Source organism: Liberiplasma polymorphum (assembly GCF_043951795.1).
Classification (GTDB): Bacteria; Bacillota_I; Bacilli_A; order Izemoplasmatales; family Izemoplasmataceae; genus Liberiplasma; species Liberiplasma polymorphum.
The window spans coordinates 1-57,410 of record NZ_JBIOAG010000012.1 but is presented as its reverse complement, the minus strand read 5'-3'; the positions used below and the strand labels follow the sequence as shown (position 1 = coordinate 57,410).

64 protein-coding genes, 1 pseudogene and 1 riboswitch are annotated in these 57,410 nt (G+C 33.8%); of the genes and pseudogenes, 60 read left to right on the top strand and 5 right to left on the bottom strand.

What is annotated here, in order from left to right; genetic code table 11:
- Window positions 1-68 precede the first annotated feature (68 nt).
- The 8 genes from ACHAJD_RS04275 to ACHAJD_RS04240 all read left to right on the top strand — a co-directional run bounded on the left by ACHAJD_RS04275 (window position 69) and on the right by ACHAJD_RS04240 (window position 5,674).
- Window positions 69-995, top strand: coding sequence for an aminoglycoside phosphotransferase family protein (locus ACHAJD_RS04275; protein WP_435584632.1), 927 nt, complete (start codon window positions 69-71; stop codon window positions 993-995).
- A gap of 104 nt (window positions 996-1,099) precedes the next feature.
- Complete coding sequence (locus ACHAJD_RS04270; protein WP_435584631.1) at window positions 1,100-2,317, top strand: competence/damage-inducible protein A; 1,218 nt, start codon at window positions 1,100-1,102, stop codon at window positions 2,315-2,317.
- On the top strand, window positions 2,301-3,044 hold the full coding sequence (locus ACHAJD_RS04265; protein WP_435584630.1) for an alpha/beta hydrolase family protein: 744 nt from the start codon (window positions 2,301-2,303) through the stop codon (window positions 3,042-3,044). Before ACHAJD_RS04270 ends, ACHAJD_RS04265 begins: the two co-directional genes overlap by 17 nt.
- Window positions 3,037-3,312, top strand: coding sequence for a YerC/YecD family TrpR-related protein (locus tag ACHAJD_RS04260; protein WP_435584629.1), 276 nt, complete (start codon window positions 3,037-3,039; stop codon window positions 3,310-3,312). Before ACHAJD_RS04265 ends, ACHAJD_RS04260 begins: the two co-directional genes overlap by 8 nt.
- A gap of 131 nt (window positions 3,313-3,443) precedes the next feature.
- Window positions 3,444-3,731, top strand: a complete 288-nt coding sequence (gene rpsF / locus ACHAJD_RS04255; RefSeq protein WP_435584628.1) for a 30S ribosomal protein S6 — start codon at window positions 3,444-3,446, stop codon at window positions 3,729-3,731.
- 13 nt (window positions 3,732-3,744) lie between these two features.
- A complete protein-coding gene (gene ssb, locus ACHAJD_RS04250; RefSeq protein ID WP_435584627.1) occupies window positions 3,745-4,182 on the top strand; it encodes a single-stranded DNA-binding protein in 438 nt (145 codons plus the stop codon).
- A 15-nt stretch (window positions 4,183-4,197) separates the two neighbouring features.
- Window positions 4,198-4,431: a 30S ribosomal protein S18 gene (rpsR, locus tag ACHAJD_RS04245; RefSeq protein WP_435584626.1), complete on the top strand. Its 234-nt coding sequence runs from the start codon at window positions 4,198-4,200 to the stop codon at window positions 4,429-4,431.
- Between the two features lie 61 nt (window positions 4,432-4,492).
- Window positions 4,493-5,674 (top strand): PAS domain-containing protein, encoded by a 1,182-nt coding sequence (locus tag ACHAJD_RS04240; protein WP_435584625.1) that lies wholly within the window; start codon window positions 4,493-4,495, stop codon window positions 5,672-5,674.
- Between the two features lie 22 nt (window positions 5,675-5,696).
- Here the strand turns inward: ACHAJD_RS04240 and ACHAJD_RS04235 are convergent, their stop codons facing one another.
- Window positions 5,697-6,395 (bottom strand): queuosine precursor transporter, encoded by a 699-nt coding sequence (locus ACHAJD_RS04235; protein ID WP_435584624.1) that lies wholly within the window; start codon window positions 6,393-6,395, stop codon window positions 5,697-5,699.
- A gap of 174 nt (window positions 6,396-6,569) precedes the next feature.
- Here ACHAJD_RS04235 and rplI point away from each other — a divergent pair, with 174 nt between their 5' ends.
- The 9 genes from rplI (at window position 6,570) to ffh (ending at window position 19,045) form a co-directional block, all read left to right on the top strand.
- Window positions 6,570-8,999: a 50S ribosomal protein L9 gene (gene rplI / locus ACHAJD_RS04230; protein ID WP_435584623.1), complete on the top strand. Its 2,430-nt coding sequence runs from the start codon at window positions 6,570-6,572 to the stop codon at window positions 8,997-8,999.
- Complete coding sequence (dnaB, locus tag ACHAJD_RS04225) at window positions 8,999-10,366, top strand: replicative DNA helicase (protein WP_435584622.1); 1,368 nt, start codon at window positions 8,999-9,001, stop codon at window positions 10,364-10,366. Before rplI ends, dnaB begins: the two co-directional genes overlap by 1 nt.
- 103 nt (window positions 10,367-10,469) lie before the next feature.
- Complete coding sequence (locus ACHAJD_RS04220; protein WP_435584621.1) at window positions 10,470-11,888, top strand: MATE family efflux transporter; 1,419 nt, start codon at window positions 10,470-10,472, stop codon at window positions 11,886-11,888.
- A gap of 25 nt (window positions 11,889-11,913) precedes the next feature.
- Entirely contained in the window at window positions 11,914-12,984 is a 1,071-nt protein-coding gene (prfA, locus tag ACHAJD_RS04215) for a peptide chain release factor 1 (protein ID WP_435584620.1), read from the top strand.
- 22 nt (window positions 12,985-13,006) lie between these two features.
- Complete coding sequence (gene prmC / locus ACHAJD_RS04210) at window positions 13,007-13,855, top strand: peptide chain release factor N(5)-glutamine methyltransferase (protein ID WP_435584619.1); 849 nt, start codon at window positions 13,007-13,009, stop codon at window positions 13,853-13,855.
- A gap of 96 nt (window positions 13,856-13,951) precedes the next feature.
- Window positions 13,952-16,012, top strand: coding sequence for a type I DNA topoisomerase (gene topA / locus ACHAJD_RS04205; RefSeq protein ID WP_435584618.1), 2,061 nt, complete (start codon window positions 13,952-13,954; stop codon window positions 16,010-16,012).
- Between the two features lie 333 nt (window positions 16,013-16,345).
- Window positions 16,346-17,311 carry a signal recognition particle-docking protein FtsY gene (ftsY, locus tag ACHAJD_RS04200; protein ID WP_435584617.1) on the top strand — a complete coding sequence of 322 codons (966 nt, stop codon included), beginning with the start codon at window positions 16,346-16,348 and terminating at the stop codon, window positions 17,309-17,311.
- Window positions 17,308-17,634: a sigma factor-like helix-turn-helix DNA-binding protein gene (locus ACHAJD_RS04195; RefSeq protein WP_435584616.1), complete on the top strand. Its 327-nt coding sequence runs from the start codon at window positions 17,308-17,310 to the stop codon at window positions 17,632-17,634. Before ftsY ends, ACHAJD_RS04195 begins: the two co-directional genes overlap by 4 nt.
- Before the next feature lies 1 nt (window position 17,635).
- A complete protein-coding gene (ffh, locus tag ACHAJD_RS04190) occupies window positions 17,636-19,045 on the top strand; it encodes a signal recognition particle protein (protein WP_435584615.1) in 1,410 nt (469 codons plus the stop codon).
- A gap of 16 nt (window positions 19,046-19,061) precedes the next feature.
- Here the strand turns inward: ffh and ACHAJD_RS04185 are convergent, their stop codons facing one another.
- The 3 genes from ACHAJD_RS04185 to ACHAJD_RS04175 form a co-directional block, all read right to left on the bottom strand.
- Window positions 19,062-19,559 (bottom strand): HD domain-containing protein, encoded by a 498-nt coding sequence (locus tag ACHAJD_RS04185; RefSeq protein WP_435584614.1) that lies wholly within the window; start codon window positions 19,557-19,559, stop codon window positions 19,062-19,064.
- The gene (locus ACHAJD_RS04180) at window positions 19,552-20,388 is read right to left on the bottom strand and encodes a putative ABC transporter permease (protein ID WP_435584613.1); all 837 of its coding nucleotides are present in this window, start codon (window positions 20,386-20,388) and stop codon (window positions 19,552-19,554) included. Before ACHAJD_RS04180 ends, ACHAJD_RS04185 begins: the two co-directional genes overlap by 8 nt.
- 61 nt (window positions 20,389-20,449) lie before the next feature.
- The gene (locus ACHAJD_RS04175) at window positions 20,450-21,262 is read right to left on the bottom strand and encodes an HAD family hydrolase (protein WP_435584612.1); all 813 of its coding nucleotides are present in this window, start codon (window positions 21,260-21,262) and stop codon (window positions 20,450-20,452) included.
- 118 nt (window positions 21,263-21,380) lie between these two features.
- Here ACHAJD_RS04175 and ACHAJD_RS04170 point away from each other — a divergent pair, with 118 nt between their 5' ends.
- From ACHAJD_RS04170 to fabZ, 30 genes are all read left to right on the top strand, one after another.
- Window positions 21,381-22,127, top strand: coding sequence for a hypothetical protein (locus ACHAJD_RS04170; RefSeq protein ID WP_435584611.1), 747 nt, complete (start codon window positions 21,381-21,383; stop codon window positions 22,125-22,127).
- On the top strand, window positions 22,120-22,446 hold the full coding sequence (locus ACHAJD_RS04165; RefSeq protein ID WP_435584610.1) for a thioredoxin family protein: 327 nt from the start codon (window positions 22,120-22,122) through the stop codon (window positions 22,444-22,446). The genes ACHAJD_RS04170 and ACHAJD_RS04165 overlap by 8 nt, the downstream gene beginning before the upstream one ends.
- Window position 22,447: 1 nt before the next feature.
- On the top strand, window positions 22,448-24,460 hold the full coding sequence (locus ACHAJD_RS04160) for a DNA translocase FtsK (protein WP_435584609.1): 2,013 nt from the start codon (window positions 22,448-22,450) through the stop codon (window positions 24,458-24,460).
- 4 nt (window positions 24,461-24,464) lie between these two features.
- Window positions 24,465-25,271: a signal peptidase I gene (lepB, locus tag ACHAJD_RS04155; RefSeq protein ID WP_435584608.1), complete on the top strand. Its 807-nt coding sequence runs from the start codon at window positions 24,465-24,467 to the stop codon at window positions 25,269-25,271.
- Between the two features lies 1 nt (window position 25,272).
- Window positions 25,273-26,118 carry a ribosome biogenesis GTPase YlqF gene (gene ylqF, locus ACHAJD_RS04150; protein WP_435584607.1) on the top strand — a complete coding sequence of 282 codons (846 nt, stop codon included), beginning with the start codon at window positions 25,273-25,275 and terminating at the stop codon, window positions 26,116-26,118.
- Window positions 26,115-26,738 carry a ribonuclease HII gene (gene rnhB, locus ACHAJD_RS04145; protein ID WP_435584606.1) on the top strand — a complete coding sequence of 208 codons (624 nt, stop codon included), beginning with the start codon at window positions 26,115-26,117 and terminating at the stop codon, window positions 26,736-26,738. Before ylqF ends, rnhB begins: the two co-directional genes overlap by 4 nt.
- Window positions 26,739-26,854: 116 nt before the next feature.
- Window positions 26,855-27,289, top strand: a complete 435-nt coding sequence (rpiB, locus tag ACHAJD_RS04140) for a ribose 5-phosphate isomerase B (RefSeq protein WP_435584605.1) — start codon at window positions 26,855-26,857, stop codon at window positions 27,287-27,289.
- Between the two features lie 11 nt (window positions 27,290-27,300).
- The gene (gene upp / locus ACHAJD_RS04135; protein ID WP_435584604.1) at window positions 27,301-27,927 is read left to right on the top strand and encodes a uracil phosphoribosyltransferase; all 627 of its coding nucleotides are present in this window, start codon (window positions 27,301-27,303) and stop codon (window positions 27,925-27,927) included.
- Window positions 27,927-28,163: an AtpZ/AtpI family protein gene (locus ACHAJD_RS04130; protein ID WP_435584603.1), complete on the top strand. Its 237-nt coding sequence runs from the start codon at window positions 27,927-27,929 to the stop codon at window positions 28,161-28,163. Before upp ends, ACHAJD_RS04130 begins: the two co-directional genes overlap by 1 nt.
- Complete coding sequence (locus tag ACHAJD_RS04125) at window positions 28,144-28,557, top strand: ATP synthase subunit I (protein WP_435584602.1); 414 nt, start codon at window positions 28,144-28,146, stop codon at window positions 28,555-28,557. The genes ACHAJD_RS04130 and ACHAJD_RS04125 overlap by 20 nt, the downstream gene beginning before the upstream one ends.
- On the top strand, window positions 28,550-29,227 hold the full coding sequence (locus tag ACHAJD_RS04120; protein WP_435584601.1) for a F0F1 ATP synthase subunit A: 678 nt from the start codon (window positions 28,550-28,552) through the stop codon (window positions 29,225-29,227). Before ACHAJD_RS04125 ends, ACHAJD_RS04120 begins: the two co-directional genes overlap by 8 nt.
- A 47-nt stretch (window positions 29,228-29,274) precedes the next feature.
- Window positions 29,275-29,529: an ATP synthase F0 subunit C gene (atpE, locus tag ACHAJD_RS04115; RefSeq protein WP_435584600.1), complete on the top strand. Its 255-nt coding sequence runs from the start codon at window positions 29,275-29,277 to the stop codon at window positions 29,527-29,529.
- Between the two features lie 20 nt (window positions 29,530-29,549).
- A complete protein-coding gene (gene atpF, locus ACHAJD_RS04110) occupies window positions 29,550-30,077 on the top strand; it encodes a F0F1 ATP synthase subunit B (RefSeq protein WP_435584599.1) in 528 nt (175 codons plus the stop codon).
- Window positions 30,074-30,589, top strand: a complete 516-nt coding sequence (gene atpH, locus ACHAJD_RS04105; protein ID WP_435584598.1) for an ATP synthase F1 subunit delta — start codon at window positions 30,074-30,076, stop codon at window positions 30,587-30,589. Before atpF ends, atpH begins: the two co-directional genes overlap by 4 nt.
- 12 nt (window positions 30,590-30,601) lie before the next feature.
- Window positions 30,602-32,110: a F0F1 ATP synthase subunit alpha gene (gene atpA, locus ACHAJD_RS04100; protein ID WP_435584597.1), complete on the top strand. Its 1,509-nt coding sequence runs from the start codon at window positions 30,602-30,604 to the stop codon at window positions 32,108-32,110.
- A 12-nt stretch (window positions 32,111-32,122) separates the two neighbouring features.
- The gene (atpG, locus tag ACHAJD_RS04095) at window positions 32,123-33,013 is read left to right on the top strand and encodes an ATP synthase F1 subunit gamma (protein WP_435584596.1); all 891 of its coding nucleotides are present in this window, start codon (window positions 32,123-32,125) and stop codon (window positions 33,011-33,013) included.
- Between the two features lie 12 nt (window positions 33,014-33,025).
- Entirely contained in the window at window positions 33,026-34,435 is a 1,410-nt protein-coding gene (gene atpD, locus ACHAJD_RS04090; protein WP_435584595.1) for a F0F1 ATP synthase subunit beta, read from the top strand.
- 11 nt (window positions 34,436-34,446) lie between these two features.
- Window positions 34,447-34,839: an ATP synthase F1 subunit epsilon gene (gene atpC, locus ACHAJD_RS04085; protein ID WP_435584594.1), complete on the top strand. Its 393-nt coding sequence runs from the start codon at window positions 34,447-34,449 to the stop codon at window positions 34,837-34,839.
- A gap of 81 nt (window positions 34,840-34,920) precedes the next feature.
- Window positions 34,921-35,358: a Dps family protein gene (locus ACHAJD_RS04080; protein WP_435584593.1), complete on the top strand. Its 438-nt coding sequence runs from the start codon at window positions 34,921-34,923 to the stop codon at window positions 35,356-35,358.
- A gap of 81 nt (window positions 35,359-35,439) precedes the next feature.
- Window positions 35,440-36,126 (top strand): biotin--[acetyl-CoA-carboxylase] ligase, encoded by a 687-nt coding sequence (locus ACHAJD_RS04075; RefSeq protein WP_435584592.1) that lies wholly within the window; start codon window positions 35,440-35,442, stop codon window positions 36,124-36,126.
- 300 nt (window positions 36,127-36,426) lie between these two features.
- Window positions 36,427-36,651, top strand: a complete 225-nt coding sequence (locus tag ACHAJD_RS04070; RefSeq protein ID WP_435584591.1) for an acyl carrier protein — start codon at window positions 36,427-36,429, stop codon at window positions 36,649-36,651.
- A 46-nt stretch (window positions 36,652-36,697) separates the two neighbouring features.
- On the top strand, window positions 36,698-37,132 hold the full coding sequence (gene accB, locus ACHAJD_RS04065) for an acetyl-CoA carboxylase biotin carboxyl carrier protein (protein ID WP_435584590.1): 435 nt from the start codon (window positions 36,698-36,700) through the stop codon (window positions 37,130-37,132).
- Window positions 37,132-38,484: an acetyl-CoA carboxylase biotin carboxylase subunit gene (gene accC / locus ACHAJD_RS04060; protein ID WP_435584589.1), complete on the top strand. Its 1,353-nt coding sequence runs from the start codon at window positions 37,132-37,134 to the stop codon at window positions 38,482-38,484. Before accB ends, accC begins: the two co-directional genes overlap by 1 nt.
- The gene (gene accD / locus ACHAJD_RS04055; RefSeq protein WP_435584588.1) at window positions 38,474-39,361 is read left to right on the top strand and encodes an acetyl-CoA carboxylase, carboxyltransferase subunit beta; all 888 of its coding nucleotides are present in this window, start codon (window positions 38,474-38,476) and stop codon (window positions 39,359-39,361) included. The genes accC and accD overlap by 11 nt, the downstream gene beginning before the upstream one ends.
- Before the next feature lies 1 nt (window position 39,362).
- The gene (locus tag ACHAJD_RS04050; protein ID WP_435584587.1) at window positions 39,363-40,319 is read left to right on the top strand and encodes an acetyl-CoA carboxylase carboxyltransferase subunit alpha; all 957 of its coding nucleotides are present in this window, start codon (window positions 39,363-39,365) and stop codon (window positions 40,317-40,319) included.
- Window positions 40,316-41,284, top strand: a complete 969-nt coding sequence (locus ACHAJD_RS04045) for a beta-ketoacyl-ACP synthase III (protein ID WP_435584586.1) — start codon at window positions 40,316-40,318, stop codon at window positions 41,282-41,284. Before ACHAJD_RS04050 ends, ACHAJD_RS04045 begins: the two co-directional genes overlap by 4 nt.
- A gap of 30 nt (window positions 41,285-41,314) precedes the next feature.
- Window positions 41,315-42,232: an ACP S-malonyltransferase gene (locus ACHAJD_RS04040; RefSeq protein WP_435584585.1), complete on the top strand. Its 918-nt coding sequence runs from the start codon at window positions 41,315-41,317 to the stop codon at window positions 42,230-42,232.
- 1 nt (window position 42,233) lies between these two features.
- Entirely contained in the window at window positions 42,234-42,974 is a 741-nt protein-coding gene (fabG, locus tag ACHAJD_RS04035; protein WP_435584584.1) for a 3-oxoacyl-[acyl-carrier-protein] reductase, read from the top strand.
- Window positions 42,974-44,212 (top strand): beta-ketoacyl-ACP synthase II, encoded by a 1,239-nt coding sequence (gene fabF, locus ACHAJD_RS04030; protein WP_435584583.1) that lies wholly within the window; start codon window positions 42,974-42,976, stop codon window positions 44,210-44,212. The genes fabG and fabF overlap by 1 nt, the downstream gene beginning before the upstream one ends.
- Window position 44,213: 1 nt before the next feature.
- Window positions 44,214-44,639, top strand: a complete 426-nt coding sequence (fabZ, locus tag ACHAJD_RS04025) for a 3-hydroxyacyl-ACP dehydratase FabZ (RefSeq protein ID WP_435584582.1) — start codon at window positions 44,214-44,216, stop codon at window positions 44,637-44,639.
- Window positions 44,640-44,669: 30 nt separating this feature from the next.
- Here the strand turns inward: fabZ and dut are convergent, their stop codons facing one another.
- Window positions 44,670-45,173, bottom strand: coding sequence for a dUTP diphosphatase (dut, locus tag ACHAJD_RS04020; RefSeq protein WP_435584581.1), 504 nt, complete (start codon window positions 45,171-45,173; stop codon window positions 44,670-44,672).
- 36 nt (window positions 45,174-45,209) lie between these two features.
- Window positions 45,210-45,380: riboswitch (cobalamin riboswitch) on the top strand.
- Window positions 45,381-45,504: 124 nt separating this feature from the next.
- Between dut and ACHAJD_RS04015 the strand changes: the two genes are divergently transcribed.
- From ACHAJD_RS04015 to proS, 13 genes and pseudogenes are all read left to right on the top strand, one after another.
- Window positions 45,505-46,791 carry a DUF4430 domain-containing protein gene (locus ACHAJD_RS04015; RefSeq protein WP_435584580.1) on the top strand — a complete coding sequence of 429 codons (1,287 nt, stop codon included), beginning with the start codon at window positions 45,505-45,507 and terminating at the stop codon, window positions 46,789-46,791.
- 15 nt (window positions 46,792-46,806) lie between these two features.
- A complete protein-coding gene (locus tag ACHAJD_RS04010; RefSeq protein WP_435584579.1) occupies window positions 46,807-47,265 on the top strand; it encodes a hypothetical protein in 459 nt (152 codons plus the stop codon).
- A complete protein-coding gene (locus ACHAJD_RS04005; protein ID WP_435584578.1) occupies window positions 47,265-47,798 on the top strand; it encodes a hypothetical protein in 534 nt (177 codons plus the stop codon). The genes ACHAJD_RS04010 and ACHAJD_RS04005 overlap by 1 nt, the downstream gene beginning before the upstream one ends.
- Window positions 47,799-47,969: 171 nt before the next feature.
- Window positions 47,970-48,653, top strand: a pseudogene (gene rpsB / locus ACHAJD_RS04000) (30S ribosomal protein S2); the annotation flags it as partial.
- A gap of 342 nt (window positions 48,654-48,995) precedes the next feature.
- Window positions 48,996-49,160, top strand: a complete 165-nt coding sequence (locus ACHAJD_RS03995; protein ID WP_435584633.1) for a Rho termination factor N-terminal domain-containing protein — start codon at window positions 48,996-48,998, stop codon at window positions 49,158-49,160.
- 110 nt (window positions 49,161-49,270) lie between these two features.
- A complete protein-coding gene (gene tsf / locus ACHAJD_RS03990) occupies window positions 49,271-50,149 on the top strand; it encodes a translation elongation factor Ts (RefSeq protein WP_435584577.1) in 879 nt (292 codons plus the stop codon).
- 49 nt (window positions 50,150-50,198) lie between these two features.
- Complete coding sequence (pyrH, locus tag ACHAJD_RS03985; RefSeq protein ID WP_435584576.1) at window positions 50,199-50,912, top strand: UMP kinase; 714 nt, start codon at window positions 50,199-50,201, stop codon at window positions 50,910-50,912.
- Between the two features lie 14 nt (window positions 50,913-50,926).
- A complete protein-coding gene (gene frr / locus ACHAJD_RS03980) occupies window positions 50,927-51,484 on the top strand; it encodes a ribosome recycling factor (RefSeq protein WP_435584575.1) in 558 nt (185 codons plus the stop codon).
- 147 nt (window positions 51,485-51,631) lie between these two features.
- On the top strand, window positions 51,632-52,363 hold the full coding sequence (uppS, locus tag ACHAJD_RS03975) for an undecaprenyl pyrophosphate synthase (protein WP_435584574.1): 732 nt from the start codon (window positions 51,632-51,634) through the stop codon (window positions 52,361-52,363).
- 4 nt (window positions 52,364-52,367) lie between these two features.
- Window positions 52,368-53,189, top strand: coding sequence for a phosphatidate cytidylyltransferase (locus ACHAJD_RS03970; protein WP_435584573.1), 822 nt, complete (start codon window positions 52,368-52,370; stop codon window positions 53,187-53,189).
- A 1-nt stretch (window position 53,190) separates the two neighbouring features.
- Entirely contained in the window at window positions 53,191-54,336 is a 1,146-nt protein-coding gene (gene dxr, locus ACHAJD_RS03965) for a 1-deoxy-D-xylulose-5-phosphate reductoisomerase (RefSeq protein WP_435584572.1), read from the top strand.
- Between the two features lies 1 nt (window position 54,337).
- The gene (gene rseP, locus ACHAJD_RS03960; RefSeq protein ID WP_435584571.1) at window positions 54,338-55,894 is read left to right on the top strand and encodes an RIP metalloprotease RseP; all 1,557 of its coding nucleotides are present in this window, start codon (window positions 54,338-54,340) and stop codon (window positions 55,892-55,894) included.
- A gap of 8 nt (window positions 55,895-55,902) precedes the next feature.
- The gene (gene proS / locus ACHAJD_RS03955; protein WP_435584570.1) at window positions 55,903-57,150 is read left to right on the top strand and encodes a proline--tRNA ligase; all 1,248 of its coding nucleotides are present in this window, start codon (window positions 55,903-55,905) and stop codon (window positions 57,148-57,150) included.
- Window positions 57,151-57,410: the final 260 nt, after the last annotated feature.

Here is a 57,410-nt window from a genome sequence, read left to right as displayed (position 1 = left end):
GGCATGCGTTGGCATGCTTTTTTCATTGATTAAATATGCTATAATACATTAAACTTTAGGAGGTGCTTATGGAAGATTTGAAACGATTCAAAGATTTACCAAACTATAGTGAATTATTAAATATAACACAAATTCACAAAGGGTGGTCACTAGATAAAAAATACCATGTTTTAACTAAATCCTACGAGCATTATTTATTAAGAACAAGCGATTTTTTAAATTACGACAAAAAGAAGTCTGAATATGAGTTTATACAAACTTTAGCCAAAGAGCCAATTCCGATGAGTCAACCGATTGATTTTGGTGTTTTTAACGAAGGACAAGAAGTGTATATGTTACTATCTTTTATCGATGGTGAACAAGTTGAAATTGTCGTGCCACACCTACCAAAAAGAATGCAGTACGAACTTGGGTTTGAAGCGGGTAAAATTTTAAAACAAATTCACAGTATTACTGTAGCTAACCCTATCGATTTTAATCGAACGTATAAAGATAAGATTGCCCGTCGTATTGAGTTATTTAGACAGTGTGAGATAAAAAGCGAAAAAGTAGATGAAATAATCAAATGGGTTCAAGCAAATACCAATTTGTTAAATGATAGACCAATAAGCTTACAACACGGAGACTATCACACTGGTAACATGATTATTAACCAAAACAATGAACTATCAATCATAGATTTTAATCGTCATGAAATTGCAGATCCCTATTATGAGTTTAATCGATTATATATCACCATAAAATATAGCGAGGCATTTGCGAGTGGCCAAATTAACGGGTATTTTAATAACAAAGTTCCAAGTGATTTCTTCACCTATTTGAAATTTTATGTGCTATCTACACAAATAGGTGTCATTCCATGGGCCTTGGTGTATGATAAAGATAATTTAGAATTTGCTTATGATAGCATCAATCAAGCTTATCGTGATTTTATTGAAAACAAAACTAATGTGCCAAATTGGTATATATCAGGAGAAGCAGCAAAAAAGCTTTAAGTTAAAAAGGCAAATATGCCTTTTTTTATTTTGAGGATACCAGAAGAGTTTAATCCACTCTTTTTCTGCATAAAGATTATGATATAATTAACTGGGGTGATATTATGCAAGCAACAATTATTACAATTGGAAACGAACTATTAAATGGTAAAACGATTAACACGAACCTCAACTATTTATCTAAAGAGTTAAGAAGTATTGGCATAAAGGTCTCACGTGCTGTAAGTATTAATGATGAAGAAACTATGATTAATGAAACCCTTGATCAAACAAAAGATAATTTAATCATTTTCACTGGTGGCCTTGGACCAACGAAAGATGACTTAACAAAAGAATCTGTATGCAAATACTTTAACTTAGAACTCCACTACCACGAAGAGTCATATAAAAGAATTGAACTCGCATTTGCCCGTATGAACCGTACAGTAAATGAATCAAATAAAAAACAAGCGTATTTTCCAAAAGAATCTATTATTTTACCTAATCAATATGGAACCGCACCAGGGGTTATCATTCAAGTTGATGATAAAATAATTGTTTTACTACCCGGTCCACCACAAGAGATGCATCCAATGTTCTCAAGTGTAAAAGCCTACCTCGAAGAACGTGTTGAGAAAGATTTTTATGAAGCAGGCTTTTTAGTTGTCGGTATTGGTGAATCGGATATGGAAGGTCAACTTACCACTATTTATGAAAAACATGATAAGGTTAATATTGCGCCTTACGCAGGTTTAGCAGAAATACAGTATATCTTTACATCACCAAATAAAAACGCGCTTGAAGCCGCATTAAACGCCTTTCAAAAGACATTTGATGAGTATATTGTTGGTCCTTATAACATGCCACTTGAAGAACGCGTTGTTGAGGTGTTAATGGCACAAAATAAAACCATCTCATTTGCAGAATCTTGCACAGGCGGACTTTTAGCTGGAAGATTAATTAATGTTCCAAACGCATCACAAGTTTTTAATGAATCCTATGTACTTTATTCAAACGAATCAAAAATTAGAAACTTAGGCGTTAATCAAATGATTATCGATAAATTCGGAGCGGTTAGCGATCAATGTGTTTATGAACTTGCCTATCAAGCCGCACATCGTACACGCAGTGATATAGCGATGAGTATATCAGGGGTTGCAGGGCCTGGTGGTGGTAGCTCAATAAAACCAGTTGGAACGGTATATTTTGGGCTTTATCACGAAGGGAAAACAAAAACATATCATCGTGTATTTGCAGGGGATCGCCAAATGATCCGCTATAAAGCTGTAACTTTTGCGCTTTACTTAATTTATAAGGCATTAATGCATGAAGACAATCATTAAAAAAGAAATATTAGAAGGATTAAACACACTTCAATATATAAGTGAATCCGCTAATAAACTGCTCTTTTTACAACATGGTATTTTTGGGAGTAAAGAAAAAATCATGAATCTTTTAGGGGTTTCATTTGTTAAACTTGGCTATCACGTTATTGGGATAGATGCCTATAAACATGGAAGTAGACTAGCAGAACCATTTATATCAAAAGATAAAGATTTGTGTGAACTAGATGCTTCAAACGTTGTAAGACAAACCGCTGAAGATATTTTAACTATCTATACAAAACACTTTAAGTCACAGTACAAAACCTTTGATATTGCTGGTATTTCCATGGGTGGATTAACTGCATACTATCTTAGTACCATCACCGAAGACATTAACCATTTAATCGCACTAATTAGCAGCCCAAAATTTTTAGAAGCAACCAAGCATAGGCTTCCAAAAAACCGACAAGAACTTTATCCAAATAGTGATGAAGTATTAAAACAAGTTGAAGCGATGGACCCAAGTAAAAATGTTGATAACATGCATTTTAATACGTTAATCATGTTTAGCGGAAAAGAAGATAAAGTAATACCATACCAACAAAGTGAATCGTTTTATCAAACCTATAAAGATACTAAAAATATTATTTTTAAAACCTATAAAACTGAACATAAAATAAACAAAAAAATGCATGAAGATTTACTAGACCTTCTAAAAAAAAGTTACGGAGGCTATGATGAATAAACACATAAAAAATAAAGAAACAGATCTATTATTTGAACATATGTTAAAACTAAAAACCGTTGAGGATTACTATGCGTTTTTTGAAGACATTGCAACCATTCAAGAAATAAAAGAGTTTACCCAACGTTTTCATGTTGCAAGACTTTTAAAACAAGGCACAACCTATGTTGAAATTGAACGAATAACTAAAGCAAGTGCAACTACGATAAGTCGCGTAAATAAAGCCTTACAATACGGTGCTGGCGGTTATCAAAAGGTCTTAAAATAACCATTTAAATACTTAAGGTTTTTTTTAGTCTATTTGTTTACATCAAGGAGACCTTGTGATATAATGATTTACCGTGAGTTATAAACTCATCCTTGCTGCATGCAGCCAATAGACCATAAGGAGGAAAAAAAATGACAAAATACGAAATCATGTATATTATTCGTCCAACTGTTACTGAAGAAAACCGCAAAGCTTTAATTGAAGAATTAAGCAATATTTTCACTTCAAGAGATGCTTCAGTAGATAAAGTTAACGAATGGGGAATGCGTGACTTAGCGTACGAAATTCAAAAGCATAGAAAAGGTTATTACGTTATATTAGACGTAACAGCTACTGAAGAAGCACGTGCTGAATTCGACCGCGTTGTTCGCATTAAAGAAGACATTTTGCGTTACCTAATCATTAAAGACGTAAGATAAGAAAGGTGATAGTATGATTAACCGTGCGATATTAGTAGGGCGCTTAACAAAAGACCCTGAATTAAGACGTACTGCAAACGATATTCCAGTTGCAACATTTACCTTAGCTGTAAATCGTCAATTCTCAAACCCAAGTGGTGAAAGAGAAGCAGACTTTATCCAATGTGTTGTCTGGAGACGCCAAGCTGAAACCGTTGAACAATATCTTTCAAAAGGTTCATTAGTCGGTGTTGAAGGTCGTATTCAAACACGTTCTTACGATGACCAAGACGGTAATAGAAAATACATCACTGAAATCGTTTGTGATTCAGTCCAATTCTTAGAGACCAAAGCGTCTCAAGAAAATAGTAGCAACTATAATAATGAAAAAGAATCACAACCACGACAACAACAATCTAAGAAAACGTCTTCAATACCTGATATAGTAACCGAAGACGATCTACCATTCTAATAAGGAGGAATAATCATGGCAAGACCAAATACATTTCGTAAACGCCGTAGAAAAGTATGTTATTTCACAGAAAATAACATTAAATACATCGATTACAAAGACGCTGAATTATTAAGACGTTTTATTTCTGATAGAGGTAAAATTTTACCTAAACGTGTAACTGGAACAAAAGCTGGTTACCAAAAAGAATTAAGCGTTGCAATCAAACGTGCGCGTCATATGGCATTATTACCATTCGTAAAAGACTAAAAATTTAAAATACGCCCTTTAAGGCGTATTTTTTTGTTATAATAATTAACGAGGTGATACAATGGAAACCCTTCATAAAAACGATCAACGTGTTAAAGAAATAAGTGCCTTTATGAAAGCATTAAATGACGAATCAACGAATAAAAAAGCTGTGTATGAGCAATATAAAGACATTGTTCATTCGATTACACCACTGGATTTATTTTATGTAGAAATGTATAAAGAAAATACAAAAGAATCAATTCAATCTATTAAAGATAATGCAAACAAATTCGTAAATGTTTTTTATAAAGGATTATCAGAACATGCGCTTTTGTCTCATCACCACGACTTTTTTAAATGGATGTTAGAGGAAAATGAAGCAATTATTAATCATCTAAAATCATTAAAACCACACTTTAAAGAAAACAAAATGATTGATAATAAGGCACAATTATTAAAAGGGTTTACTAAGTGTTTAGAGTTTGAAAAAAAATGGGTTAAAAAAGAAAATATTTTATTTCCACGATTAGAAAAACTCGTCCCTTCAAATAAACCTCTAGAAGTTATGTGGAGCCTACACGATGATGCTCGAAAACAAATAAAAGAAATTATTCATCATTTTGAAGAAGATATCCTTGACGTTGATCGTGTTAAACCCATTATTGGAAGCTACTATTATTTAGTCTACGGAATTATCCAAAAAGAATCGATTATATTATTTCCTGTTGCTGATAAATTCCTAAGTGATAACTTACTTGATGAAATGTTAGAAGAATGTATGCAGTACGGATTTACCTTCTTAGAAAAACAGTATGTGACAAAGAAAAATCGAATTTTTGATCAGTTTGAACAAAACGAGTTTAAAGTCGCAAATGGCACGCTCAATTTTAAACAGTTAAACCTCATGCTAAACCATTTACCCCTTGATATTACGTTTGTTGATAAGCATGATAAAGTAGCTTATTTTAATGAAACAAAAACACGTCATTTTCCAAGAAATCCGTCTGTAATTGGTAGACTTGTTGAACATTGTCACCCACCTAAAAGTGTCGATACTGTAAAAGAAATTGTCCAATCATTTAAGGATGGTAAAGAAGATATGGCAGAGTTTTGGATCAAGTTTAAATCACATTTCTTATACATTACCTACTACGCTGTACGTGATGAACAAGGTAACTATGAAGGTGTATTAGAAGTATCACAAGATATTACTAGAATAAAAGCATTAAAAGGTGAACAAAGATTATTGAAATGGAAATAAAAAAGACCGAGCGCGCTCGGTCTTATTCATAAATAGGTTTAATTTTCTTCATTAAATAGATAAATGGTGTATCTAAAACTGCAACGAACAACTTAACAAAGTAAGTAGTAAAGAAAATACTTAGCACAATATTCCCAGGTAAAACAAACAAGAATGCTAAAGGGACAAATATTGCAGAATCAACAGCTTGAGAAATAGCGGTTGAACCGATGTTTCTAACAAATAAAAGTTTATCACTTGGCCAAATCGACTTAATCTTTTGAAATAAATGTACATCGAGTATTTGGCTAACAAGATAAGCAATTAAGCTAGCAATGATGATACGTACCATATCAACTTCACCAAAATTAATACCAAATATTGTCACAAGTGCATCTTGAGCAAAATCTTCTTCAGCAGGGTTGAACCATAATGCAAACTGCATAATGATTACCATAGAGATTAATGTAAAAAATCCCATATAAACCGCTCTTTTTGCTTCTTTAATCCCATATTTTTCACTTAGGGTATCCGTTGCTAGAAACAACGTTCCAAACATAATGTTTCCAAGTGTAGCGTAAAGTCCAAATAACTCCACTATTTTTAATACTTGAATATTTGCTAAAATAGTCCCCATAGCAATCCAAGCAAACATACCATACTTTCCAAATAACTTATAAGAAAGTACAATCATTACGAAGTTTGCCAAAGCAAACAACAACCAAATCAACTCATTATTCATTATAATGCCTCCTAGTTTTGATATCGCAGGATGGTTACGAACTGCGTAATACTGACACATTTTATATGAATTAAAACACTTTGTCAATAATTATTCTTGAGTAAGGTTTTCCTCTTTTTAAACAGTGCTTGATGTGATATAATATTTTAAGCAACAACGAATAGGGGTGAAGGTGTGGACAGAACTTTTTATTTGCTATTTAGCGTAATAATTGTAGTCCTGGCAATCCTTGGAATCGCATTTAGTTCAAGCACAGTCGCATTAATTATTATCTTATCTATCGCATTGATTTTTATGTTCAATGTGTATTTTGTTGTGCACTACTTAAGAGAAAAAATCTTGAAAATTAAACAATTACGCGTGAAGTTAGAAGAAAAAAATAACTTGATTCATAGAAAAGAGCATATTGAAGAACAACTCATTAATAATATCCCAACAGGTATATTAATGATTAACGAAAACTATGACATTCAATGGGCTAATCAAAAAGCTAAAGAAATATTTGAAAATGTTTTAGAATCTAGAAACCTTGATATGATTCATAAACCTTTAAAAGAAAAACTCGTTATTGAAGAAGATTCATTAAACCCTTTTGTTATAAAAATTTATGAACATTTATATGAGGTCATTTATGACCGGTTAGAACAAACTGTATTTTTGTATCAAGTAACTGAAAGAGAAGAGTTAAAACGCAAATATGCAGAACATACAAACGTTATCGGTGTTCTACATTTAGATAATTTTGAAGATGCTTTAAGTGTTTTAGATGTTCAAGAAAAAAATGAAATTCAAGGACAGTTTTTAGGCGCACTTGATGATTGGGCTTACGACGCTGGATTTCATATTGTCCCTATAAGCAATTCAAAACTCGTTGTATTTTTACATAAAAAGAACTTAGAAGAACTTGTAAACAATCAGTTTAAAATCATTGACTTAATTACGCAAATTTCTAAAGATCATGAACTATTAGTAACAATGAGTGGTGGATTTGCTTGTGCAAATATCCCACTTAACCAGCTTGGCGAAATCGCAGAAGCAGCTCTTGATTTAGCACTATCACGCGGTGGAGACCAAGTCGTTATTAATGTTCAAGGAGAACCTCTTAAATATTTTGGTGGAAACACAAACACCCAAGAAAAACGTACGCGTATATCAAGTCGAATTAATGCACAAAAACTTGCAATGTTATTTGAAGATTGTGATAAAGTTTTTATCATGCCGCATACGCATCCTGATACAGATGCATTAGGAAGTGCTATTGGGGTTTTAAAAATGGCACAAGCACTAAAAAAAGATGCGTATATTGTTCTGAATTTCAATGAAATTGATAAAACTGTAAAGAAAATACTTCAATTAATGGAATATGAGTATGTTTCGTTTTTAGAAAACTTTATCTCACCTGAAGAAGCAAATGCAATGTCTAATCGTGAGAGTTTGTTGATTTTAGTCGATCATCACTCAAGAGGCCAATTAATTGATGAAAAGTTGGTTCAAAATATTCCAAGTAAAGTCATTATTGATCACCACAGAAAGTTGAATGATTTTATAACAGAAACAAGGTTATCTTATATAGAACCTTATGCTTCAAGTTCAAGCGAATTAGTTGTTGAAATGATAAACGTGTTTGATAAGGACATTCCAATTAATCCTTTTGAAGCAACGATTATGTTATCAGGAATTATCGTTGATACTAATAACTTTATGTACCGAACCGGTGCGCGAACATTTGAAGCAGCTGCTATTTTAAGAAAATTTGGTGCGGACACCTATAAAGTTAAAAATATTTTAAGGGAGTCATTAAAAGATATTCAAATCAAATCTCAACTACTCACATTAGCTGAAGTAATTAAAAAACGTTTTTCTATGGTTATTGTACCGGATAACATAGAAACAGATCGTATTTTACTTGCTCAAATTAGTGATGATTTATTAGAAATTGATAACACTGTTGCAGCTTTTACTATTGGTAGATTATCACCAACTACTGTGGGAATTAGTGCAAGAAGTCTTGAAGGATTCAACGTTCAAGTAATTATGGAAAAATTTAATGGGGGCGGCCATTTAAATAATGCAGGTGCTCAAATTGAAACAACCGACATCAGTCAAGTTAGAAAAGACTTGGTAGAGTATTTAGAAACAGCTGTTCAGGAGGAAAAACCAATGAAAGTAATTTTAATTAAAGATGTAAAAAACAAAGGTAAAAAAGGTGAAATAATTGAAGTGGCACCTGGTTATGGAAACTATTTATTAACTAGTAAACAAGCCATTGAAGCAACATCCGAGAATATGCAAATATTAGAAGATGAAAAAACTAAAATAAAAGAACTCGAGCGCAAAGAACTAGAAACAATGAAAGAACTCAAATCACGTATCGATTTTAGAGCAGTTAAAATTTATGTGAAAATAGGAGAAAACGGTAAGTTCTTTGGAAAAATTAATACCAAACAAATTGCTGATGCTTTAAAAGATCAACATGGTATTGAAATTGATAAACGTAAGATTCAACTTGATGATCCTATTACTGCACTAGGCACTTATCAAGTTAATGTAAAACTACATAAAAGCGTAACCGCTACATTTGAGTTACTTGTGTTAGAACAATAATGAATGAAGAAAGAATAATTCCTCATAGTAATGAGGCAGAACAAAACGTTCTTGGTGCAGTATTTATTGAACCAAATACAATTAGAACGATTATTGATAAATTAGAAGTTAACGATTTTTATACTAGAAGACATCGGTTAATCTATGGCGCAATTATTGACCTATTTCAAGAAAAAGTAGATATTGATTACACAACATTGATTTCTAGATTAGAAACAAAGGATTTATTATTAGATGCAGGTGGATCAGATTATATATTAAATCTTGCGGATACAACACCGTCTATTGTAAATTTAGAACATTATATTAATATTGTTAAAGATAAAGCTATAGTTAGAAATATGATTGAAGTAGCAAAAGAAATTGCTGATCAAGGTTATAAAACTACAGATATGTTAGAATTCATTGATGATGCTGAAAAACGTATCTTTGATGTAGCAAAATCAAGACGTACCTCTGATTTTATTACGATGGCACAAGCCACCCAAGAAGTCATTAAGAAAACTGAAGAAGCCAAAAACCAACAGGGACAAATTATAGGGTTAGATACAGGATTTACCGAGTTAAATAATTATGTCTTTGGATTACAACCAAGTGAACTTTATATCATAGCGGCGCGTCCTTCAATGGGTAAATCAGCATTTGCGTTAAATATTGCAACGAATATTGCTAAACTTAAAAGCAAACCATATGTAGCTTTTTTCTCACTCGAGATGGGTGTTGACCAATTAGTTGGCCGTATTTTATCAAGCGAGGCTAATGTTGTTTCTTCTCACATTCGTACCGGTGAATTAACACCAATTGAATGGCAACAAATCTCAGTCGCAAGTGATAAACTTAGTCGATTAAACATTTTATTTGATGATTCAGGAACTGTAAAAGTTACAGACATGCGTCAGAAATGCCGTAAATTAGCGCAAGAAAATAAACTTGATTTAGTCGTAATTGACTATTTACAATTGCTATCAGGATCAAAAAACCAAACGAACCGTGTTCAAGAAGTATCTGAAATTTCACGTGTGTTAAAAGAAATGGCACGTGAATTAAAAATACCAGTTATCGCGTTAAGTCAGTTATCAAGAAGTGTTGAACAACGTCAAGAAAAAATACCGATATTAGCCGATTTACGTGAATCTGGATCGATTGAACAAGATGCGGATGTTATCTTATTCTTATATCGTGAAGATTATTATAGAAGTGATAAAAAAGAAAATACCGATGAAGTTGATATCATCGTCGCAAAAAACCGTTCTGGAGCTGTAAATACTAAAGGATTTAAATTAATCTTTAAGAAACAGTACTCCCGTTTTAGAAACAAAACTTATTCGACTGACGCTTATGCAGACGATATGGAAGACCTCGATTAAACACGCAAGGACTTGCGTGTTTTTCTTTTTAAATCGCTATGGTCTTTTCATGTCTGTAGTGATATAATAGTCCGGTGAAATCTTTTAATTGATGGTGAAGAAGATGTTTAATGGAAGAATACGTAAAAAACCTTTAAAAGTAAAAATTGATTTAACTGAGGGGAGTATTATTAAGAAACTCCTCATTGTAGCTGTACCTATGTTATTAACTAGCATCGTTCAGATGGCTTACAATTTAACCGATATCTTTTGGGTTTCAAGAGTTGATCGCATAGGTTTAATCAAAGAAGAAGCTGTAGCCGCAGTTGGTACTGCAGGATTTTACGCTTGGTTTGGGTTTGGGCTTATCTTGATTGTTAAAGTTGGGGTAAGTGTAAGAGTAAGTCAAGCAGCTGGAAGAAATGACCAAGATGGGGTTAACCGTTTTGCAACTAATGGGCTTATCGTTATGGCCTTACTAGCAATGCTTTATTCCATATTTGGAATTTTTTTTGGTAGAATTTTTTTTGATTTATTTAATATTAACCAAGAAAGTGTTGTTACAAGTGGTGTGAACTATTTAAGAATAGTATCAATGGCTGGTATGGCGTATTTCTTAGTAAATATGTTTAATGGAGTTTATGATGGATTAGGAAAAACCATTAACACATTTTATATGACAGTAAGTGGATTAATTCTTAATATGATATTAGATCCAATCTTTATATTAGTATTAGGATTTGGTGTAGTAGGCGCTGCAAGCGCAACTGCAATTTCTCAAACGTTTGTCTTAGTTAGTTACTTAGTTTTATATATGACAAAAAAACGTCCAGCTGTTTTATCTTTTAAAAAGTATTTTTCTTTCAATACAATTGGAAATATAGTAAAACTAGGTATACCTGTAGGTGTTCAAAGTATGTTAATGACCACTTTTTCCATTGTATTAGGTATTATGGTTGCCTCATATGGACCGACGATTATGAGTGTTTCCAGAATTGGTAGTCAAATAGAAGCATTAAGTTGGATGATTGCATCTGGTTTCCAAGTTGCACTGGCATCATTTGTAGGTCAAAATGTTGGGGCCAATCAGTTTAACCGTGTTAAACAAGGGTATTTTACAAGCATGAAATTACTCGTGCCATATGGTCTTGCGGTTAATGCACTACTCTTATTTGCAGCGTATCCATTATTTGCTTTATTCATTCCAGATGAACCGACCCTATCTCAAGGTGCAAATTACTTGAGAATCTTATCTGTTTCTCAGCTATTTATGATATTAGAAATGGTAACAGCAGGGGCTTTAAATGGATTTGGTAAAACCTATGTTGTTTCATTCATTCAAATGTTTGGTAATGCACTTAGAATTCCTTTAGCTATCGGGTTAAGCATTTTATTAACCCCATCTATTAATGGGATTTGGTGGGCGTTATCGATTAGTTCATTATTCAAAGGAACTGCCATAGTCATTTTATTTGCAGTCTTCTTAACACGACATACAAAAAGACTGAAGCATGCTTCAGTTGAAAAATCCTATTCAGTATAATATAATAATCTGCGGAGTGATAACTATGAAAGATCGTTTAGACAAAATTAGTCAAAGATATGATGAGTTAACCAATCAGCTCATGGATCCTGAAATTACTAAAGATATTAAAAAATTAACCGCCTTATCTAAAGAGCAAAGCGCTTTAGAAAAGACGGTTTCTACCTATAAAGAATATTTAAGTACTGAAGCAACAATTATAGATTTAAAAGAAATGGCCAAAGAAGATGATGAAGAAATTCGTGAAATGGCTCAAATGGAGTTAGAAGAAAACGAAGAAAAACTTGAAAAACTTGAAGAAAAACTTATGGTCTTACTTATCCCTAAAGATCCAAACGATGAGAAAAACGTTATTGTTGAAATTCGTGGGGCTGCTGGCGGAGATGAAGCCAATATATTTGCGGGAGATTTATACCGCATGTATTTAAAGTATGCAGAACTAAAAGATTGGAAAACTGAACTTATTTCACTTGAAGAAAGTGAAATGGGTGGGGTTAGTCAAGTTGAATTTTCTGTATCTGGAGAAAGTGTCTTTTCAATACTAAAATATGAATCAGGTGCTCACCGTGTTCAACGCGTACCACAAACAGAATCTCAAGGACGTATTCATACATCAACAGCAACTGTTTTAGTTCTACCCGAGGCTGAAGATGTTGAAGTTGAACTCAATATGGGCGATTTAAGAATTGACACATTCCGTTCAAGTGGTTCAGGTGGTCAAAGTGTTAACACCACAGATTCAGCTGTTCGAATTACCCACTTACCAACGGGTCTTACAGTTAGTTGCCAAGATGGTAAGAGTCAACATGAAAATAAAGCCACAGCATTAAAAGTAATGCGTGCGCGTTTACATGATAAAATAATGCAAGAAAGAATGGAAAAAGAAGGCGCAGAAAGAAGAAGTAAAATTGGTACGGGAGACCGTAGCGAGAAAATTAGAACGTATAACTATCCACAAAACAGGATTACCGACCATAGAATCGGCTTTACCATTCAACAATTAGATAGAGTAATGGAAGGTAAATTAGAACCGATTATTGATGCGTTAATCGAAGAAGAACTCAAGCGTAAGCTTTCAGGGGAACAATCATCATAAACCCCGAAAAGGAGAATTTACTATGCCAACATTTCAACAAGCATTAAAAATTAATGAACAATATGCCATCGACAACAATAAAGAACCAAGTGCCATTAAATTACTCATGTTACACTTTTCTTGTTTAAATAGTGCAAATTTAGTCGCAAAATTAAACGATGAAATGGATGAAGGTACTTACAAAAAGTTCTTGCGTGCAGTAGATGAATATATCATTAATAATAAACCTGTTCAATACATTACAGAAAACGAATTCTTCTATGGTTATAAGTTTAATGTAAATAATTGTGTTTTAATCCCACGTTTTGAAACCGAAGAACTGGTTACGAACGTACTTGAACTCAAAAATGAGTACTTTCAAGAACGTAAAGTAAAACTTGTTGACATTGGAACTGGTTCAGGGTGTCTAGCTATTGCATTAGCGCTTGAAGATCAGACAATTGAAGCACATGGAACAGATATCAGCGAAGAAGCATTAGCTGTTGCTAAAGAAAACAATGATACATTACACGCAAATGTTACATTTTACCATGGTGACATGTTAGAACCTGTTAACAACCAAAAGTTTGATATTCTTGTTTCAAACCCGCCTTATATTCCAAATGGGGAACATGTAGCACCGCTTGTAAAAGACTATGAACCTCATATTGCTCTTTTTGGTGGAGAAGACGGACTTGATTATTACCGCAAAATTATTATTGGGGCAGAATCTATTTTAAATGACCGTTACATCATTGCATTTGAACATGCATTTGATAAATCTAAAGAGATTAAACGTTTAATAAAGAAATACCTTAAAAACATTCGTATTATTCAAAAGAAAGATATGCAAGGAAAAGATCGTATGACTTTTGTCTTAAAAAAAGATTAAAAAAAGTTATATATATCTATATATATAAGAAGGTGTGTCATATTGACACCCTTTTCCTTAATATGGCATAATAGCACCTAGATTGGAGGCGTTGCTATGAAAAAACTCGTAATTGTTGAGTCACCAAGCAAATCAAAAACCATAAAACAATATCTTGGTGATGACTATGAAGTACTCTCTTCTAAAGGACACATTCGTGATTTATCGATATCAAATGTTGGGGGACTTGGATTAGACATTGAAAATAATTTCACCCCTAAATATGATGTTATCAAAGATAAAGAAAAAATTGTTAAAGATTTAACAAAAGCAGCGAAAAAAGCAGAAGAAATCTATCTTGCGACTGACCCTGACCGTGAAGGAGAGGCGATAAGTTGGCATTTAGAACAAGTGCTTAACATAAAAGACAAACCAACTTTCCGTGTTATTTTTAATGAAGTAACTAAACAAGCTGTCAATGATGCATTTAAACACCCAAGAAGTATTGATTTAGCACTCGTTTCTAGTCAAGAAACGCGTCGAATATTAGATCGTATTATCGGGTTTAAACTCAGTAAACTATTACAAAATAAGATTAAATCCAAATCCGCAGGACGTGTGCAAAGTGCAGCGTTAAAAATACTTGTAGATCGTGAAAAAGAAATCTCAGTGTTTAATGAAGAAGAATACTGGAAAATCAAAGCTATTTTCGAGCAATTCGAAGCCGAATTATCCAATATTGATAAAAAGAAAGCTGTCTTAAATAACGAAGAAGAAGCCCAATCCTTATTAGATACACTATCACTTGAGTTTACTGTAGATAGTGTAAAGGAAAGACAACGTAAACGTGCTTCAAAACCACCATTTACTACCTCTTCACTCCAACAGGAAGCATCAAACAAACTTAATTATAGTGGACAAAAAACCATGCTAATCGCGCAAAAACTATATGAGGGGTTAGATATTGGTAACGAGACAGTAGGATTGATTACCTACATGCGTACAGATTCAACGCGTCTAAGTGATACTTTTATAGGTCCAACTAAATCATATATTAAAAATAAATATGGTGAAGCTTATGTAGGCACTAAAAAAGTTAAAACATTATCTAAAGGCGCTCAAGATGCCCATGAAGGTATTAGACCAACCTCAATAGAATATACACCAGAGCGTGTTAAAGCTTATTTAAATAGAGATGAATATCGTTTATATAAAATGATTTATTTAAGAACCGTCGCATCGCTTATGCGTTCGGCTAGATTCACCTCAACTACCGTTCGTTTAAGTAACGCAAATACCATTTTCAAAGCACGTGCACAAGCACTTAATTTTGATGGGTACTTAAAAGCTTATGGGGCATATGAATCTTTAGAAGTTAGTGAACTACCAACCTTTATAGAAGGTGCAACCATAAAAGCGTTGAATTTCGAGAAAACGCAACACTTCACACAACCACCGGCACGTTTTACTGAAGCAAAACTCATTAAAGAAATGGAAGATTTAGGTATTGGTCGACCATCGACATACTCACAAACCATTTCAACACTAAAAACACGTAAGTACGTAAAACTAGAGGATAAAAAGTTTACCCCTACAGAACAAGGGATGTTAACTATTGAAAAACTAGATGAATATTTCAGTCGTATCATTAGTGTAGACTATACCGCAAAAATGGAAACCGTCCTTGATGATATTGCTAAAAATGAAGCTGATCAAACTAAAATTGTATCTGATTTTTATAATACATTTGTACCATTAGTTGAAAAAGCGAATAAAGAAATGGAAAAAGAACCACCGAAATTCACAGGTGAGGATTGTATTAAATGTGGGAAACCAATGGTGTTTAGAGAATCAAGATACGGAACTTTTGAAGCCTGTAGTGGATTTCCTGAATGTAAATACATTAAAACTCAAGATAAACCTGAAAAGAAAACTGAAGATACAGGAATTACCTGTCCAAAATGTGGAAAAGGTAAGATTGTAGAACGCATCGCAATGAAGGGAAAAAATAAAGGCAACTCTTTTTACGCTTGTAATAATTTCCCAAGATGTAAACATATTTTAAGTGGGAAGCCAGTAGGGCGAAACTGTCCGAAATGTAATAATTTATTAATTGAGGATCAAGATGGTCAAGTTAAATGTGACGACACTAAAAACTGCGGTCATATTGAGACTTAACTGGTCAATTTGTACTCCTCTTGCGGTTCTAAAATATAAACGGCTGTAAAAAGCCGTTTTTTTTGCACCTTAAATCACAAAATATGAAAGGTGATACTTTTTTGAGTTATGTTAGTTGACACTAAAAAGACCTTGTGCTATCATATAACTGCGGCTGAGAAGTCGCAAACTTATCCCTTACATAGCATGGTGAATAATTAATTTTATTCACACATCCCCTTCCTTAATCCGCCGAGAGGCGGATTTTCCCTTTTTATAGGGTTTTTTGTTTTTATAAAATTATGGTTGTGTTATAATACACTGTGATATTATGTGAAAGATGAGTGATTTTTTATGGGATTTATAAAAAGCTTATTCCAATCTAAAAAAAGTAAAGAACAAGCACAAAAATATAAAATTGGAATGGAAAAAACAAGACAAAATGTTTTTAACCAACTCAATGAACTATTAATTAGTGGTAATCGTATTGATGATGACTTATTTGATGAAATCGAAGAGATTTTTATTATGGCTGATATGGGTGTTGAAACCGTTATATCTTTAGTAAACCATCTAAGAGATTCTGTCGAACTAAAGTCAATTAAAAATGCAGAAGATTTAAGAGAAATTATTGTTGAAGAAATGTTTAAACGTTATGTAAAAGAAGAAATCGTAGATACGAACTTAAAGGTTGATGAACCAATTAGTGTTTTGCTATTTGTTGGTGTAAACGGTGTTGGTAAAACAACAACCATTGGTAAAGTCGCGCACTTATTAACAAAAAAAGGTAAAAAAGTAATGATGGTTGCTGGAGATACATTTAGAGCTGGTGCGATTAATCAGTTGCGCATATGGAGTGAACGTGTAGGCTGTGCATTTTATGAAAAAGACGAAGGAACTGATCCATCAAGTGTTATGTTTGATGCCATTAACTATGCAAAAAAACATGATATTGATGTCTTATTATGCGATACAGCTGGACGACTTCAAAACAAACAAAACCTTATGAAAGAACTAGAAAAAATCCATAAAGTTATAGGCAGAGAAATTCAAGGGGCACCACATGAGACACTACTTGTTCTTGATGCAACAACAGGTCAAAATGGTATGAATCAAGCACGTATTTTTAATGAAGTTACCCATTTAAGTGGCGTTGTTTTAACTAAACTTGATGGTACTGCTAAAGGTGGTATTGCTTTAGCGGTAAAAGAAACACTAAATATTCCAATAAAGTTAGTAGGTCTAGGGGAAAAAATAGACGATTTAGAGTACTTTGATATAGAAGAATATATCTACGGATTATTTTCGGATTTATTATGAGTATAGAACTCGATAAACATGTTGAAATTGCAGACTTACTTAGTTATTATGAAAGTCTATTAACCCCAAAACAATTATTAATTATGAGATATTATTACTTAGACAACTACTCCTTAAGTGAGATTGCAGAATTAGAAAACGTCTCACGTAACGCTATCTTTGATCAACTTAAAAGAACAGTGAAAAAGCTATATAATTTCGAAGATAATTTAAAGTTAAAAGAAAAGGCACATTTAAGACAAACCTTAATCAATAAGTTAAAAAATACTAAGGATCAAACCTTAATTAATCAATTACTAGAAGCACTCGAGAAGGTGGAATAACATGGCATTCGATCAATTATCTGATCGCTTACAAATGGCGTTAAGACGCGTCACAGGTAAAGCACGATTAACTGAAAATGATATAGAAGAAATGATGCGTGAGGTTCGCTTAAGTTTACTTGAAGCTGACGTCAACTTTAAAGTTGTTAAATCATTTACCAAAGAAGTTAAAGAAAAGTCATTAGACGAAAAGATTTTAAAAGGATTAAATCCTTCCCAACAAGTCGTTAAAATTGTTCATGATGAACTAAAAGAGTTACTTGGGGGAGAAACAAGTACTTTTGCGATTAAAAGTCAAGGCATAACAACGGTGATGTTATCAGGACTTCAGGGTTCAGGGAAAACAACAACTGCAGGTAAACTAGCAAACTATGTACGAAAACATCATAAAGTTAAGCCATTACTTGTTGCACTTGATGTGTATAGACCGGCTGCAGTCGATCAACTTGTTACTATTGGTAAACAAATCGATGTACCTGTATTTGAAAAAGGCATTAAAGAAAGTCCTGTAACGATTGCAAAAGAAGCATTAGAATATGCAAAAGAAAACAACTATAATTTTGTTATTTTTGACACAGCTGGACGACTACATATCGATGATGTCATGATGGAAGAACTGCTAAACATTAAAGAAATCATCTCACCAGATGAGATTTTACTTGTTTTAGATGCAATGACCGGGCAAGATGCAGTAAGCGTTGCCTCACATTTTCATGAATCACTGAAAATTACAGGAAGTATTATTACAAAATTAGATGGTGATACCCGTGGTGGTGCAGCCCTTTCATTAAGAAAAGTTACTGAAGTACCTATTAAATTCATGGGTCTTGGTGAAAAATTAGATCAATTTGATGTATTCCATCCTGAGCGTATGGCGAGTCGAATTTTAGGTATGGGCGATGTACTTACACTAATCGATAAAGTTACTGAAAACATCGATGAAGACGACATGATGAACATGATGGAAAAAATGATGTCAGGTAAATTTAATTATAATGACTTTATAAAACAGTTAAAAATGATAAAGCGAATGGGTTCTTTAGGTGGTATTCTTAAACTCATCCCAGGCGCTGGAAAAATGATGAAAAACGCAAACGTTGACGACAAACAACTTGTTTTCATTGAAGCAATCATTGGATCTATGACCAAGAAAGAACGTAAAGATCCAAATCTTATCAAGCGTAGCAGTAGTAGACGTCGTCGTGTGGCAGAGGGTTCTGGAAGAAGTGTTGCAGAGGTAAATAAACTCATTCAAAGTCTAGACCAACAAACACAAGCTATGAAAAGAATGTCTAGTATGGACCCCAATAGCATTGATCCAAATAATCCATTAAAAAGCATGAATCAAATGCAACAACCAACCAAACAAAAAAAAGGTAAGGGTAAAAACCGAGGCGGATTTAGATTTTAATAAAAAAGGAATGATTTCATTCCTTTTCTTTATGCTCAATATAAACAAGAATCCCACGTGATTTTTTCTTTTTAAAGTATTCTCTTATAGTAACCATACTATCTACTATATTTACTAACCAACTTTCTAAATATCTAGGTGGTTTTAAGTTTAGAGGAAACATGTGTTTTAAAATAATGTCTTTTTCTTTTTTGTTTAGTTCAAAATAAATAAGTGCATTTTTATAAGCGGTTTTAGCATGGGTAAAGCCATGCTTTTTAAATAGTCTTTTTCTAATTTTTTTTCCTTCAACACGCCAGTCATACAAAAAGAAATCATGAAGTAAGGCGCCACGAACGACGCTTTTTGAATCAAGGTGTAACTTTTTTGAGAGCTTAAAAGCGTAATAAGAAACCAATACAGCATGATCAAAAAGGTTTGTCGTATGATGATAATAAGCTTTTTGTTTTTGATAGGCATCATGCATTAAAATATCTTTTGCAATATCATAATATTCATCATAAAGACTAGGCATCAAAATCACCTTTGTTTTTAGATTTAAATGGTAGTTTTAGTTCAGGGAACGCTTTAAATAGTCTTGTTTTAGTAATATCTTTACTAATTGTATTTATACTATTAAAATCTCTTGTGAAGTTTTTATCTTTAAAGTCAATGAGTCTTGTTTTAATCGAATCATACTTCTTTGTAAGAACGCGTAAAGTTTCATTTTCTGAAATGGTTTCAAATGTTTTAAGCACACTCTTTGGTAGGTGACTTTTCATTTTTGCAGTACGCTCTTCTAAAGCGCTCATGCGCACTTTAAATTCAGTGATAAGACTTTTAAAACTAAATAATGCCTTAAGTGTATAAGCATAATCGATTAATAAAACGACACTTAAAGAAACAGTGATAACATATAAAGTTGTAACACTCAAACTTTGAACAAAAGGAACGATGACTTGAAGATGAAGTCCTAAGAACACAATTGTTCCTAAAACCCCCCAAATAACCGAAAATCTAAGTGAGATATAGCCTTTATAATTAAGTTTTTCATCTGAATAATCCCACCAGCGGGCATTAAATGCATTAAATAATACAATGCCACCAACTAGTTCAAATAATGTGGATATAAATGTAATTAAAATAAATACAATCGCAATGACTTCAATGGTTATTGGAGTAAAACTACTCACTAAAATAAATAGCAAAACATGTAGTGATACTAAGCTTACCCCATATATTGGAACAAAAGGGCCGTTTAAAAATCCTCTATTTACAAAGGATTTAGTTTTATAAATGTAGAAGATAACTTCTAAAATCCAACCAAAAAATGCATAAAGTACTGTATATAAAAACAATTCCATAAAAGTCACCTCCATAGCCTATTATAGCAATTTTCAAGCAAATAAAAAAGTAATCATTTGATTACTTTTTTAAAAATTCATCAAGAAATTTTTCAATTGCAAATTCTTTATTTGAATAAGGGCTCACAACATCAGCAACCTCAATTAACTCAGGATGAGAATTACGCATGGCAATGCCAACTCCTGCGTATTCTAACATCTCGATATCATTATGACCATCACCAAAGGCTATAACATCTTCTTGATTAAATCCTAAAGTTTCAGCGACGTATTTTAACGCTTCACCTTTATTTGTTTGGGGAGTGAATAGTTCAATAATAAAGTTATATTCATCGCCCCAATTACGAGTTAAAATTTTACCTTCGTAATGTTTTTTTACATAGTCTTCAATATATTGACCGTGATTTTTATGTGCTACAATAATAAAACCATTAGTCCCTTCGGGTAATGTTTCACTAAATGGACCAACATTAAGTGTAGCCCCATTGAAAAAATGAAGTAAAGGCATGATATCATCTGTTTTTTCTAATAAATAAATATCATCTTTTAATTCGCAAAATCCATTATATATATGTTCTTTGTTTTTTTCGAAAATATCAATAACATCGTTTTTATCTAGTAACAAACTAACTTCTTTAAATGTGTCATTTCCACGCCACGAAACAAGACCACCATTATAATTGATAATTGGTGTATCTAAGTTTAACATTGTATAGTAACGTTCACTGCTTCTAAATGGTCTACCGGTTGCTATAACCAAAGTATGCCCATCATCTTGTACTTTTTTTAAGTAATTTACGGTCTCTTCTTTTAAGGTTTCCCAATCATAAAGCAGTGTGCCATCTAAGTCGAGTGCTATTAAGTATTTTTTCATATTTATCACCAAAAAACATTATCGCATAAACTAACGATTTTATCAATTCTTTTAACCTTATCAAAGCCCTTTAAAATGATAGTTTTATGATATAATAGATTAAAGAAGAGGTGAGACTATGCCGGAAATATCATTTAGTGGACTGATAAATTTTTTACTCGGTATAATGTCGGGGTTCGTTTTATTTGCAGTTACATACACTTATTTTATGGTTCGAGGTAAAAACTTGGATATGTCTATCATACATAAGCCAAGTGCTGATGTAAAAGAAGAGGACCTTAAAAACCTTATTATTTCAAAACAAAACGAATTTAAAAAACTTTATAAAAAAAACGATGGCAAAATAGGTAAAATAACATTCGATTTATCTTACGAGTTAATCGAAGACATTTCAAAATATTATTTCCCGAAATCAAAGTATCCTATGTTAGAACTAAGTGTAAATGAGATTCTAACACTTAATAACTATATCACCCAACGTGTTGATAAAATATTAGAACAACCAATTCTAAAAAATACACGTAACATAAGAATTACTAAAATTGTTCAAGCCTATGAAGTAAAAAAATCAATGGATCAAAAGAAAATTATTAAAGCAGCAAAAAGTAAAGCAGTTAAGAAAACAATGAAATATACACTTGCCGCGATTAATATAGTCAATCCAGCGTATTGGTTTAGAAAACTAGTTATTAACACTAGTGTTGATTTTGTAACCAAAAAGATTTGTTTAATGATTATTGGTGTTGTAGGTGAGGAAACAAGCAAGGTATATTCAAAAAAATTATTTGATAAAGACTTAGATTTCGACTTAGTCGATAAAGAGTTAAGAGCTTTAGAAGCAGGCGAAGAAGCAGATGTTGATTAATGATTATGATACATATGAACAATGTTTACTTAAACCAGGACATAAAGTCATGGTTTTTATGAGTGATTGGTGTCCTGATTGTCATTATATGGAAACTTACTTAAGTCATATAAAAAAACTTTATGATACAGTACCGTTTTACTTAGTTGATCGCGAAGCGGTTGCCCTTTTATCGATGGAATTAAACATTTTTGGGGTACCGAGTTTATTGGTATACGAGGGTGAAAATATTATCGCTCGTTATGTAGATAAAGAAAGAAAAACGTTTATGCAAGTTAAACAGTTTTTAGATGAAGTGTTACAAAGGAAGGATGAGTAGCATGTGGTTTAAACGAAAGAAGAAACTCGTTGCACCTTATAAAAGAAGTGAGGATGAATCCTTATTTCAAGTGTATGAGATTTTAGAACCTGAAGAAAAACATAAGTATCAAAAAACGCGATTTGTATCGCCTATTTTTGGAGAAAATGTTAAAGATGAGATTGTGATTCCTGTTTTAACACAACGTCCACAAGATATGGATAAACTAGATTCATTTAGAACAAGACCAAAACTTACAAAAGAAGAACGCATTAAAAGATATGGAACAGCATACCCAGAGTTTGATTTAATTCGTGGGAAAAATTTACAAGAAGTCTTAGATAGTCAAACCGAAGGCGGAAGAAGAGTCGCAAAAACTAAAATTGTTACACCCGATGAACCTGCGCCTTATGAACCAATTGAAAAACCAAATCATTATGAAGAAAGAACTATTGAACCTGTGAGTGAACACGTGCAAGAACCAGTTAAAGAAACTTTGAAGGTTGAACCAGTTGAAAAAGTAGTTGAACCCGTAAAAGAAGAAGTCAAAGATGATATACTGGTTAAGGAAGAAAAACCTTTAAACAAAGACCGTTTTGTTAAATCGCATCCTAAACAATTAAAAAATTATCAACTTCCACCGATTAATTTGTTTTCAAAACCTGTTGAACAAAGACCAGATTTAACCGCATCTATTGAAAAGCAAATTAGTATACTAAATAAAACCTTTGAAGAATTTCAAATCGGTGCTCGTGTACATAAACATACACAAGGGCCTACTGTTACACGCTATGAAATTGTATTAGATAGTGGCGTCAACGTTAGAAAAATTACAGGTATTGCTGATAATTTAAAGATGTCATTAGCAGCGACTCAAATACGTATTGAAGCACCTATTCCTGGTAAAAGTTCTGTAGGAATTGAAGTTCCTAACGAACAAGCAGAAACCGTGCATTTTTATGATATTATCAATACTTCAATGTTTAAAAATGCTGCCCAACCACTTACGATTGGCTTAGGATTAGACATTGATGGGCACCCTGTATTTGCTTCAATAAAATCAATGCCACATGGATTAGTAGCTGGGGCAACGGGGAGTGGGAAAAGTGTTTGTATTAATACAATATTAATGAGTTTACTTGTTAAATATCCTCCAAGTGAACTAAAACTTATTTTAATTGATCCGAAAATGGTTGAGTTATCCAATTACTATGATATCCCTCATTTAATTACTCCGGTTATCACAGATACTAAAGCAGCTACCGCAGCTTTAAAATGGGTAGTTGATGAAATGGATAGAAGATTCAATGTATTCAGTGAAGAACGTGTAAGAGATATAGAAACCTATAATCAAAAAATGGAAGCACAAGACGAACATATGCCGTTTATAGTTGTTGTGATTGACGAGTTAGCAGATTTAATGATGGTATCAAGTCAACATGTTGAAGATTCCATTAAACGTTTAACTCAAAAAGCACGAGCATGTGGTATCCATTTAATTATTGCAACCCAGCGTCCTTCGACAGACGTTATTAAAGGAACCATTAAATCAAACATCCCAACACGTATTGCTTTTAGTGTTGCGAGCCATGTCGATTCTCAAACAATTATAGATTCTAGTGGAGCAGATAAGCTCTTAGGGCGTGGCGATATGTTATTTTTAACTAATGGCCAAAATAAAATACGTGTTCAAGGTGCTTTTGTCTCAGATAAAGACATTGAAAAGGTTACGAATTTTATTCGTGAACAAATGGCTCCAGATTACTTCTTCGATCAAGATACATTGGTTAAAAATATCGCTAAATCCTTAGATAGAGATGAATATTTTGAAGAAGTTGCTCGATTTGTAACAGAACAACAAGAAGCATCTATTAATAAGATTAGTAAGAAGTTTAATATCGGATTTAACCGTGCACAAGGTATTGTTGAATCACTTGAAGAAATTGGAATTGTATCTGAAAACTTAGGCTCTAAAGCTAGAGATGTATTAGTTTCAGCAGAAGATGTTGAGGAATTATTAGCAAGAATTAGGTGATAACATGCATGATGATGTAAAGCTTGAAGATTTCTTTAATGATGAAGAAGTTGATGAACTGAAACAGTTAATAAAAGCAGAACAAGAAGTGTCTAAACTGCACAAAAAGGTGCGTTTAGCCCTTTTTGACTTGATTATCATTTTCTTTGTCCCTATATTCTTTAATCGTTATCAAAACTTTGATGTAATTAGAAATTCAACAATATTTGAAACGATTATTTTGGTAATTATATTGATTACAAGCTATATGATTATTGTTCATCGGTTCATGCCTAAAATGGTTTTAACGGAAGTGAAAAATCAAAAAAGAGTTAGATTTCATGCAGAGTTAATGGATATCGCTAGTTTTATGATGACACTACTTGCGATTATTACCGTTACGAATACATTTTTCTTCTCGCTAGCAAGTGTCGAAGGACAAAGTATGGAGCCGACATTTTATCAAAATGATGATATTATTATTAGCCATATCAATCAAACCTATGAACGTTTTGATGTTGTTGTGGTAAGAATAGATGAAGATACTTTTTATGTTAAACGCATTATTGGATTACCCGGTGATGAACTAGAAATCATTAGTGGTGTCGTTTTTATAAATGGTGATCAGTTAGATGAATGGTATGTTCATGATTTTAACGCATCTAATGAAAATTTTTCCATAATGATACCTGAAAACAGTTATTTTGTTTTAGGAGATAACCGTGGTAATTCGAGAGATTCAAGAGATATTGGACCTATAGAACTTAAAAATTTATATGGAAAAGTGATATTTAGAGTAAGACCATTTAACGCAATCGGAAGGGTGAACTAACATGAAAGCAATACAATGGTATCCAGGCCATATGGCTAAAACTAAAAGACTTATAAAAGAAAAGCTAAAGCACATTGACGTTGTGTTTGAGTTATTAGATGCTAGAGCACCTCTATCAAGTCAAAATCCTTTAATTCATGACATTACTTCAAAAAAACCAAGATTAATTTTACTAAATAAAGCAGATTTAGCTGATCAAAAAATTTTAACGCGTTGGGAAAAATATTTTCAAAAACAAGGCCATTATGTACTGAAAATAAATTCGCTTTCCGGTATGAATGTTCAAAAGATTGCCCCAACGGCCAAACTAATGATTCAAGATGTTTATGAAAAAGAAAAAAGTAGAGGACGCCTAGAGCGTCCTGTTAGAGCAATGATTTTAGGTATTCCGAATGTAGGCAAAAGTACATTAATTAACTCTCTAGTCTCAAAGCGTGTTACTAAAGTTGGAGATATTGCAGGGATTACAAAACATCTTCAAATGATTAGAATCCATGATGACTTAGAATTACTTGATACACCAGGAATATTATGGCCAAAATTTGAAGACCAAGAAGTTGGCTTTAAGTTAGCACTTCTTGGGTCAATTAAAGATCATATATTACCATTAGATGATATTGTAATTTATGGCTTTAAATTTTTAGATAAATACTATAAAGAAGCTTTTGAAGCACGTTATGATATAACCGTGGACATTGAAAATATCGGCAAAATATTTGACGATATTGGTATAAAAAGAGGGTGTTTGAGAAAAGGTGGAGAAGTAGACTATGATAGAGTCATTGATATGTTCTTACAAGATTTTAGACACATGCATTTTGGACAAATTATGTTGGACCGCCTATGATGTATCAGTACGAAAATACATTAATTAAAAAAGGTTACCATATAATCGCTGGATGTGATGAAGTTGGTCGAGGCCCTTTAGCAGGCCCTTTAGTATGTGCCGCAGTCATTTTGAATCCCAACGATAAAATTGAAGGTTTGTTTGATTCTAAAGGATTATCCGAAAAGAAAAGAACAGCTTTATTTGAAGAAATCACTAAACGCGCGATTGATTATAAAATTATTTTTAAATCATCCATAGAAGTTGACAAATTAAACGTGTATCAAGGCAGTAAGTTAGGGATGATTGAAGCTGTAAGTGCACTAGATAAAAAACCCGACTTTGTGCTTAGTGATGCAATGCCACTTACAGGGTTAGGTATTCCTTATGAAGCAATTATAAAAGGGGATCAAAAAAGTGCAACAATCGCAGCTGCAAGTATTTTAGCGAAAGTTTCGAGAGACCGTTATATGGTATATTTACACGATAAATACCCTGAATATGGATTTGATAAACACAAAGGGTATCCTACCAAAATGCATTTAGAAGCTTTAAAAAAGTATGGAATCACGAAAGAACACCGAAAAACATTTAAACCAATCATAACCATTTTACAAACGCAAATTCGCTTAGATTTGTGAAAATATGTTATCATAAAAATAGCCTATATATAAATATAGGAAAATAAGGTTGTTTTATGAATAAGTTTTGATATAATTGTAATGGAATAAAAACGATTACATATGAGGTGACAAAGATGAAAGTAGCAATTGGTGCTGATCATGGAGGCTTTGATTTAAAAGAAAAAATAGTCAAATACTTAGAAGATCATTCTATTGAATACGAAGATTTTGGCACACACTCTAGTGAAAGTTGTGATTATAACGACATAGCAAAAGAAGTAGCAACCGCTGTAAGCAAACAAAATGCTGACCGCGGTATTTTGATATGTGGTACAGGGATTGGCATGAGTATCCAAGCGAACAAAGTTGAAGGCGTTCGTGCTGCACATGTACATGATTTATTCTCTGCTAAAGCTACACGTTTACACAACGATTCCAATGTACTTACAATGGGTGGAAGAATTATTGGCGATGAAGTTGCATTAGCAATCGTTAATATTTGGCTTAATACGGAGTTTTCAAACGAGGAAAGACACCAACGTCGCGTTCGTAAAATTGAATCAAAATAAAGAGGTGACTTATGGCAAGGTTAGTAATATTGAACCATCCTTTAATCGACCATAAAATGTGTAAGATTAGAGATAAAAAAACCGATACAAAAACATTTAGAGAAAATGTCAGTGAGATTAGTGGCTTAATGGCTTATGAAATCACACGTGATTTAAGTACTGTTGAAATTGATATAGAAACACCAATTCAAAAAACAACATGTAAACAGTTAAGTAAGGAAGTAGTGATTGTTCCGATACTACGTGCAGGACTAGGAATGGTCGATGGGATTCATGCACTTATACCTACGGCTAAAGTTGGTCATATCGGATTATACCGTGATGAAGAAACACTAAAACCACATAGTTATTATGTGAAGTTTCCTAAAGAAATAAAAGAAGCAACCGTTTTACTTTTAGACCCAATGCTTGCAACAGGTGGAAGTGTTGCTGCTGCCATTCAATCGCTAAAAGAAAAAGGGGCTAAAGATATCAGATTCGTTGGAATCGTTGGATGTCCTGAAGGGGTAGCTTTATTAGAAGAACTTCATCCTGATGTTGATATTTATTTAGCTGCACTTGATGAAAAACTAAATGAAAAAGGCTACATCGTTCCTGGTTTAGGCGATTGTGGCGACCGTTTATTTGGAACGAAGTAATGACAGACAAGAAGTTTTTAATAAAACTTTTTGCGATAGCAACCAGTTTTATTTATGAAGCAATAGCAGCAATAGCACTTGGTTATCTTATTGGTCTTGGATTAGACCGTTTATTTAAATTAGACACGATATTTACGATTATATTTATGATTATTGGCGCTTTAGCAGCCGTTAGAAATGTAATGGTTCGTGCCTATAAGTTAGGAGCAGAAAAAGATGACTCAAACAAAAACTGAGAAAATTTTTCTCTCAACATTTTTATATGTTTGGCCTTACATTATTATTGGGACAACGTTATGTTATTTTATAACAGGAAGTGACCGTACTATGGCGCTTAATTTCTTTTTAGGTGGCGCTGTTAGTGTTATGCTTATGAGTCACAACTATAAAACAACGATGAAAACCGCTCATAAAGAAGTCGATTTATTAAAGTCTCGTGCACTTAAAAACTATTTTTTTAGATATGGATTTTATATTCTTATCTTGGCAATAACGTATTTTAGAAGTGAAGATGTTATCTATTTAATCCCTGTTTTTATTGGATTTTTATCATTTAAAGTTGTGATGGTAGCGAATTTCTTCTTTACGAATATTTACTTTAAGAAAAAAGGAGTTGACATAGATGATTGAGTATATCATTGGTCTATCACCTAATATTAAATCATCCGTAATAATCATTGTTGCCCTCATGATTATAGTGAGTATCATTGGTCATAAAGTTGGAAAATTAAAACCGACTGATCAACCTAAGGGGATTGCATTTATTGCGATTTTACTTGTGGATACACTTAATAATTTTATTAAAGAGTTTTATGGTAATAAATGGCGTACATATGCACCGCTTCTTATCGCAGTTCTTTTATTTTTGGCGTTTGCTAACACATCAAGTTTATTTGGACTAGCAACACCGCTTGCGAACATGAGCGTGGCATTATCATTTAGTTTATTCGCATTTCTAACCATTCAAATTTCAGGGATAATGGTTAGAAATCCAATCAACCGTATCAAAGATTTAAGCTCACCAAAGTGGTGGTTATTACCAATTAATATTGTGGGTGAGATATCTACACCACTTGCAATGGGATTACGTTTATTTGGTAACTTACTAAGTGGTAGTGTAATGGCTATTGTGGTATTTAATTTATTAAACTCAGTAGCATCAGTTATCGTTACAGTATTTGTTTTACATCCAATTTTCAATATAGGATTTGGACTTATTCAAGCATTTGTATATTTCATGTTGTTAACCATTTTCCTTTCTATGGCTGTTTCCGATGAGGAAGCAATCACCACAGAATAAGGAATAAAATAAATAGATAAGTACACAAATTATAGGAGGATATTATTATGTTAAATTTAGTAGCAGAATACAATAGTTTTTTTGTTTCAGGGATGGCATTATTAGGTGCTGGTATTGCAATGATCGCTGGTCTTGGACCTGGGATTGGACAAGGATTTGCAGCAGGTAAAGCAGTAGAAGCAGTTGGTAGACAACCAGAAGCTATTGGTAAAATTACTACAACCATGCTTGTTGGGCAAGCTATGGCTGAAACAACAGGACTTTACGCATTAATTATTGCGTTTGTATTAATCGGACAATAAGATAGATTGGAGGCAACACCATGGAGAGAGTTGCACAAGCCATAAGAGATTTAGTTGAAATCGGCTTAAGCATAGATCCGTGGGAAATGCTCATTCAAATCGTTGCAACAGTTTTACTTATTCTTGTTGTCAAATTTTTCTTTTGGGGAAAAATTACAGCATTTATTGATGCGCGTAGAGAGTTTATTGATAAAGAACTCGTTGAAGCAACTGAAAGAAATGAAGAAGCTTCTATGCTAAAAGCAGAAGCTGAAAAAGCGTTCGAACAAGTAAAGCAAGAGGCAAGACAGATTATTGAAGAAGCGAAAACCCGTGGAGAAGATTCTAAAAGAGAACTTATTGCTAAAGCAAAAGATGAAGCAACGAATATTAAAAAAAGTGCTCAAAAAGATTTAGCACAAGAAATAGAAGTTGCTAAAACACAAATTCGCAATGAAATCATTGAAGTGGCAAGCGTATTAGCACAAAAAGTTATCGATCAAGAAATCGATAAACAAACATATGATCGTTTGATTGATCAAGCGATTGAAGAGGTTCGTAACCGATGAGCGCTATAAGCGATCAATACAGCGTTGCGCTTTTTGAACTTGCCATAGAAGAGAAGATTGTTAAAGAATTAAATCAAGTATTCTCAGACTTTGTAGAATCGATTGATGAAGAAAGTATTCAATGCTTTTTACATCCAAGAATTAGTAAAAAAGAAAAAAAAGCGATGATTGAATCGTTTAAGTTAGATCCTTTATTTAGAGATTTCTTGTATGTTTTAATCGAAAATAATCGTTTTTTAATGTTGAACGATATTTTATCAGGCTATCAAAAACTTGTTGAAGAACAACACAAACTCATGCGTATCATAGTGAAAAGTGGTAAGGCATTAACACAAGAGAAAATTGAAATATTAACACAACAGTATGAAAAAAAATACCAACGTCAAGTGTTGATTGAAAACGAAATCGATGAAACGATTGTAGGCGGATTAAAATTTGAATATAACGGTGTTGTAATAGACGACACAGTTAATCATACATTAAACCAACTCAAGTCGCGTTTGACGAAATAGGCAGGTGAAATAATGAGCAAAATCAATCCAGTAGAGATTAGCGCGCTAATCAAGGAACAAATAAAAAAATATAGTAAAGAAATCAAAACTGAAAACGTAGGTACTGTTATCAGTGTTGGGGATGGAATTGCCTTAGTTCACGGACTCGATCAAGCGATGAGTGGTGAGTTATTACAGTTTCCAAATAACATCTTCGGTATGGCATTAAACTTGGAAAAAGATCACGTTGGTGTCATTATTTTAGATGAATCTACAGCGATTAAAGAAGGCGACATTGTTAAAACAACCGGTCGTATACTAGAAGTTCCTGTTGGAGATGCTTTAATTGGTCGCGCAGTGAATCCGTTAGGACAACCAATTGATGGCTTAGGCAGTATTGAAACGACTAAAACACGTCCGCTTGAAAGAAAAGCAACGGGCGTAATGAGTCGTAAATCAGTTGATGAACCACTTCAAACTGGGATTAAAGTACTTGATGCTTTAGTACCAATTGGTAGAGGTCAGCGTGAGTTAATCATTGGAGACCGTCAAACTGGTAAAACCAGTATTGCCATTGATACAATGATTAATCAAAAAGGAAAAGATGTTATTTGTATTTATGTAGCCATTGGACAGAAAGAATCAACTGTTGCTGGGGTTATTAAAACACTTAAAAAGTTTGGGGCAATGGACTATTCAATTATTGTTAGTGCAAGTGCAAGTGAACCTTCACCACTTCTATATTTAGCGCCTTATGCAGGGGTTAGTATTGCTGAAGAGTTTATGTATGAAGGAAAAAGTGTACTAGTCATTTATGATGACTTAACAAAACATGCCATTGCATACAGAGAATTAAGTTTACTACTTAGAAGACCACCGGGACGCGAAGCGTATCCAGGAGATGTGTTCTATTTACATTCACGTCTATTAGAACGTGCAGCTAAATTAAATGATGAACTTGGTGGCGGTTCAATTACCGCACTACCAATTATTGAAACACAAGCAGGTGATATATCTGCATATATCCCTACAAACGTTATTAGTATTACTGATGGTCAGATATTCTTACAAAGTGATCTTTTCTATACAGGGGTACGTCCAGCGATTAACGCAGGACTTAGTGTATCGCGTGTAGGAGGTTCTGCACAAATTAAAGCGATTAAAAAAGTATCAGGAACCTTGCGTCTTGATTTAGCTAGTTACCGCGAATTAGAAGCATTCACACAGTTTGGTTCTGATTTAGATGATGCAACTAAGAAAAAACTTGAACGCGGGAAACGTACAGTTGAAATCTTAAAACAAGGACTCCATGAAACCATGGATGTTGAGAAACAAGTAGTCTCAATTTATGCCTTAACAAGTGGCCATCTAGATGATGTTAAAGTTGAAGATATAAAACGCTTTGAAGAAGATTTACACCGTGTGTTTGAACAAGACGAAACAGGAAAAGCGTGTTTAGAAACTATCCGTACAACAAAAGAGTTACCAGATAAAAAAGACCTAAATAAAGTCATTGAACAATTCAAAAAATCATTTGCGTAAGGAGGTGTTTTGATGAGCTCAATGCGCGATATAAAACAGCGAATCAATGCGACGCAAAAAACGAGCCAAATTACTAAAGCAATGCATATGGTAAGTGCTTCAAAATTAAAAAGAGCCGAAAGAAATATCATTAATTTTAGACCGCTCACAAAACGCTTAACAGATTCACTTGCGCGTGTATTAGAAAATGATAATGAGTTGTCACATCCTATTATTGAAGCGCGTGATATTACAAAAACAGTTTATATCTTAATTTCAAGTGATCGTGGACTAGCAGGACCTTATAATGCAAGTGTTTTTAAAGCATTTCAAGCCTATATTGATGAGCACCACACCTCAAGTGATGAATTTGCGATTGCGGCTTTAGGATATAAAGCTTTTAGTTATGCAAAACGTAAAAACTATTCGTTGATAAATGATCAAGTCATACAAGTGCGTGATGATGTTCAATTTTTAGACTTTCAATCACTTAGTGATGAGTTTATAAAACGTTATTTATCAGGTGAATTTGATAAAGCGATTGTTTTTTATAATAAGTTTGTTAATACCATCACACAGCGTGTCGAACATCAAGTCATTATGCCACTTGAGAAAAATGTTATTTTAAAAAGTAAACAAAAAGAAGAAAAACCGACTCAATATAAACGTATGTATCATTACGAACCAAGCGTCTCAAACGTATTAGCACAACTTCTACCTATGGTCGTTGTCAATTTGCTTTATGGCATGATTTTAGAAGCGAAAGCAAGTGAACACGCTGCACGAATGACCGCGATGAAAAGTGCTACAGATAATGCGAAAGAACTTATTAAAGATCTACAGCTTCACTACAACCGTGCAAGACAAGATGCCATTACGATTGAGTTAACCGATATCATCGGTGGCGCAAACGCGGTGAACTAAGGAGGATACACTATGAATAAAGGTAAAGTCATACAGGTTATGGGTCCAGTTGTCGACGTAAAATTCGAAGACAAATTACCTGAGATTAACCATGCCTTACAAATTGACAATACAAACGAAAAAAATCGTGTCGTAGACATCACATTAACCCTTGAAGTTTCTCTTCATTTAGGGGATGGAATTGTTCGTACAATTGCGATGGACTCAACCGACGGTGTACGCCGAGGCATGGAAGCTATTGATACTGGCCAAGCAATCAGTGTACCAGTAGGTGAGGCGACACTGGGTAGAATATTTAACGTACTTGGTGAAGAAATTGATGGAAAAGAAAAAGTACATGGGAACACAAAACGTATGCCAATCCATCGTGAAGCACCAAAACTAGATGAAATTAGTAGCGAAACAGAAATCTTAGAAACTGGTATTAAAGTAGTTGATTTATTAGCACCTTATATTAAAGGTGGTAAAATCGGATTATTTGGTGGTGCCGGAGTAGGTAAAACAGTACTTATTCAGGAACTTATCCACAACATCGCTCTCGAACACGGCGGAATCTCAGTATTTGCTGGTGTTGGTGAGCGAACACGTGAAGGAAACGATTTATACCATGAAATGACAGATTCTGGTGTTATTAGTAAAACTGCAATGGTATTTGGGCAAATGAATGAACCACCAGGTGCACGTATGCGTGTTGGATTAACCGGTTTGACAATGGCAGAATATTTCCGTGATGAAGAAAAACAAGATGTTTTATTCTTTATCGATAATATTTTCCGTTTTACTCAAGCAGGATCTGAGGTATCTGCATTACTTGGGCGTATGCCAAGTGCAGTTGGATATCAGCCAACATTAGCAACAGAAATGGGTAAATTACAAGAACGAATCACATCGACAAAAGAAGGTTCAATTACATCTATCCAAGCTGTATATGTACCGGCAGATGACTATACTGACCCGGCACCAGCTACGACATTCACCCATTTAGATGCAACCACAAACTTAAGCCGTAAGATTAGTGAGGAAGGTATTTACCCTGCGGTAGATCCACTCGCTTCAACCTCACGTGCATTAGAACCAGAAGTTGTAGGAAATGAACATTATTCGATTGCACGTGAAGTGCAAAGAACCATTCAACGTTATAATGAACTTCTTGATATTATCGCCATCTTAGGGATGGATGAGTTATCAGAAGAAGATAAACAACTTGTACACCGTGCAAGACGTGTAAGATTATTCTTATCACAAAATTTCCACGTAGCAGAACAATTTACAGGACAAAAAGGTTCATACGTTCCAGTCTCAGAAACCATCCGTGGATTTAAAGGCATTTTAGAAGGAAAATATGATGATATTCCTGAGGACGCATTCCGTTTAGTAGGAAGCATCGATGACGTACTTAAAAAAGCAGAAACCTTAAAATAGAAGGTGATTATATGAAACTCACGGTAATAACCCCAAATGGTGTTTTATACAATGAAGATGTCGATTACATTGTTGTTAGTTCTAAAAACAATGGTGATTTTGCTATACTAGAAAATCACGCCCCAGTTATTTCGACTATTGATGTAGGGTACTTAAAACTTGTAAAAGATCAAAAAAATGTTTTTACAGTTATCATTAACGGCGTCTTAGAACAGCAAGATAACTACATTAACGTCATCGCACAAGAAGCACATGTTGGGTTAAATAAAGATTCAGCGATGGAACATTTAAACTCAGTTAGAAAAGAGCGTTTAGAAGAAAATCGTAAGAGAACAATGGATTTCTTAATGGCTGAACAAGAACTTAAAAAGGCTGTAAAAAACGCAAAAGCTTCAAGGAGATAAGCAACTATTAATAGGCGAATACCTTGAATAAAACCTTATCTATGTTATAATAGTAATGAAAACTAAGGAGGTAATTATTTTATGTCAAATCAAATTAAATTAATGAATCAATACGTTGCAGATTTAGCAGTGCTAAATACGAAGTTCCATAACTTACATTGGAATGTTACTGGAGAAAGATTCGTACCTATCCACGTACATTTAGAAGAACTATATGACGATTTATTCGAAAAGTATGATGAAGTTGCAGAACGCATTAAAATGTTAGGGGAATTTCCACTAGCTTCACAAAAATCATATTTAGAAGTAACAAACGTTAAAGAATTAGAAGTTCGCGATTATAAAATCGGCGAAACAATGAAAATTGTTAAAGATGAAGTTGTAGCATTAAAAGAATTAGCTGATTCAATCAGAACAGCTGCTGATGAAGTTAATGACTACATCACTGTAGCTATGATGGAAGATCACGTAGCAGGTTATGACAAAGAACTTTGGTTCATTGCTCAAATGCTAAAATAATTTAGTCCAAATAAGGCGCTTATGCGCCTTTTTGTTTGACATATTTCCATTCCTTATGTATCATTACTGCAGGTGGTTACAATGATTAAAAAAGAATTAGTTAAAACCGTTGAACAAATTGATTCAACAAATACCTATATTAAGAAAAACTTTGCAACATTAGAGCATGGTTTTTTAATTCGTGCCAACATTCAAACAGCTGGACGAGGACAAAGAGAACGAGTCTGGGAAAGTAAAGGACATGAAAACTTACTGTTTAGTTTCTTGATAAAGGATAATACCATCTCATCGACACAATTGCTTATGAGCACTGCACTTACCTTAAAAAAGATACTTGATGATTTAAATATATATGCCTCAATTAAACTACCAAATGACGTATATGTCGGTAAATTTAAGATTGCAGGTATATTAATTGAAAACATATTACTCAAAGATCAAGCCTATAAGATTGTAGGTGTTGGGTTAAATGTTAATGAAGACTTATCAAGCAAAGATTTTTTAGCAACTTCACTTAAGACATTGACTAAGAAAAACTACAAAATTGAACACATTTTAACTGCTTTTATCGATCATTTTAATCGATTAGTTCAAACCGATTGCTTTGACACGTTTAGAAATTACGTCTTAGAATCAAAAACAAATATCAAATATAATGGTTTGGCATACGAACTAATAGATTTTAGTAAAGATTTTACCTGTACAATTAGCGGACAAGGAACTAGTAAAAATATTCACTGTTCGAACCTAAATTTTGACCGAAACTGATTGTTTATAAAAATTATAAATAAACAATAATGATATTTAAAAATAATGTTCGTGTACGAACATAAAGATATGATTTCTAATTAACATAAAATAATAATAAGACTTTACGCCTTAATAGAGGCGATAAAGTCTTTTTTGATATACATTATAAAAACGGTATCATACATGCGTGTACAAACATATAAAAGGGTATTCATATGAGTGGAGAAAAATATGTGGAATATCGAATATTTTGAATATCAAAATAAGTTGACATGACTAAAATTCATAGATATAATTGCATGAAAGGAGGTATGTACAATGTTTGAAAAAATACGTGAAGTTATAGTCGCTGAATTAGGCGTAGAAGCAGATGAAGTTACTTTAGAAGCGAGCATTATTGATGACTTAGGAGCAGATTCCCTTGATGTCGTTGAATTAATAATGGCTTTAGAGGATGAATTTGACATTAAAGTTGAAGACGATCAAGCTCAAAATATGAGAACAGTTCAAGATATTTTGAAATATATTGAGGGATTAAAGTAGAGGTTTGTAGAAATCTTTACTTTTCTCCTTAATGGAGGCATACACTATGAATAACAAAGAACTTAAAGAATTAATAAAAATATTTGAATCATCATCGTTATCTCGTATTAAACTCGATAAAGGTGATGTTACTATAGAATTAGAGAAACAGAGTGTACAGGTAAAAGAAGTTGTTCGTGCTGAAGTTCCTGCACAACAAGTTGTAGCTAATGAAGCTAATACACCTGTAACCCCTGCCAAACCAACGTATGAACCACTTAAAGCACCGCTTGTAGGGACATATTACGAAGCACCTGCACCTGATCAACCCTCATTTGTACGAATAGGACAAAATATTAAAAAAGGGGATACTTTATTCATTATTGAAGCAATGAAAGTAATGAATGAAATCACCGCACCAAGAGATGGTAAAATCATGTCAATCAATGTGAAAAACGGTGATATGGTCATGTATGATCAAATCATTATGGAGATTGAATAATGCTACATAAAGTCCTTATTGCGAATCGTGGAGAAATTGCGGTTCGCATTATTAGAGCCTGTAAACAAATGGGAATCGAAACAGTTGCAGTTTATAGTAAAGCTGATAAAGATAGTTTACATGTCCATATTGCTGATGAAGCAGTTTGTATTGGAGACAACGCAGCAAGTGCATCGTATTTAAATATGGAAAATATTATTAGTGCTGCGATTAACACAGGAGCTGAAGCAATTCATCCTGGTTTTGGCTTTTTGAGTGAAAATGCTCAATTTGCTGAATTGTGTGAATCTTGTGGCATTATTTTTGTTGGTCCAAAAAGTAACGTTATCTCTAAAATGGGAGATAAAGCAATGGCAAAAAAATTAATGCGCGAGGCGGGTGTACCATGTGTGCCTGGTAGCGAGGGTGAAGTTACACTTGAAGAAGGTAAAAAAATCCTTGAAGAAATTGGGGTTCCAATTTTAATTAAAGCCAGTGCCGGTGGCGGCGGTCGTGGAATGCGTATTGTTCGAAATAAAAGTGAATATGAAAAAGCCTACCGCGCAGCGAAACAAGAAGCTGCAGCGGCTTTTAAACATGATGGGGTTTATATTGAAAAACTTGTTGAAAACCCAAAACACATTGAAGTTCAAATTTTAGCAGATAAATACGGTGCAATCATTCATTTAGGTGAACGTGATTGTAGTGTTCAAAGAAGAAACCAAAAAGTCGTTGAAGAAGCACCTAGTAGCATTCCAACTGAGATGAAAGAAGCTATGTATGAAGCGGCTATTAAAGCAGCCGAGTTTGTTAAATATGAAAATGCTGGAACGATTGAATTCATCGTAGATAAAGATGGTTTTTATTTTATCGAGATGAATACACGTATTCAAGTAGAACATCCTGTAACTGAAATGATCACAGGCATTGATATCGTTAAAGAACAACTGCGTATTGCTGCAGGAAGACATTTAAAATATAAACAAGAAGATGTTAAGTTTACAGGTCATGCGATTGAAGTACGTATTAATGCAGAAGACCCAAAACATCAGTTTAGACCAAGTCCAGGGTTAATTGAAATGCTTCATGTACCACAAGGTTTAGGGATTAGATTTGATTCAATGATTTATACAGATTATGTTATTCCACCATTTTATGATTCAATGATTGGTAAAGTCATTGTTCATGGGTATAGCCGATTAGATGCTATTCGTAAAATGCGTGCAACATTAGAAGAACTTATAATCGAAGGTGTCCCTAATAATCAAACATTCTTAACGATGATTTTAATGCATCCTGATTTTGTTAAAGGTGACTTTGACACTGGATTCATTGAGAAAAATCTTGAGGGGTTGTTAGATTATGAAACGTGATCTATTAAAAGAATCATTTGATAAGAAACGACGCATGCGAGACCGCATGAACTTATATAGAAAAAAACCATTATCACACCATAAAGCACCAGATGTACCACAAGGGTTATATGAAAAGTGTTCGAAATGTAAATCAACTTTTCCTCAACAAGAAGTACTAAAAAATCAACTTGTATGTCCAAACTGTCAAAATCATTTTAGAATACGTGCAATTGATCGTATTTCTATGACGTGTGATCCACATACATTCGTGGAAAAAGGGTTTGGATATATTACTTTAAATCCATTATTCCAAGAAGGTTATGAACAAAAAATTCATGATTATAAAAAACGTACTAATATGGATGAAGCCTATATTTATGGCTATGCAGAAATCCGTGAAGAACCATGTATTATTGGTGTAATGGACAGTCACTTCATGATGGGTAGTATGGGTAGTGTTGTTGGTGAAAAAGTGACTAAAAGCATTGAATATGCATTATATAAGAAATTACCTTTAGTTATTTTTGTTGCCTCTGGTGGGGCTAGAATGCAAGAAGGTATTTATAGCTTAATGCAGATGGCCAAAACCAGTGGTGCCATTAGAAAATTACATAGACAAGGCTTACTATATATTAGTGTCTTAACCGATCCAACCACAGGTGGTGTAACAGCCTCTTTTGCTTCGTTAGGTGATGTTATTATTGCAGAACCCCAAGCATTAATTGGATTTGCAGGACCACGTGTTATTGAACAAACCATTAAACAACAATTGCCAGAAGGATTCCAAACTGCAGAATTTTTACTTGAAAAAGGTATGGTTGATACAGTAGTTCATCGACATGAGATGAGAGATACATTACATCGTTTACTTGTCATGCATAAGCGAGGTGTATAAAATGGATATCTTACAAAAAGAAAAGAAACTTAAAAAACTAGAAGAAGAACTTTACCGTTTAGATGATCAAGCGGCTATTGATGAAATTAAAGAAACGATAAACGATTATAAAATAAAAGCCATGTCATCACTTACCTCATGGGATCGTGTCTTACTTGCTAGACATCAGCAACGTCCAAATGCGAAAGCGTTTATTGATAATGTGTTTGATGACTTTATAGAACTTCATGGTGATCGTTCTTTTGCCGATGATAGAGCCATTATAGGTGGTATTGGCATGATTAACAATATCCCCGTAACCATAATCGCACAACAAAAAGGAACCACCACAGAAGAAAACATTGCTTGCAACTTTGCGATGGCACACCCGGAAGGGTATAGAAAAGCATTGCGTCTTATGAAACAAGCTGAAAAATTTAACCGTCCAATTATAACCTTTATTGATACACCAGGTGCTTATCCAGGGATTGGTGCTGAAGCGCGAGGTCAAGGAGAAGCAATTGCTAGAAACCTTTACGAAATGAGCGATTTAGGTGTCCCAATTATTGCCATTGTTATTGGTGAGGGTGGTTCAGGTGGCGCACTTGCTATCGGGATGGGTAATGAAGTATTTATGCTTGAAAATAGTATATATTCAATTCTTTCACCTGAAGGTTACGCAAGTATCTTATGGAAGGATTCAACTAAAGCAAAAGAAGCGGCTGAAGTGATGAAGCTAACAAGTTTTGATTTAGAAGAGTTAGGTATTATTGATGGCATTATAACAGAACCACTTGGTGGTGCACATCACGATCCTATTGAAACCTTTGAAGAAGTAAAAGATACCATTATTGAATCTTTAGCACGTTATCAAAACATGAGTCATTTTGAAATTAAGACCGCGCGTTACGCTAAATATCGTAACATTGGTTTCTTCCAACGATTCAATTATGAACACTTAAAAGGAGTGGTAAAATGATTTATACTAAAATCTTGGGGACTGGTTCATATGTCCCACCGTTTGTCGTTACAAATAAAGATTTAGAAAAACTTGTAGAGACTTCTGATGAATGGATTCAATCACGTACCGGAATTAAAGAACGTCATATGTCATTTGATGAAAACACATCAGATTTAGCATTAAAAGCAAGTTTAAAAGCAATTGAGGATGCTCAAATAGATCCATCTACAATTGACTTAGTCATTGTTGCGACTGTAACCCCTGACTTCCCGTTTCCAGGCGTTGCGAATATTTTACAAAGAAAACTTGGGCTCAATGTAATTACAGCCTTTGATATAAATGCGGCTTGTACTGGATTTATCTATGCATTAAATATTGCAGATAAAATGATTAAAAGCGGTGCTTACAAACGCGCTTTAATTGTTGGTGCTGAAATTTTAACAAAATATACAGACTTTGAAGATAGAAATACGTGTGTATTATTTGCTGATGCAGCTGGGGCTATGATTATAGATAAATGTGATACCCCAAAAATCAAAGATATTGTTACCTATTCTAAAGGTGATTTAGAAGGGTTATTACGTATGGAAGGGTACCCGCTTAAAAAAGACTTTAAAACCAATCAAAATTCTTTACCATTCATTAAAATGCAAGGCACTGAAGTCTTTAAGTTCGCTACGAAAGTTTTACCTGATACCGTATTAGAATTACTTGAACGTACGAATCATAAATTAGAAGATTTAACCATGATTGTTGCGCATCAAGCAAACCAACGCATTATTGATAAAGCAGCAAGAGTATTAGATTATCCTATTGAACAAATGTTTATGAATATCGATAAATATGGCAATACCTCAGCAGCAAGCGTTCCTCTTGCGATTGATGAGGCTATCAAAGAAGGAAAACTTAAAAAAGGTGACTTATTTGTCACTGTAGCGTTTGGCGCAGGATTAACCTGGGGCGGCGCTATGATTGAGCTGTAAAAAGTTATCTTAATTTAAGGAGACTTTAATATGAAATTAGCATTTATTTATTCAGGACAAGGCGCACAATATTTAGGTATGGGTGAGTCTTTGTATAAAAATTATGAAGTGTTTAAAAATCACCTTGATGAGGCGAGTAATATTTTAGGTGAAGACTTAAAAGACATCATGTTTAATCAAGAAGAAAAGCTTAATCAAACAATTTATGCACAACCAGCAATATTCACCTTAAGCGTAGGTATAACTAAACTACTTAATGAACAAGGCATCTTAAGTGAAGGGTCTTGTGGATTATCCCTTGGTGAATATGGAGCGATGTTTGACCAAGGCGTTTTTAGTTTTGAGGATGGATTAAGAACGATTATCCATCGTGCTTACTTTATGAATGAAGCAACAAAGAAAATCAAGTCAAAAATGGTCGCTTTACTTGGAGATTTAGATCAAGTCAAAGCCCTAGTAGAAAAGTTTGATGATATTTATATTGCAAACTATAATTTACCTTCACAGTATGTCGTGGGTGGTCCTAAAGCATCACTTGAAGTGTTAGTTGAACAAGCAAGTGATTTTGGGATTAAGCGTGCTATCATGTTAGAAACTAGCGGTGCATTTCACACCCCTTATATGGAAGAAGCAGCAAATGGATTTAACGATTATATAAAATATGTAAAATTAAATGAGCCTAACAAAGCTTTCTACATTAATACAACCGGAAAAAAATACGAACAAAATTTAGCAAAACAAATGGTTGATCAAATCACACAACCCGTCTTATTTTATCCAATGATTGAAATGATGATAAAAGATGGATTTGATACATTTATTGAATTAGGCCCTAAAGCGACATTAAAAGCGATGGTTAAAAAAATCAACCGCAATGTCAGTGTATTTAACATTGAAGATCACGACTCTCTTCAAAGTACTTTAGCGTCTTTAAAGGAGATGGATTAAGATGAAATTTAAAGGAAAATCAGTTATAGTTACAGGTGGGTCTAACGGAATAGGAAAAGCCATTGCACTGCATTTTGGTAAAGAAGGTGCGTTTGTTACAGTAAATTACGCTTCCTCAGAAACTTCGGCACTAGAAGTGGTTAAAATGATTGAAGAAAGTGGCGGAAAAGCCATTGCTTATAAGGCAAATGTTGCAAGTTACGAAGAATCAGAAGCCCTTGTGAATAAAGCCATTGAAACCTATGGTAAAGTCGATATTTTAATTAATAATTCAGGGATAACCAAAGATCAGTTAATGCTTAGAATGAGTGAAGATGATTTTGATCAGGTTATTAATGTCAACTTAAAAGGGACATGGAACATGATTAAACACGCAACCCGCCCTATGTTAAAACAAAAATACGGACGAATCATTAATATTTCAAGTGTGGTTGGCTTAATCGGAAATCCAGGACAAGCTAATTATGTTGCTTCAAAAGCCGGTGTTATTGGAATGACTAAAGCATTAGCAAAAGAATTTGGAAAAAAACAAGTAACTGTAAATGCCGTTGCACCAGGATTTATTGAAACTAAAATGACAGATAATTTACCAGAAGCTGTAAAAATTTATTATTTAGACCAAATTCCACTTGGAAGATTAGGCCAAGTTGAAGATATTGCCAATGCTGTTGCTTTTTTAGCAAGCGATGAAGCAGGCTACATTACAGGACAAACTATTAGTGTCAATGGAGGGATGATTTAATGAAACGACGTGTTGTTGTTACAGGGATTGGGACCATAAACCCATTAGGTCATGATGCAATTACAACTTGGGAAGCTGCTAAAAGTGGTACCAATGGAATTGATTTTATTAAAAGAATTGATACAACAAATCTAGAAACTAAAATTGCTGCAGAAGTTAAAGATTTCGATGTAAACGAATACCTTGGTAGAAAAGAAGCAAGACGATTAGACCGTTTTACACAATTTTCTATTATAGCAAGTGATGAAGCAATTAAAGATGCTGCTTTTGATATGGAAACACTCGATAAAGATAGAGTTGGCGTTTACTATAGTAGCGGGATTGGCGGATTAGAAACGATTGCCCAAGAACATAGCAAAGGCTTAGAAAAAGGATTCCACAGAATCTCTCCATTTTTCATTCCTAATTCTATTATTAATATTGCTGCTGGTAATATAGCTATCAAATACGGTTTTCATGGTCCTGCAACCGCAAGTGTTACTGCTTGTGCTAGTGCAACCAATACAATTGGTGAAGCGTTTAGAGCTATTCGTGATGGGTATTTAGAAGTAGCGATAAGTGGAGGCTCTGAGGCGAGTATTACTGATTTAGGACTTGCAGGTTTTTATGTAATGCAAGCATTAAGTGATTCAGACGATCCTGCTTATTCATCAACTCCGTTTGATTTAAACAGAAGTGGATTTGTTATGGGTGAAGGAGCGGCAACGCTTATACTTGAATCATATGAGCATGCTAAAGCACGTGGTGCTAAGATCTATGGTGAAATTGTTGGTTACGGCGCAACTTGTGATGCCACTCATATTACAAGTCCAGATCCTGAAGGTACTGGAGCAATGAACTGTATGCGTATTGCCTTAGCAGATGGAAATGTACCGCTTGAAGACGTTGGATACATTAATGCACACGGGACATCAACTCCTTTAAATGATCGAATCGAGTCTTTAGCGATTAAACGTTTATTTAATGAACATGCTTATAAGTTATCAGTAAGTTCTACAAAATCGATGACAGGGCATTTACTAGGGGCTAGTGGTGCAATTGAAGCAATATTCTCTATTCTAGCTTTACGCGATGGATTTATTCCACCAACTATTGGTTATAAAACACCTGACCCAAATTGTGATTTAGATTATACTATTAATAAAGGGAAAGAAAAAAATATACAGTATGCTTTATCAAACTCGTTAGGATTTGGTGGGCATAACGCAACAGTTGTATTTAAAAAGTGGGAGGAATAAGATGTTAAACAGTAATGAAATTCAAAAAATCATTCCGCATCGTTATCCATTTTTACTTGTTGATCGTGTACTTGAATTAGAAGTAGGAAAACGTGTAAAAGCCATTAAAAATGTTACGGCCTCAGAAGCGCACTTTCAAGGACATTTTCCAGAAGAGCATGTAATGCCGGGCGTTTTAATTATTGAAGCCTTAGCACAAGCGGGTGCGGTAGCGATTTTAAGTGATGAATCATTTAAAGGGAAAACTGCCTATTTTGCTGGTATTGATAATTGTCGTTTTAAACGTAAAGTTGTTCCTGGGGATACTTTAATACTAGAACTAGAAATTACTAAAATGCGTGGACCAGTAGGTAAAGGCACTGCAAAAGCTTATGTAGGTGATGAACTAGCTGCAAGCGCAGAGTTAACATTCGCAATTGGAAAATAACATTAAAAAAATGCTACCTCGGTAGCATTTTTATTTTCCTGTAGAACCGAAGCCACCATTACGTTTTTCATTGATTGGTGGTTCATTGGTAATGGTCAAATACTTCATAAATATTCCTTGTGCAATCCGTGTACCTTTAGGAATGGTTTGTATCTCATTGGTAAAATTAATCAGTGAGACAAAAATCGCACCATCATTATCAGGGTTTCCGTAATAATCAGCATCGATAATCCCCACATTGTTTGGTATGGTAACTCCGAAAGTTCTTGGTAAGGAACTTCTTGGATATAATTTTAAAACCTCATCCTCTTGCATAAAAGCTTTCACACCGGTTTTAGCGAGTTTAATTTCGTTTGGATTAATTACTAAATCTTCACAAGTTTCAAAATCATAACCAGCACTAGCATGGGTTGATCGTTTGGGTAAATTTATGGTTAATTTTTCATAACCTTTAGCAACTTCAAAACCTCTCATCCTATCAATTCCTTTACCATTTTTAATAATTATATCATGAAATCGCCACAAATTTAACAAATCTCTCCTTGACATTATCAACCCATAAAGACTAAACTAATAATAGAAACATTAGGTGTCTTACGACATAACAGGGAATTGGGTGTAAATCCCAAGCTGTCCCAGCAACCGTAACGCGGACGAAATGCAAACAACCACTGCTTTAGCGGGAAGGTGCATAGTAGGATGAAGCCGAGCCGGTAGACCTACCTAGTATTTTTAATCACATTACACTCCTGGGTATGAGTAGTAACGTTTATCTATAAACGATTTTTTCGTATTTTATAGATAGCCGTACGCCATCTGGGAGGATGGTTTTTTTATTTTCAAAATAGATTAGAGGAGGAAAATAATGAAAAAACTATTCTCACTAGCTATAGTTATCTTAATGACTATATCTTTAGTCGCTTGTACACAACCAAGTGACACAACACGTATTGAAGAACTAGAAGCAACAATCAGCGAAAAAGAAGCACTTATTGACAATTTATTATTGTTACTAGAAGACAAAGAAGTAGCGCTTAGCGACCTTCAAGACACCATCACAGCCCTTCAAGCAGAAATTGATGCGTTGCGTGCAGAACTTTATGATGGCACCATCATTTTCACAGTCGCAATTAATGGCGAGCAATTAACACAAGTGGTTCATTATAATGAAGAAGATGCGTACACATTGCTTGATTTATTAATGCAAGGATTTGATGTTGAGTTTGATGACTTTGGTTGGGGAAAATTTGTTACACGTATTGAAGGATTAACAACTAAATACGGGAACTTTATCTCAATCTCTAAAAATGGCGAAGCCTCAATGGTTGGGATTGAAGACTTAACTTACGAGGACCAAGATGTTATCCACTTTGAATTAATCTGGTGGGATACAACGGCATTAAGTATCCATGAAGCCATTGAAGGATTCTTAGATAATTATATTGACTCATATTTATATGATTCACTACATTACTATGTGTTACCAGGATTATATCATTTAGGTATTATTGATATATATGATCAAACGATTCCGGAAACGCTGGTTGAAGAAACGGCTAATGATTACGTTAAAAGCATTTTAATTTATCAGTCTTTAGGACTAGATGTTACAGATTTAACAGAAGAGTTATTCGATTTAAAATCGGTATCACATCCTTATCCGACTGCTTTACAAATTATTGCTCTATCAGCAAACGATTCACTTGATTTAGACGCATTTAAAGCAAATTTCATAACTGATTTAAATGGACGTGAGTTAGCAGAACTTGATTTAGACACATTAAGTTTAGTTTTACTTGCACTTTCATTGATTGAAGATACAGAAACATTAGAAAATGACATTATATCCATTATTGAACAATTGTTATATATGAGTGCTTATGGCGATAATGCAGCATCGTTCGCACATGTGATCATGGCGCTAGTTAGTCATGACATCGATCCTAAAGATTCAGCTTTCAACGATTCAGAAGGCGTATCTTTAATTGAAAACTTCTTAAAGTTCCATTCAGGTACAGGTAGTTTTTATTATAAAATGGATGATTTAGAAGCAGATTTATACTTCTCAACACCTCAAGCATTTTTAGCACTTGTTGTTTATGAACAATATTTAAATACTTTTGATGAGGTCCATCCATTTATATTCGAATAAAAAAGCGGTGATTAGATGAAATTATTAATTAGTTCGATTGTACTAATCCTTATGAGTGGGTTTTGGTATGCATCGGCTGGATATAACCCTTATGAACAAAGTGACGCTGAAGGGGCTATACAAATTATTGTTATTGATGAGTTTGGTGAAATAGTTGTTCAAGATACAATCTCGTTTAATGATGAAGATACTTTGTTAAGTTTATTATTAGCAAATTATCATGTAACCACACAACCTTCAGTTAGTTCATCTTTAACAGGGACTGTTATTTTAGGGATTGATACAGTCGTCACAGATTTTGAATCGGATTTTATCCGTATTCTTATTGATGGCTATCTTTATGACCGTAACGGTGATTTAGTCGAAATGAATCGAAAAATGTCTAGTTTAGGCATAGATTTAATACCGCTAATTGATGGAAACACTTATATTTTCGAATATGCCCAAGTTAATGGGAAAGGCGGAAACTCATAGTGGAGTTAAAACGCGTCATATTCATGTCTATGTGTGTCACCATATTATTTGTTCAAGAACAGATGTTGGTGTTTATTCCTAATGTACAATTTACGACATTACTGATTGTTTTATTTAGTTCTATTTTCAAGCTTAAAGAAACAATTGTCATTATCATTGTTTACGTACTTTTGGATAATATTTATATGGGTACGCTTTATCCATTGATGCTTGCACCAATGCTTATAGCGTGGTTGTTAATTCCAATCAGTTATCATACGATTTTAAGACGAACTAAAAATGAAATTAAACTCGCACTTTTTGGATTGATCTTCGGATTTGTTTACGGATGGATTTATATTCCGTTTCGCATGATTGAACAAGAGATATTTGATTTCTGGGCGTACTTAATTTTAGATATTCCATTTGAAATTATCATGGCAATTAGTAACTTTGTCACCATCATGTGGTTATTCAAACCCTTATATAAAACATTAAGTACAGAAATGATACAACTCGAATCTGAAAATGGGTATTCGAGCAAAAATTCTTAATTTTCAAAACAAAAACACTTGCTTTGCGAGTGTTTTTTTGTTATACTACTAAATGCCGTAAAATACACACACAAGAGGAGCTTTTTCCCATGAGCTGTTTAAGAAAACAGTGGGAAATAAGTGTTGACGTTTGTGGAGGGTAAAATCAAAAAATATAGGAGGAATGAGATTATGGCAGTTATTACAATGAAACAATTGTTAGAATCTGGTGTTCATTTTGGACATCAAACACGTCGTTGGGATCCGAAAATGGATAAGTATATTTATACTTCTCGTAACGGTATCCACATCATTGATTTACAAAAAACCGTAGTTTTTATCGAAGAGAGTTATGCAAAACTTTTAGAAATATCAAAAGACGGTGGGAAAGTATTATTTGTAGGAACCAAAAAACAAGCTGCAGAAGTTATTGAAGAAGAAGCAGTTCGTGCTGGAGCTTACTATGTATCAAAACGTTGGTTAGGGGGAACTTTAACTAACTTTAAAACGATTCGTAAAAGTATTCGTCGTTTACATGAAATCAAACAAATGGAATCAGACGGAACATTCGATCGTTTACCTAAAAAAGAAGTTATTGGATTACGTAAAGAGTTAGCACGTTTAGAAGCATTCTTAGGTGGAATCCAAGATATGAGAACTTTACCGGATGCAGTATTTATTGTAGACCCACGTAAAGAAAGAAATGCAATTTTAGAAGCAAAAAAATTAGGTATCCCTGTATTCGGTATGGTAGATACCAACTGTAATCCAGATGAATTAGATTACATTATTCCAGCAAATGACGATGCAATTCGTTCTATTAAAGTTATTGTTAGTACAATGGTTAATGCTTTAGTTGAAGGCGCTGGTGGAGAAATTGTAGAATTACCTCCTAAAGAAGAACGCCAAGAACGCCCTGCTAGAAGACCTGAAAGAAGAGATGGCAGAACTGACAGACCTGATAGAAGAGACAATAGATCTGACAGACCTGACAATAGAAAACCAGCACCTAAAAAATATGAAGCACCTAAAAAATACGAAGCACCTAAAAAATACGAAGCACCTAAAACTGCTCCAAAAGCAGAAGTAAAACCAGAAGTAAAACAAGAAGCAAAACCAGTTGTTAAGCAAGAAGCAAAACCAGTTGTTAAGCAAGAAGCAAAACCAGTTGTTAAACAAGAAGCAAAACCAGTTGTTAAACCAGAAGCAAAACCAGAAGTGAAATCAGCACCTAAAAAGGTAGAGCCTAAAGTTGAAACGAAAGTTGCAGATAAATTCGAAGACAAAACAGTTGTAGAATTAAGAGAAATTGCTAAAGAATCTGGTCTTACAGGATATTCAAAACTTAAAAAAGCTGAACTTATTGAAGCTTTAAGAAAATAAATGAGAGAGCTTCAATGCTCTCTTTTTCAAGAAAACTTTAACGACTATTTTATTACAACACTAGATATGGTAAAATATTTAGTGAGACAAAATCATATTGGAGGTATATCATGGCAGTAACAGCAGCATTAGTAAAACAGTTACGTGACAAAACCGGAGCTGGTATGTTAGATTGTAAAAAAGCCTTAGAAGAAACTAACGAGGATATCGATAAAGCGATTGATTACTTAAGAGAAAAAGGTATTGCAAAAGCAGCTAAAAAAGCAGATCGCATTGCAGCTGAAGGATTATGCAACATTTTAGTAGAAGGTAATAAAGCAGTTTTATTTGAGTTGAACTCAGAAACAGACTTCGTTGCTAAAAACACTGAGTTTTTAACACTACTAGATAATATCGGAAAAGCAATTTTAGCATCAGGTGCTAAAAATTTAGAAGAGGCTTTAAACGTTACCATTGATGGAAAACGTATTGAAGACGTCGTCGTAGATGCAACAGCAAAAATCGGTGAGAAGTTATCTTTAAGACGTGTGTATGTGGTTGAAAAATCAGACAACATGAATTTTGGTGCTTATTCACATATGGGTGGAAAAATTGTTTCACTCAGCATTATTGAAAATGGAACTGAAGAAGTCGCTAAAGATATTGCAATGCATGTTGCAGCGATTAATCCACGTTACATTAACCAAGACCAAATCAGCGAAGATGTTATCGCTCACGAACGTGAAGTATTAAGAAACGAAGCATTAAATGAAGGTAAGCCTGAATCAATCGTTGATAAAATGGTAATTGGGCGTTTAAACAAGTTCTTAAAAGAAATTTGTTTAATAAACCAACCATTTGTTAAGAACCCAGACATTACAGTTGAACAATTCGCGAAAGAAGCGAACGCTTCAATCGTGTCATTTATTCGTTTAGAAGTTGGCGAAGGTATTGAAAAACGTCAAGATGATTTTGCAAGCGAAGTTCAAGCACAAATGAAACAAGCTTAATTGAATTTAGGACACTTTTTTGTGTCCTAATTTTATAGGGGGAGAATATATGAGTGAAAAAAAGCGACTAATTATTAAGTTAAGTGGTGAGGCGTTAAGTGGAAAAAGCGACAAAGGTATTGACCCGTTACGTGTTAAAGAAATTGCACTAGAAATTAAAGATGCCTATGATTTAGGATTATTTGAAATAGGTGTCATTATTGGTGGCGGAAATATTTGGCGTGGTAAAACTGCAAGTGAAATGGGTATGGAACGAAGCAGTGCAGATTACATGGGGATGATCGCAACGATAATGAATGCACTTGCTTTACAAAATGCTTTAGAAACACTCGGTGTTGAAACACGCACAATGACCAGTTTAAATATTCCACAAGTGGCTGAACCCTATATTAGAAGAAAAGCGATTAGTAACTTAGAAAAAGGGATGATTGTAATCTTTGGTGGGGGAACAGGCAATCCGTATTTTAGTACAGATACTACAAGTGCACTTCGTGCTGCAGAAATCGGTGCTAGAACCATTTTAATGGCAAAAAACGGAACAGATGGTGTGTATGACAAAGACCCTCGTTTCCATAATGATGCTGTTAAATATACAACGTTAACCCATCACGAAGTATTAGAAAATGGCTTACAAGTTATGGACTCTACAGCCGCAGCGTTATGCAAGGATAATGATATTGAAATTGTCGTATTTGATATGAACATTAAGGGTAATATTAAAAGAGCGGCCCTTGGTGAAAATATAGGAACAGTTATTAAATAAGGAGGTTTATTATTATGTTGGATGAAATTTTATTAGATGCCGAAGAAAGAATGATTGGCGCAATTAATGCATTACAAAGAGAATTTTCAAAAGTCCGTACAGGACGCGCAAATCCTAAATTACTAAACACAGTTCGTGTAAATTATTATGGAACTGAAACCCCGATTAATCAATTAGGTGGCATTTCAGTACCAGAACCAACTCAATTGCTGATTAAACCTTATGACAGAAGCGTTGTAAAAGAAGTAGAAAAAGCAATTCTAGCAGCTAACTTAGGGATTACACCTCAAAATGAAGGTGATCAAATTAGAATTGTGTTACCTCAATTAAACGAAGAACGTCGTAAACAACTTGTTAAAGAAGTTAAAAAACTTACTGAAGACGCTAAAGTAGCGATTCGTAATATTCGTCGTGATGCTAATGATCATATTAAAAAACTAGAGAAATCTGGTGATGTTTCTGAGGATGATTCAAAAGGCTATCAAGAAGATGTTCAAACCTTAACTGATCAATATATCGAAAGTGCTGATAAAGCGTTAGTAGAAAAAGAAAACGATTTAATGCATATTTAGCTAAAACCACCAACTGGTGGTTTTATTTTTATAATTATATAAGCTATTATTTAAAATACAGATTCTGTAAAAACACTGATTTTACATGGCATTAAAAGGGCTTTTGTTGTATAATATTATGTGCAATTGAAAACGAGGTGAACATCATTGAGACTAAAAAATAAAGTATTATCTAATAAAGTACCAGACCATATCGCAATCATATTAGATGGCAACGGACGTTGGGCTAAAAAAAGAGGGCTTGATCGTTCTTTTGGTCATAAACAAGGTGCTGTTAACTTAGAAAAAATCACCCTCGAGTGTTTATCTTTAGGTGTGAAGGTATTAAGTGTCTATGCTTTTAGTACTGAAAACTGGAAAAGACCTAAAGATGAAATTGATTATTTAATGAATTTACCTAAAGTTTTTGAAAATGAATACAAGGATTCTTTTGAACACTATGATGTTCGTGTTGTTTTTAGTGGAAGAAGAGATCGATTAAGTAAAGAAAATGTAGCATTACTAGAACGTGTAGAAAAAGACTCATCAAAACGTAAAGGCATTATTTTAAATGTCTGCTTAGATTATGGAAGTAAAGATGAACTTGTTAATGCTGCTAAAGCAATTGCTAAAAAAGTTAAAGAAAATAAGTTAAGTGTTGAAGCAATTAACGAAGAAGTTTTCCAAAACCACTTATATACTAAAGGGTTACCTGAGGTTGATTTACTAATTAGAACAAGTGGTGAAATCAGACTGAGTAACTACTTGCTTTGGCAAGTAGCGTATGCTGAGTTTTATTTCACAAAAACTCATTGGCCAGCATTTAATGAAAAAGCACTTTACAAAGCCATTAGAAGTTATCAAAATAGAAACCGTAAATTCGGTGGATTAAAAGGGTGATAAGATGAAAACACGCGTTATAACTGGACTTGTATTAGCATGCTTACTTATCCCGCTTTTATTTGTCCATCGATTTGTCTTTTTTGGTGTATTAGGTGTATTTACATTAATTGCAAGTTATGAAATGTTTCATATGTACCAAAATAAGCATGTTATCAAAAATGCCTTTATGATTTACCTCGGTTTTGGTACACTGTCATTATATGGCGTCATTCTTGGTACATATCTTAATTTTTTTATGGTTGAAAGTCTATTAATTTGGTTATTACTCATTGTCTTAATTGGCTTAATGCTTAAAGTCTTTTCTGAAGCATTTACGGGTGAAATATTAGGAAAATTCCTTTTAGCTATGCTTTATGTAGGCTTATCATTTTCAGCTTTAAGTATGGTAAGAGAGTTAGGCATTTATGCGTTGCTATATTTAATTATTTTAGCTATGGTCACAGATATGTTTGCATATTTTGTGGGTGTAAAGTTTGGGAGACATCGTTTAGCACCGAAAATAAGTCCGAAAAAATCAATAGAGGGCTCTATTGGTGGTAGTTTCTTCGGGGTTTTATTTGGAACCATATTTGCTCTTAATTTTAGTGTCTTTCAAATTGAAACCACGTGGATTTTAATCCTTGTTGCAATATTCACTGGGTTGTTTGTAAGTATCATTGCACAAATTGGTGATTTAGTTGCATCTGGTTTTAAACGAGAACATGATATAAAAGATTTTTCACAGTTGTTCCCAGGTCATGGTGGCGTATTAGATCGTTTTGATTCTAGTAGTTTTGCGGCAATTGCCTTTATGATTGTGATGATTATAATTGGAGTGCTTTAAGATGAAGAAAGTTGTTATTTTAGGTGCAAGCGGTAGTATCGGTCGTCAAGCAATCGATATTATAAATGAATACCCAAATGCATTTAAGCTAATTGGGGTTACAGCCAATCATAGCGTTGAGCAATTGATTTCTATTTGTGAAGGTCATGAAGTTGAATATCTTGCCTTAAATAAACAATATGAAGATGTCATTAAAGAAGCATTACCCTTAGTGACGTTTTTTTCAACTGAATCACTAACCGATTTCATTGAGGCATTGCCTAATGAAACAGTAATTATCAATGCCTTAGTTGGTAGTGTTGGTTTAGCACCAACCATAAGTGCAATTAAAAGAGATTTTGATATTTTACTCGCTAACAAAGAAACACTAGTAGTTGGTGGAGAAATCATTAAACCGTTATTAAAATCATCCAAATCAAAGTTAATCCCTATTGATAGTGAACATTCTGCTTTAGCACAATGTTTACAAGGTCATAAACTTGACGATGTAGAAAAAATCATCATTACTGCAAGTGGTGGGAGTTTCAGAGACTTATCAAAAGAAGCATTAAAACAAGTCACTGTAGAAGATGCATTAAAACATCCCAACTGGTCTATGGGTGCTAAAATAACAATTGATTCTGCAACAATGATGAATAAGGTGTTTGAAGTTATTGAAGCGCATTATTTGTTTGATTTAGATTACAGTCAAATAGAAGCAATCATACACAAAGAAAGTGTGATTCATGGTATGGTATATTATAAGGATGGTAATGTTTTGGCCCATCTTGGTCCTTCAGACATGCATATCCCTATTTTGACCGCCTTACAAGGCGTGACCCGTTTAAAGTATCCATCACTGTTTGATTTAACAAAGTTTCACACCTTACATTTTGAAGCGATTGACCCGTTTAAATATCCACTGTTTGATTTAGGGATGTCTGTGGCTAAAAAGAAAGGGTTACATATTGTGACGTTAAATGCAGCAAACGAAGAGGCAGTAGCATTATTTTTAAATAAAAAAATACCGTTTTTAGAAATAGAAACGATTATTATAGAATGTTTGAACCATTTTGATCAGTCTAATCATTTAACATTAGAAAAAATATTAGCGCATGACCAAGCGGTTCGTAAATTTGTACATGATAAATATTTGGATGGTGAATAGTATGTTATTACTAGATTTATTAACAATTTTACTCAATATATTAGCATTTGTTTTTATGTTAGGACTCGTGATTTTACTTCACGAATTAGGACATTTCATAATGGCAAAACGTGCAGGGATTTTATGCCATGAATTCGCTATTGGTATGGGCCCTATTTTATATAGTAAGAAAAAAGGGGAAACAACTTATAGTATCCGAGCAATTCCTATCGGTGGCTTTGTTATGATGGCAGGGGAAGAATTAAACGATGAACTCGTTAAAGTCGGTCAGGAAATACGGGTATTGTTAGATGGTGAACTGAATATTACACATATCATTTTAAATAAAGATGATGCGCGCTATCAAGAGGCCATGCTTATTGAAGTAGACCATGTGGATTTAAAATCTAAAAATGGTGAAGCATTACGTATTAATGAATATGAAGTGTTACCTAATGCTTATTATGTAATGCAAAAAAAAGAATTGCAAATTGCGCCTTATGATCGTAGTTTTGAATCTAAAACCATTACGCAGCGTTTTGCGACGATTTTTGCAGGCCCGTTTATGAATTTTGTCTTAGCATTTATATTATTTGTGTTTGTCGCATTTATTGTAGGGTTACCTAATCAAGATACGAATGAACTAGGTGAAATTAATCCAAATCTACCTGCGGGAGAAGTTTTAGAAGTTGGAGATCGTATTATATCTATTGAAGGAAAACCAGTTGAAACTTGGTCAGATTTATCACGTATTATGCGTGAAGAAGAAGGTAACCGCTCAATCTCTTTTGTTATAGACCGAGATGGTACTTTATTAAATTTTGAAATTTCACCAGTGTTATCATTTTATAATGCGGGATTTAGCTCGGATATAAATGCGCCACAAGAATTAATCATTGGAAGTGTTGGTGCTAGGTCACCAGCAGATAAAGCAGGTCTTAAAGTCGGGGACGAAATTTTTTCTATTGATGGAGTCGAAATGGTCATTTGGAACGATGTAATTCAAGCGATGCGTAACAATCCTGAGGGCGATGATATGAGTATCATTGTTATTCGTGATGGTGTACAACTTGAAAATCCGATTATTATAGGACCATTTAGTGAAAGTTTCTTAGAAGGTCAAGGTGTTAACTTTATTCAAGCAGCACTAGGTGTCTCACCAACCTATGAAAGAGAGTTCTTTGGAAGTTTTACTTATGGTGTAAGAGCGACTGTAGGGGCAATGGGCATGATATTTGCGACAATTGGGGCTTTATTTTCTGAAAGTAGAGTCGGTGTTGGCGATTTAGCTGGACCGATTGGGATATTTACAATTACTGCAGCAGTTATACAGTCTGGATTTGTAGCATTCTTATCATGGATGGCTATTTTAAGTGTAAACTTAGGGATTATTAATTTATTACCAATTCCGGCGCTTGATGGTGGAAGATTAGTTTTCTTAGGCTATGAAGGTATTACAAAAAGACCAGTGAACAAACGTGTTGAAAATGCGTTACATTTATTGATGTATGTGTTGTTACTTACACTCTTTGTATTTGTATCGTTTAATGATATTTTACGTTTATTTAATTTAAGGTAGGTGTACTTATGAAACAGAGTTTATTATTTGTACCAACGTTAAAAGAAGCACCAAAAGATGCAGAAGTAAAAAGCCACAAACTAATGGCACGTGCGGGGCTTATTAAGCAAACAGCCGCAGGGATTTATACGTACTTACCACTTGGACACCGTGTAATCCGTAAAATTGAAAACATCATCCGTGAAGAATTAGATTCAAGAGGATGCAGTGAGCTTTTAATGCCTGCACTTCAACCAAGAGATTTATGGGAAGAATCTGGAAGATGGGACAAATACGGACCAGAGCTCATGCGTTTAAAAGACCGAAAAGATCGCGATTTTTGTTTAGGTCCGACCCATGAAGAAGTCATTACACAGTGTGTTCGTGATTATATTAATTCATACAAAAAATTACCTTTAGCACTTTACCAAATTCAAACGAAGTTTAGAGATGAAATGCGTCCTAGATTCGGTCTTATGAGAGGCCGCGAGTTTATTATGAAGGACTTATATACCTTTAGTGAAACGGCTGAGGATTTAAATTATTGGTATCAGTTAATGAAAGAAGCTTACACAGAGGTGTTTAGACGTAGTGGATTAGCAACTAAAATAGTTTCTTCTGACACAGGACAAATCGGTGGTGATGAAGCCGACGAATTTATGGTTATGAGTGAAGTTGGCGAAGATACGATTTCTTATTGCATGAGTTGTGATTATGCCGCTAATCAAGAATTTAGTGGATTAAGCGATAACGATGTATGCCCAAAATGCGGAGGAACTATTAAAACGGCTAAAGGCATTGAAGTCGGTAATATCTTTAAACTTGGCACTAAGTATTCTGTTAGTATGAATGCCTATTTTACAAGCCGAGAAGGTAAAAAAGAACCTGTGATTATGGGATGTTATGGTATTGGTATTAGTCGTACTTTAATGGCGTCTGTTGAACAACATAGTACAGATGACGCATTACTATGGCCAAAAGAAATTACCCCATTTGATATTCATTTAATTCCTGTTAATTATAAAGATGAAGCATTAGTTGATAAAGTTAATGCATTATACCTTTCATTAAATAAATCTTTTAATGTTTTACTTGATGATCGTGATGAACGTGCTGGGGTTAAATTTAAAGATGCTGATTTAATCGGTATTCCTATTCGTATTATTGTAGGAAAAGACTTTGATGAAGGGCATGTAGAGTTCATCAATCGTTATGAGAATTCTAAAGAAATAATTTCAGTTGACGATATTGTTTTGAAGATCAATTCTATATACTAAAAAACTTTAACTAATAGAGCGTTTTTGTTTGACAAAAGCGCTCTTTTTTTATACTATGTTTAATAGCGACCCATTTATATATATAGAGGATAAATATCTTCTTATATAAAAAAGAAAAAACTTCATCAAAAGGGTTGACTTTAAAAGTGATAAGTTATATACTCTTTACTGCGGGCTGAAACAAAACAGCAAAACTAAGCCCTGCATAAAAGAAAAAATAACTGAATAAATCGTATTAAAATGTTAATATGATTGACTAG

Bases quoted from the DNA above. Each gene is read 5' to 3' on its own strand.
- ffh (WP_435584615.1), top strand. From the start codon at position 17,636: ATGGCATTCGATCAATTATCTGATCGCTTACAAATGGCGTTAAGACGC.
- atpF (WP_435584599.1), top strand. From the start codon at position 29,550: ATGGAGAGAGTTGCACAAGCCATAAGAGATTTAGTTGAAATCGGCTTA.
- atpG (WP_435584596.1), top strand. From the start codon at position 32,123: ATGAGCTCAATGCGCGATATAAAACAGCGAATCAATGCGACGCAAAAA.
- proS (WP_435584570.1), top strand. From the start codon at position 55,903: ATGAAACAGAGTTTATTATTTGTACCAACGTTAAAAGAAGCACCAAAA.
- accD (WP_435584588.1), top strand. From the start codon at position 38,474: ATGAAACGTGATCTATTAAAAGAATCATTTGATAAGAAACGACGCATG.
- ACHAJD_RS04160 (WP_435584609.1), top strand. From the start codon at position 22,448: ATGTGGTTTAAACGAAAGAAGAAACTCGTTGCACCTTATAAAAGAAGT.
- fabG (WP_435584584.1), top strand. From the start codon at position 42,234: ATGAAATTTAAAGGAAAATCAGTTATAGTTACAGGTGGGTCTAACGGA.
- ACHAJD_RS04275 (WP_435584632.1), top strand. From the start codon at position 69: ATGGAAGATTTGAAACGATTCAAAGATTTACCAAACTATAGTGAATTA.
- ACHAJD_RS04240 (WP_435584625.1), top strand. From the start codon at position 4,493: ATGGAAACCCTTCATAAAAACGATCAACGTGTTAAAGAAATAAGTGCC.
- ACHAJD_RS04235 (WP_435584624.1), bottom strand. From the start codon at position 6,395: ATGAATAATGAGTTGATTTGGTTGTTGTTTGCTTTGGCAAACTTCGTA.
- ssb (WP_435584627.1), top strand. From the start codon at position 3,745: ATGATTAACCGTGCGATATTAGTAGGGCGCTTAACAAAAGACCCTGAA.
- dxr (WP_435584572.1), top strand. From the start codon at position 53,191: ATGAAGAAAGTTGTTATTTTAGGTGCAAGCGGTAGTATCGGTCGTCAA.
- ACHAJD_RS04015 (WP_435584580.1), top strand. From the start codon at position 45,505: ATGAAAAAACTATTCTCACTAGCTATAGTTATCTTAATGACTATATCT.
- ACHAJD_RS04175 (WP_435584612.1), bottom strand. From the start codon at position 21,262: ATGAAAAAATACTTAATAGCACTCGACTTAGATGGCACACTGCTTTAT.
- rpsR (WP_435584626.1), top strand. From the start codon at position 4,198: ATGGCAAGACCAAATACATTTCGTAAACGCCGTAGAAAAGTATGTTAT.
- upp (WP_435584604.1), top strand. From the start codon at position 27,301: ATGGCAAGGTTAGTAATATTGAACCATCCTTTAATCGACCATAAAATG.
- ACHAJD_RS04010 (WP_435584579.1), top strand. From the start codon at position 46,807: ATGAAATTATTAATTAGTTCGATTGTACTAATCCTTATGAGTGGGTTT.
- tsf (WP_435584577.1), top strand. From the start codon at position 49,271: ATGGCAGTAACAGCAGCATTAGTAAAACAGTTACGTGACAAAACCGGA.
- ftsY (WP_435584617.1), top strand. From the start codon at position 16,346: ATGGGATTTATAAAAAGCTTATTCCAATCTAAAAAAAGTAAAGAACAA.
- accB (WP_435584590.1), top strand. From the start codon at position 36,698: ATGAATAACAAAGAACTTAAAGAATTAATAAAAATATTTGAATCATCA.
- atpE (WP_435584600.1), top strand. From the start codon at position 29,275: ATGTTAAATTTAGTAGCAGAATACAATAGTTTTTTTGTTTCAGGGATG.
- accC (WP_435584589.1), top strand. From the start codon at position 37,132: ATGCTACATAAAGTCCTTATTGCGAATCGTGGAGAAATTGCGGTTCGC.
- rpsF (WP_435584628.1), top strand. From the start codon at position 3,444: ATGACAAAATACGAAATCATGTATATTATTCGTCCAACTGTTACTGAA.
- ACHAJD_RS04075 (WP_435584592.1), top strand. From the start codon at position 35,440: ATGATTAAAAAAGAATTAGTTAAAACCGTTGAACAAATTGATTCAACA.
- rnhB (WP_435584606.1), top strand. From the start codon at position 26,115: ATGATGTATCAGTACGAAAATACATTAATTAAAAAAGGTTACCATATA.
- rseP (WP_435584571.1), top strand. From the start codon at position 54,338: ATGTTATTACTAGATTTATTAACAATTTTACTCAATATATTAGCATTT.
- ACHAJD_RS04180 (WP_435584613.1), bottom strand. From the start codon at position 20,388: ATGGAATTGTTTTTATATACAGTACTTTATGCATTTTTTGGTTGGATT.
- atpD (WP_435584595.1), top strand. From the start codon at position 33,026: ATGAATAAAGGTAAAGTCATACAGGTTATGGGTCCAGTTGTCGACGTA.
- atpC (WP_435584594.1), top strand. From the start codon at position 34,447: ATGAAACTCACGGTAATAACCCCAAATGGTGTTTTATACAATGAAGAT.
- lepB (WP_435584608.1), top strand. From the start codon at position 24,465: ATGCATGATGATGTAAAGCTTGAAGATTTCTTTAATGATGAAGAAGTT.
- ACHAJD_RS04170 (WP_435584611.1), top strand. From the start codon at position 21,381: ATGCCGGAAATATCATTTAGTGGACTGATAAATTTTTTACTCGGTATA.
- ACHAJD_RS04070 (WP_435584591.1), top strand. From the start codon at position 36,427: ATGTTTGAAAAAATACGTGAAGTTATAGTCGCTGAATTAGGCGTAGAA.
- frr (WP_435584575.1), top strand. From the start codon at position 50,927: ATGTTGGATGAAATTTTATTAGATGCCGAAGAAAGAATGATTGGCGCA.
- ACHAJD_RS04130 (WP_435584603.1), top strand. From the start codon at position 27,927: ATGACAGACAAGAAGTTTTTAATAAAACTTTTTGCGATAGCAACCAGT.
- ACHAJD_RS04080 (WP_435584593.1), top strand. From the start codon at position 34,921: ATGTCAAATCAAATTAAATTAATGAATCAATACGTTGCAGATTTAGCA.
- ACHAJD_RS04195 (WP_435584616.1), top strand. From the start codon at position 17,308: ATGAGTATAGAACTCGATAAACATGTTGAAATTGCAGACTTACTTAGT.
- fabF (WP_435584583.1), top strand. From the start codon at position 42,974: ATGAAACGACGTGTTGTTGTTACAGGGATTGGGACCATAAACCCATTA.
- topA (WP_435584618.1), top strand. From the start codon at position 13,952: ATGAAAAAACTCGTAATTGTTGAGTCACCAAGCAAATCAAAAACCATA.
- ACHAJD_RS04120 (WP_435584601.1), top strand. From the start codon at position 28,550: ATGATTGAGTATATCATTGGTCTATCACCTAATATTAAATCATCCGTA.
- ACHAJD_RS04265 (WP_435584630.1), top strand. From the start codon at position 2,301: ATGAAGACAATCATTAAAAAAGAAATATTAGAAGGATTAAACACACTT.
- ACHAJD_RS04050 (WP_435584587.1), top strand. From the start codon at position 39,363: ATGGATATCTTACAAAAAGAAAAGAAACTTAAAAAACTAGAAGAAGAA.
- atpH (WP_435584598.1), top strand. From the start codon at position 30,074: ATGAGCGCTATAAGCGATCAATACAGCGTTGCGCTTTTTGAACTTGCC.
- ylqF (WP_435584607.1), top strand. From the start codon at position 25,273: ATGAAAGCAATACAATGGTATCCAGGCCATATGGCTAAAACTAAAAGA.
- ACHAJD_RS03970 (WP_435584573.1), top strand. From the start codon at position 52,368: ATGAAAACACGCGTTATAACTGGACTTGTATTAGCATGCTTACTTATC.
- rpiB (WP_435584605.1), top strand. From the start codon at position 26,855: ATGAAAGTAGCAATTGGTGCTGATCATGGAGGCTTTGATTTAAAAGAA.
- dnaB (WP_435584622.1), top strand. From the start codon at position 8,999: ATGAATGAAGAAAGAATAATTCCTCATAGTAATGAGGCAGAACAAAAC.
- prfA (WP_435584620.1), top strand. From the start codon at position 11,914: ATGAAAGATCGTTTAGACAAAATTAGTCAAAGATATGATGAGTTAACC.
- ACHAJD_RS04040 (WP_435584585.1), top strand. From the start codon at position 41,315: ATGAAATTAGCATTTATTTATTCAGGACAAGGCGCACAATATTTAGGT.
- fabZ (WP_435584582.1), top strand. From the start codon at position 44,214: ATGTTAAACAGTAATGAAATTCAAAAAATCATTCCGCATCGTTATCCA.
- atpA (WP_435584597.1), top strand. From the start codon at position 30,602: ATGAGCAAAATCAATCCAGTAGAGATTAGCGCGCTAATCAAGGAACAA.
- ACHAJD_RS04125 (WP_435584602.1), top strand. From the start codon at position 28,144: ATGACTCAAACAAAAACTGAGAAAATTTTTCTCTCAACATTTTTATAT.
- ACHAJD_RS04220 (WP_435584621.1), top strand. From the start codon at position 10,470: ATGTTTAATGGAAGAATACGTAAAAAACCTTTAAAAGTAAAAATTGAT.
- prmC (WP_435584619.1), top strand. From the start codon at position 13,007: ATGCCAACATTTCAACAAGCATTAAAAATTAATGAACAATATGCCATC.
- ACHAJD_RS04045 (WP_435584586.1), top strand. From the start codon at position 40,316: ATGATTTATACTAAAATCTTGGGGACTGGTTCATATGTCCCACCGTTT.
- pyrH (WP_435584576.1), top strand. From the start codon at position 50,199: ATGAGTGAAAAAAAGCGACTAATTATTAAGTTAAGTGGTGAGGCGTTA.
- ACHAJD_RS04185 (WP_435584614.1), bottom strand. From the start codon at position 19,559: ATGCCTAGTCTTTATGATGAATATTATGATATTGCAAAAGATATTTTA.
- ACHAJD_RS04260 (WP_435584629.1), top strand. From the start codon at position 3,037: ATGAATAAACACATAAAAAATAAAGAAACAGATCTATTATTTGAACAT.
- ACHAJD_RS04270 (WP_435584631.1), top strand. From the start codon at position 1,100: ATGCAAGCAACAATTATTACAATTGGAAACGAACTATTAAATGGTAAA.